This is a genomic window from Aquirufa sp., assembly GCF_044377215.1.
In the GTDB taxonomy this organism is placed as follows: Bacteria; Bacteroidota; Bacteroidia; order Cytophagales; family Spirosomataceae; genus Aquirufa.
The window spans coordinates 1-57,671 of sequence record NZ_JBILJM010000007.1 but is presented as its reverse complement, the minus strand read 5'-3'; the positions used below and the strand labels follow the sequence as shown (position 1 = coordinate 57,671).

Below are 57,671 nucleotides of genomic sequence, written 5' to 3'. Positions count from 1 at the left end.
TTGCCATGTGCGTGGGGCCAGAATCTAAGCCAATAAAAAAAGAAGCCCCTCGGATAATTTTCATGGAATCGATGAGTGAGGTTTTGCCAACCAAGCTTTTAAAGCCAGGTCTCTCAAAAGGCAATGGATTTTTTTGGCCAATTTCAACACATTGAATAGACCAGGTGTCCATCGCAAAATTGAGTAAGGACATCCAATAATCATCACGCCAGTCACGCATTCCATTATTTGATTTGGTATGAATTACCCAATATGCACCTTCAAACGGCAAAGAATACGGAATCTGATCCAGGTAAAGTTGGGGTTGTATGTTTAATTTTCCTAAATCAGCCAACTGCGATGCGACTTCTAACAACGTGTGTTCGTTGTAATAGTTGTCTAACCGAAGGTTAAGCGCATCTGCCTTGGGGTTTTTGATGCTAATTTTGGTTACCGAATCTTGCCTAAAGTCCGACAAATGCAAAGCGAAAAAATGATCAAATGGATTAAAACGAAGTAGTATATGTGTTAGTAATGTAAACTTTTGCTCCCACATTCGGTCGACTAATGGGTGAAATTGAAAAATAGGAAAATAAGATGGGTGGCAAATCCAAGTTATATGTACGGGATGATATTTAGCGGCCAACTCAGGTAAAATAGGCTCAGAGGCGACCATATCTCCCAAGTCGCCATCCATAGCAATACCAATAAAAACCTTTTGCGGATTTTTCCAGCGCTCTAATTGAATCCAAAGAAACAAGCGCCCAACATACAAAATGACTTGGATCCAATAAAGAAAAGATTTCAGCATTTGGAGTAATCTAGTAAATGACTGCAGCTAATTTTAACTACAATTTTGAATGTTTTCGAAGTTAAAAATATTTCATTCAAAACAAAAACATCAAAATATTGCAAAGGAAAAAAAGAAAATTTAAATTCGGAACAAACCTATTTAAATCAATTTTGCGCAACGCATCACCCTTTGACCTATGAAAAAGAACCCTTACTTGTGGATGATGTTCGTCCTACTGCAGATTAGCTTGTTTTCAATTAATTCGCTTACATGCGACGCTGCACCAGCCAAAAAGCCAATCAAAACCTTAATTGTTGATGGACAAAACAACCATGACCAATGGGCGAAAATAACGTTTATGATGAAGCGTTATTTAGAGGAAACGGGGAAATTTACTGTAGATGTTCAACGAACAAAGACTACTTGGAATGGGAAGGAGTATCTGTCTAAGTATGCGATTCCTGGCGTTGCTGCCTCAGTCGATCTACCTAAATCACAAATGGATTCAACTTTTCATCCCAATTTTAAAGCCTACGATGTCGTGATTTGTAATTTTGGTTGGAATGCCGCACCCTGGCCCAAGGAAACACAAGCCGATTTTGACGAATTTATAAAAAATGGTGGCGGATTAGTTGTCCTACATGCTGCAGATAATTCATTTCCAGAATGGCCAGCCTACAATCAAATGATCGGAATTGGCGGTTGGGGCAACCGAACCGAAAAAGACGGTCCTTATGTATATTTTGACCTAAACAACAAAGAAGTACGCGACTCAAGTCCTGGTCGGGCAGGTTCCCATGGGCCCCAAAAAGAATTTCAAATCACCATTCGCAATGCAAATCATCCCATTACTAAGGGTATGCCAACAACTTGGATGCATACGCAAGATGAAATGTATGATCGTTTAAGAGGCCCCGCAGAAAATATGGAGGTCTTAGGAACTGCCTTTTCTGCGGTGGAAAATAAGGGATCAGGCCGACATGAACCCATGTTGTTGACAATCAAATACGGCAAAGGTCGAATTTTTCATACACCTATGGGCCATGCGGATTATTCAGTCAACTGCGTTGGATTTATCACTAGCCTATTACGTGGTACCCAGTGGGCGGCAACCGGAAAGGTAGATATCCCTATTCCAGCTGATTTTCCAAAATCAGATTTGTCACAATCCCGTCAATTTAAAGATTAACACCCATTTTTAACCCTTGAATACCATGCGTTCTCGTCGAAAATTCCTACAGTCACTTTCTATACCCATGATGGCTGCACCCTTTGCAGCTACGGCTTCACAAGAACTTGAAAATTCCAAATTGGCCAATACGCCAGTCGAGGAATCAAAAACAGCGGATGGACCAATACTTCGCGTAGCCTTAATGGGATTAGGTGGATATTGCGATCGAGTAGCTAAAGCGATACAAGCATGTCCCCGCGTGAAAATCACGGGATTAATCAGTGGAACACCTACTAAATTAGCTGCCTGGGGATCGAAATATCAAGTTCCAGAGTCTAGCCGATATTCCTACGAAACGGTGGATCAGATTAAAGCCAACCAAGAAATTGATGCGGTTTACATAACTACACCCAACGCCTTACACAAGGATAACGTTATTCAAATTGCCCGAGCCGGAAAACACGTTATTGTGGAAAAACCGATGGCGCTGAATGCGAAGGAAGGAAAAGAAATGGTGGATTATTGCAAGACAGCTGGGGTACAATTAGTAGTTGGCTACCGCATGCATCTAGAACCTAAGACCTTGGAAGTAGTTCGCAAGCGTCGAGAAGGCGAATTTGGTCAGATTTTATTTTTCCAAGGCCTGTCGGGTTTTGTCATTGGCGACCCCAAACAATGGAGATTAAATAAAGCCTTAGCTGGAGGAGGATCCATGATGGATATTGGTATCTATTCTGTGAACGGAGCACGCTATATGATTGGAGAAGAACCTATCTGGGTCACAGCCCAAGAAACAAAGACAGATTTTAATAAATTTAAAGAGGGTGTTGACGAGACCATTCAATTTCAAATGGGTTTTCCCAGTGGCGCAATTGCCTCCTGTTTATCTACCTATGCCTTGAATAATTTGGATCGCTTTTTCTTGGATGGGACAAAGGGATTTGCGGAGCTGAAACCAGCCACTGGCTATGGCCCAATTATGGCTCGAACGCATCAAGGTGAAATTGAATTTCCACATGTAAACCATCAAACAGTCCAAATGGATGAAATGGCGAAATTTATTTTGGACGGCAAGCAACCCATCATTCCCATGAATGGCGAGGAGGGACTACAAGACTTACGGATTGTGGACGCTATTTACAAAGCCGTCAAAACTGGCAAAAAGGTTACTATTTAACTTTTCGTTAAATTCAACCAACAGCTAACTTATTTTATTTGATCCACGCGAATACCAAATACATGCAAACTGATTTTATCTAGTGCATTTTTGTCCCCCGTAAAATGAATCGTTCGGTGGTGGTGTGTCAAGGTTTTTCCTGGTTGCAATGCCGCAGCTGGTGATGAGCTCTCAATTTCATAAAATTGGCCTAGCTGAGTACCATTGTTAATGCCATCGTTATATGCATTTACAGCATCACCCTTTAATGGATCAGCTTGAAGCTCCCATTTCCCATTTAAATAGGGTGAATGATCATTCGGCAAATCAAATTGAGCCACCGTCAAAACCTGTTTTTCAGTATCATAACTCCCAATAAACGGCAAAGCACGCGCAGGAGAAATACCTATTTTACTTCGGTACTTCGCATCTGCCTTGAAGAAAATAACGCCATTTTCATTCCTCAATCTTGAGGATGGAACTTGACCAAAATAATCATCCGTATAAATGGGCCCTTCCCCATCCGTTTTGAATGGAGCCACCACAACTGTTTTCTCGGTCGCGTTTAGCATACTTAATATCCAAATAGAAAGCATCCCATGCGTCTCATTCCATGGCTTTTCCCCTGTATTTGTAATCGAATTAGTCGTTTCAAAACCGACCATTTTCAGGTCGCCTGATGGATTAATTCCAATCAAAGTTTGAATATTCGCGGGAGTTAATAAGCGTATATCCCGATTTACGCGTAAGTATAAATCATTTCCAATGTAATTCTGAAAATGCATATTTTGCACAAATTTAGCTTCTGTTTTTGTCGCAGATTGGACTTCAAAAGGAGAAGAATCTAATTCCTTGGGAACTTGCCAATTTTCAAACGAAAAATCTTTGCCCTGCTTAAAATAGACAGAAAATTGTCCTCCCTCCGGGCCTAACCAAAAACGCTCCTCCCCTCCGAAGGCCGTCATGTGCTTGGAAATCTTGCGTGAGGCAAGTAAATCATAATTAAGCCAACCGAACGAAATTCCTTTGTCTCCTCCCGCGGTGCTCGTCATCACCCGACCTTGCAAGGCTGGTGAAATAATCACTTTGGCATCTCCTTTTTCATCCTCCAAAACAAGTATTTCGGGTTCACTTGTTTTAAGAAATTCCAAATCAAAACCAAAAGATCCTTTTGTAGAAGGTACAGGAGTACAAGAATTAAGCATAATTAAACAGCAGATTAAATATTTCATTAACGTATTGATAAAAATATACAAGTTTTACGAAGTTAGTAAAAAGTGATAAACTCGTTATTTTAAAAATCTAACCGGGTACTCAATATGGGCACCATTGGCAAAGCATAGCGGTACGTAAGCGCTTTTAATGCCGAATCGTACCGTTCTTCAATCACATTACTAGTATTCAAACTATTTTGTACGTCCGCTCGAATAGACCAAGTATGCCCTTTTCGATTAATTTTATAGGCAAGTGAAAAATCAAGTCGGTTAAAATTAGGGTATTGAGCCTCATTGATTTTTGCCGATTGCAGTATTGTCGTATTTCTTTTAATGGACTCGGGCAAATTAATAGGCGTATACCGATTACCACCACGCAACATGTATCGAAAATTGATCGATAACGTTTTTTGTTTATTCAATTGGAAATCTTTACCTACCAACAGATTTGCAGCAAACAAATTATTAAACTGCGTATTTCGCCAAATTAAATTTCTGTTCTGGTATTTTGAGTCAAACAACGAAGCGGTGAGTAAGTAATAAAAATCATTCGCAAAAAATCGCTCTAACGTAAATTCTAAACCTTTATTTATCCCTCTCCCCTCATTAACCAGTACTTGAGAAGGAATTCCTGAGCTGTAATTGACCATGGAAAATACGCCATTTCGCGCAGAGTCAATAGGTACTTGTTGAATATCCTGCCAATATGCCTCAATTTTTAGTCGGGTCGACTCCCCTAGCAGTTGGTCAAACGAAAGCACTTGATGCATGGAACGCGAAGGAATTATGGATTTATTAGGTTGAACAAATATTCCCGGACTTGGGTACCTTTTATATAAATAAATGGAAAGCGGCTCTAAACGGGAGTGCCAACCAATACCAAGACCAAATCGACCACCCGTCTGATTTTGGAATGAAATAGCCATTCGTGGTTCTAGTGCCTTTGCCCCATTTAAACTAAAATGATACGCGTGAAGTCCGATGGTACTTTGAAGAAAAGGTGTCCATTTTTGAGTTACCTGTGTAAATACTTGCGAATAATAAGTCGCATCGGATTCCTGTAAATAATTCACAAGAGCCCTACCATTCCAACGATTTTCTTGTAGATCAAAACCTAACCTACTGAGAACAAAACCTAGTTTTAAGGTTGTAGCACTTGACACTTTATGTAAATAGGTGGAATTAAGCCGCCAATTGGGGTAACGATAGGACTGATTTCGAATATTCTTCCATTGCGAATTTAAAATTTCATCTCGATCAAACTGGGTAGATTCTTGGGTAAAGGCCAGGTTACTAGATAAATTTCCATACTTCATGGGTAGTTTATGCCCTACGCCAAAAACACCCATGAATCCAGAAGAATATTCCCTACTTTTAATTTTTTCATCTTCGGTATCATTTGAGCCCAATAAGCCCCAAAAACTTAATGTACCAGCCTTTTTAAGTGGAACCTCAATCGTATAGTTAAAGTCTCGGTAAGCTGGTTTGAAATTCCCCGTATTAATACGTACCAAACCAGATTTTAAAAGTAATTCTAACGTTGAATACCGCGCACCTACTCGGTAGGAACCACCCTGTTTTCCTAATGGTCCTTCCAATGCTAAATCAATTCCAACCACAGAAAGTTGGGCCATCCACTCTAACTTTTCATTATTTCCTCGGCGAAAACGTAAATCAAATACACCGGAAGACGCGTTTCCATATTCCGCGGGAAATGCAGAGGTCATAAAGTCCGAATTCGCCAAACTTGTCGAATTAATCATGGAAATAATTCCACTCGTTGACCCTTGACCATCACCAAAATGATTGGGATTAGGAATTTCTATACCCTCCATACGCCACAATAAGCCTTTGGGAGAATTTCCGCGGATGATGATTTCATTATTTTGATCTGAACCGGCATTACTCACACCCGCAAAATTTAGAGCCATTCGCGCTGGATCTTGAAATCCACCCGCATATCGATTCGCTTCAGCTGTAGAAAATTGGCGCGTACTAATTAAAGCAGACTCATTCAAAGCCTGATCTTTTCGCTTCTCAGCAACAATTTTCACCTCACGTAGGTAAACAACTTTTTCCTCCATTTCGATCGGAAGAACAATCTCTTTACCACTGGTAACCTCCAACATAGGTATCTCATAAGGAGCATAGCCCAATCGGGAAAAAGAAACTTTGTAGCGACCTATCGGGGTTCTTGCAAAATTGAATCTCCCCAACGAATCTGAAAAAACAACTTGTTGGTGAGGGGAAATTCGCACACTCACGCCAGCTAACGATTGAAGCGTTTGTTTGTCGACAATGCGACCTCGAATATTTTGTTCTAGACTTTGACAGATAAGTTCATGGCTTAAAAACAAAAAACAAACCATAAATACCCTCCGAATGATGGGATTAATTGTAGACATCAAATCAAATTTTTACCAAAGTAAAGTGGGTCAAAAAATATAGCAGAACGGAGACTCATTCACTTTAGGGAAGAATTAAATGAATCTCATATTGAAGTCCTCGTTCAGCACGAATGAGCACATTCCCGGAATCATCAATATCGGTTGGCCTAAAATGCGCCACAAACTCCTTATCAATTTTATCAAATGAAATATGAATGACTTGACAGCCTTGAATATCAACAACCGTTGAAAACGGAAAACTTTTCAAAGGCTTCTCGGATTGAATAGCGATTATGTTAGCTGGAAAAGGTCCATCCTCGAACGTACACCCGAAATTAGGGCTCTTACGCTGTTCTACATTTTTTTGCGCATGCAATTGCGTGCACCCCAACAAACAAAAGACAAAAAGTAGGCTGATTTTCAATGTCAAATTTATTTTGTCAAATATCTGCGTTTTTGTATGATTTTTCACCGTCCTCTTTTAGTTTTATCTCTAAAATTAATTTTCAATTGTTGGGAATTTCCCATAAGTTTATCAGATTCTTTAAACCTATTTTATAAAACCTATGGAGTACCGGAAATTAGGAAAAACGAATGAACTCGTTTCTGTATTGGGATATGGAGCGTCTCCGCTAGGAAACGTTTTCGATGTTGTGGATGAAAAAGAAGGGATGCAGGCGGTACATTATGCGATTGATCATGGTGTTAATTTTTTTGATGTATCTCCATTTTACGGAATTACTTTAGCGGAAACGCGCTTGGGAAAGGCATTAAAAGGAAAGCGTAATGATTTATTTGTCGCGACCAAATGCGGTCGTTACGACCTGCAGGTTTTTGATTTTTCGACCAAGCGAATCATGGCCAGTATTGATGAATCCCTGCAGCGCTTACAGATGGATTATGTCGATTTATTCCAATTACATGACATCGAATTTGTATCCAAGGAGCAAATTTTAAATGAAGCCATGCCGGCAATTGAAAAAATAAAAGCTTCTGGTAAAGCGCGGTTTATTGGCATTACAGGCTTACCTGTTCGTTATTTAGCGGAAATTGCGCGGCAAATTGAACTTGATACCGTCCTTTCATGGGCACATTACAATTTGCTTCAGGATGAAATAAATGACGAACTAGTTCCTTTGTCCAAAGAAAAGGGCTTTGGTTTAATGAATGCGGCTCCACTCATGCAACGGATTTTGTCAGATGCAGCACTTCCGGCCTGGCACAATGCCCCAAAAGAGATGTTGGCAATCCAACCCACTCTCCTTCAAATTTGTAAAAAATATGGCGTTCGTTTGAGTGATGTGGCCATGCGTTATGCGATGGATCATCCAGACATAGCGACGACTATTGTGGGCATGTGTCGGTTGAATTCGATCCAACGAAATATTGCTTCTTTAGATTTTAAAATTCCGGATGGGATTTTAGCGGAATTGGCAAATGCCATTGCCCCGGTTAAAAATTTAATGTGGTTTGAGGGTCAGCCAGAAAACAACCTCCCTCATTCAAAAACACGATGAAAGCATTATTTTTAACGGCCATAGGCCAAACAGCGATTCGGGAAATTGAGAAACCTCATTTGGGCCCCAACGACGTATTGATAAAAATCGGGATGGTAGGATTTTGCGGGGGAGATTTAAATGGATTTAAGGGACTTTTTGAGTTACAAGAATACCCAAATATATTAGGCCATGAAGTGGGTGGAACCATTGAAGAACGGGGGGATATGGTACCGGACTCATTCAAAATAGGGAATAAGGTGACAGTTTATCCGTATTTAAATTGCGGGAAATGCATTTCATGCAGAAAAGGTCACCGAAATGCATGCCAAGACAATAAAACCATGGGTGTTAGACGTCCTGGTGCGATGACTCGATACGTCGCCATTCCATGGCAGGATTTATTTGCGTCGGAGAAACTTTCTTTAAAAGAATTAGCTTTAGTCGAACCATTGACCGTTGGCTTTCATGCCGCCGCCCGTGGAAGAGTGAGCAATCAAGATCGGGTAGCCGTAATTGGGTGTGGGATTGTGGGTATGGGGGCTATTGCTTCCGCGGTAAATCGCGGTGCTGAGGTAATTGCCATTGATATCGATGATTCAAAAATGGCCATCGCCAAAAAAATCGGAGTGGCGCACACAATCAACACAAGTCAGGAGGATTTACATGAGGCGCTAATGCGCATCACCGATGGAGACGGGCCTGATGTCATCATCGAGGCGGTGGGAAATGCATTAACCTATCGTGCGGCGGTTGATGAGGTTGCTTATACCGGTCGCGTCGTTTGCATCGGTTACGCAAAATCGGCTGTTGAATTTAACACTGGACTATTTGTTCGCAAGGAAATCGAGATTTTAGGTTCTCGAAATTGTACGACGGAGTTTCCGGAGGTCATTGCCTACTTAGAAGCGGGTAAATTCCCTGTTGATGACGTAATTTCAAAAATAGTTTCTTTATCAGATGCAGGTGCTGCCTTAGCTGATTGGGCGGCAAATCCGAAGGGAATAACAAAAATTATGGTTGATTTTGACCAAGCATAATATGATAAAATCGTGTGCAACGATTGCCTTGGTACCTGAAATAAAAGTGGGCCCTTGGATTTATTGGGATGATTTAGAAGCAAGTTTAGCGCATGCGGCTTCACTAGGATTTGATGCAGTTGAATTATTTACCGCTTCGGGAGATGCCTTTGATGTGTCAAAAACTAAACTCCTATTAGCCAAATATCAGTTGGCACTAGCCGCCGTCGGAACGGGTGCAGGCAAGGTAATTCATGGATTAACCTTAACGGATCCGGATGCAGTTATTCGAAAAAAGGCACAAGAATTTATAGAAAAAATGATCACGTTTGGTGCGGCATTTCATGCGCCTGCCATCATTGGTTCGATGCAAGGAAATGTGGTGGCTGGAGTAGAAAGAGAACAAACAATGGATTGGTTGGCATCCGGCTTAACCCATTTAGGAAAGTATGCGGATAATTTAAACGTTCCGCTTATCTATGAACCATTAAATCGATATGAAACAAATTTGATTAACACCCTTGGAGATGGGGTGGATTTTCTAAGCACGCGGGAAATATCGAATGTGGGATTATTAGCGGATTTATTTCACATGAACATAGAGGAGGTTGATTTGGCAGCGAGCATTCGCGCGGCGGGTGCGTATGTTATTCATGTACATTTTGCGGATAGCAATCGTCGGCCAGTAGGAAATGGACATGCTGATTTTCATACTGTGGCGCAGGCTCTTAAAGAGATAAATTACAAAGGTTTTGTTTCTGCGGAAGCTTTTCCATACCCTAATTCAAAGGATGCTGCCACGCAAACTATTCAATCATTTACGTATTATTTTAAACAATAAGCATATGCAACGATTTTGTTTGGCATTGGATTTAGTGGATGATCCAGCATTGATTAAGGAATATGAACATTTCCATGCTCCAGGGAGTGCATGGCCGGAGGTGACCCAGCATGATATAGATGCGGGCGTATTAAACATCGAGATATTTCGAACTGGAAATCGAATGTTTATGATTTTGGAAACTGTGGATGAATTTACCTTCGAAAAGAAAGCTGAATTTGATGCAACTAATCCTAAAATCGCGGCATGGGAAGCCTTGATGTGGAAATTCCAAAAGCCCCTACCTTGGGCAGGGAAGGGCGAAAAATGGATTTTAATGGATCGGATTTTTAAATCGTAGGGGATTTTTCATAAAATACCTAGTAAAATAACTTTGTCTTCAAGGAGTGAATTAAATTGCTTAATTTAAAAGTTGGGCAAAAATCAATTTTCTATATCCGAGCAACGAATCTTTTTAGTGACGTTAAAAGATAAGTTCTTTTAATGGAGACCAAGACTTAGATTAATCACAATTTTACAGACAAAATTTAGATTAAAGCCAAATTTTTTTTGACCAGCTAAATTAAATTTTGTTGGCAAGTAAATTCAAAATGACAATTTATTGTGCTTTGCTAAGAAAAATTATAACTATCCTTGCTCAACCTAGGACAGTCCTTTGAATTTAAAAATGGAATATCGTTTATAAAATTAATTTATAAACCAATTTTCTATGAAAAAGATTCAACTAACATTGTTGTTTATGTTGTTAATTTTCCAAGGATTTGCGCAAAGTTTGCAAGTTAAAGGAAAAGTAAGTTCATCCGATGGCACTGGAATACCAGGCGTTTCGGTGACAGAAAAAGGGACCCAAAATGGCAGTGTAACAAATGCTGATGGTACCTATGCGATTAAAATTAGTTCAGGGGAAAACGCTGTAATTAATTTTTCATCTGTAGGGATGATAAGTAAAACAGAATCGGTCAGAAACCGTGCGACCATTGACGTAACTTTATTAGATAATTCGGAAGAGTTGTCCGAGGTAGTTGTCGTAGGTTATGGAACGCAAAGAAAAAGCGATTTGACCGGAGCTGTAGGTACAATCAAAACTGAGGCAATTCAAGAACGTAGATCCGCATCTTTAAATCAAGCAATCGCGGGTCGAGTAACCGGTGTTAACGTATCTGTCAATTCAGGACGTCCCGGGGGTCGTTCCAATATCAGAATTAGAGGTAATACATCGGTCAGCGTAGCCAATAATCCATTGTATGTTATAGATGGAGTAATATTAGTTGCTTCAGATTTAGCTAATGGTAGTACGCCAATAGATTACTTAAATGCAAATGATGTATCATCTATTGAAATTCTAAAGGACGCATCTGCCACGGCGATTTATGGTGCCAGGGGAGCGAATGGTGTTATTTTAATCTCCACAAAACGAGGAAGCCAAGAAGGCGGAAGAATTAGTTATGATACTGATTTCAGCGTCGGCGTGCTACCTAGAAAAATTCCTTTATTGAATTCAGCGGAATTTTTACTTGTTGAAGATCAAGCTTATGTGAATGCAAAAAAGTATGATCCAGTAGGATTCGCAGGTGGTAAATATACAAATCCAGCTACAAAACGGAATAATCCACTCTTATTTGACTCGAGTGGAAAGCCTTTATATGATACAGATTGGCAAGATGAGTCGTTAAAGCCGGCGCTTACGCAAAATCACCAACTTGGCTTTTCGGGTGGAAATAGCAAAGAAAGTTATGGCCTTTACCTTGGCTACAGAGATGAGGATGGATTGATGAATGGTTCGTATTTGACTAGATATTCATCCCGATTTGTATTGGATAGCCAAATTAAACCTTGGTTAAAGGTGGGTGGAAGTCTAAGCTATAATGTTCAAAATGAAAGTCAGGTGGATCCATTGGGTAATGGAGGCATCGTCGCCATGCGTCAAGTTTTAGAGGCACTTCCAATTATTCCTGTAAAATATCCTGATGGAAGTTGGGGAAGCAATGAAAATTATCCAGGAATGGAGGGGGGTGGAAACCCTATTCAAGTTTCCGAGGAACGTTTGTTTCTTTTAAAGACACAATCTTTTATGGGTAATTTTTATACCAATATTAATTTGGCAAAGGGTCTTGAGTTAAGAACAACTGTTGGTGTTAATATCATCAACCAGGAAACTAATTACTATGGCGGTCGCACATTGAATTATATATCGAGAAATCAAGGTGGAGATGCTGCATTAACCTCCGATCGTCATAACTCGTGGCAAATAGAGAACTATCTTACTTACAGTAAGAAAATTTCGCAGGATCACTCGTTTGTTGCTATGTTGGGTCAAGCACTTCAACATGTAGACCGAATGAATTTTACGGCTAGAGCTCAAAGATTTCAAGATGACTATTTTCAATTCAATAACCTGGGAACAGGGGCTGTTACACCAGCTTCATCCTCAAGTTTGAGTGCATACGGATTAGAGTCTTATTTCGGGCGTTTTAATTACAACTTAAAGGATAAATATTTATTAACATTCACGGGGCGTGTAGATGGGTCATCTAAATTTGGATCTGAAAATCGCTACGCAGTTTTCCCATCTGCAGCCTTAGCTTGGAAAGTAATCGAAGAGGACTTTATGCAAGATATTCCTTTTGTGTCTAACTTGAAATTACGGACAAGTTATGGAATAACTGGAAACTCTGAAATTACAGCTTATCAGTCATTGGCTGGTTTAGGAAATTACGCCGTAATCTTCAATAATTCACGGCAGGTTGGTATTGGAGTCAACCGTCTAGCAAACCAGGATTTGCGTTGGGAAAAGACGGCGCAAGTTGATTTAGGTCTAGAACTAGGATTGATTAATAATAAAATCAATATCGAAGTAGACCTTTACCGTAAATTAACATCAGATATGTTATTGAGTGCTCCTGTACCTTCAAGTAGTGGATTTACCACTGTGAGTAAAAACGTAGGAAGCATGGAAAATCGCGGTTTGGAAATAGGAATTAATTCAGTCAATATAACGACACCAAATTTTTCTTGGAATTCTAATTTCAACATTTCATTCAATCAAAATAAGGTAGTCGAATTAGCAGGTGGTTCAGACATATTTCTAGGTGCGACAATTGTTCGAGTAGGTGCGCCTGTAGGTTCATTCTTCGGCTATGTGAATCAAGGAACTTACACAGTAGCAGAGGAAGGTCTAGCTTCAAAATACCTTAAAAAACCAGGTGATATAAAAAATCAGGATACGAATAATGATGGTAAGATTAATGATAATGACCGGGTAATTATTGGTAAAGGAATTCCAGATAGCTTCGGTTCATTCATTAATACATTCACTGTCAAAAACTTTGAGTTAATGGTTGACCTACAATTTATGTCTGGAAATGATGTTTTATGGCGGAGTAAACATTCAGCTGAGGATAGAGTTGGAATTGCGAATAGTTTCAAAACTGTTTTAAACGGTTGGACGCCTGCAAACCAAACCTCGACATTGGCGGAATTACGTCCTGTTTCAGCAGGTTATAATACATTCAATGATACAGATAAAATAATAGATGGATCATTTATACGTGGCAGAAATGCTGTTTTTTCCTATAAATTTTCACCGGATGTAGTAAGAAAAATGAAATTAAGTAAGCTAAGAGCATTTGTCTCGGTACAAAATTTCTTTTTGGCCACAAAATATCCAGGATATGATCCTGAGGTAGCGAATTCAGGAGCTGCATTTGATCAAGGATTCGATCTTTATGCGTATCCTAAAGCAAGGACATTTATGATTGGTTTAAATATTGGTCTTTAATTATCACATTTAAATATTACTAAGATGAAATTCAATATAAAAAAGTACTATTTATTAATAATCAGTTCATTATTAATATTCAGTGGATGCTCTGAGTTTTTAGAGGAACCCGACAAATCAAATTTTACAAATGAAAATTATTTTACCAAACCTGAGCATGCTGAGAGCGCCGTAAATTCAATTTATCAAGATTTACAACCAGTACTAGTCAGTGGATTTGGTGGTGGCCCTTGGATGATGACTGAGTTTGCGACAGGACTTGCTAATACTGAACTTGGGCAAGCCCAAAATTCAATTTTTGTAAGAAACTTAAATAATAATTCAGATAATGGCTACGGCCAAACCTATTGGACTAGCTATTATAGGGGAATTGCTAATGCTAATTTGGCCATTGCTAAAATTCCGGGTATACCGATGAATGAAGTAGCAAAGAAGAAAAGTTTAGGAGAGGCAAGATTCTTAAGAGCATTATATTATTTTGAACTCGTAAGGATTTTTGGGTCAGTTCCGTTAATAACTGAACCTGTTGGCTTAGCATCTAAGGATCTTTATCCCAGTCCAGCATCTGTTGAAAATATCTATAAGGTAATTGAAGGCGATTTACTAGAAGCAGAAAAATCTGGATTGGCGGCTAGGGATGCATCAGGCCGAGTTTCTATTGGGGCCGTTAAATCACTACTTTCAAGTGTTTATTTAACAATGGCCGGATTTCCATTAAACAAACCTGAAAATTTTGCTAAGGCAGCTGAAAAAGCGCTCGATGTGATGAATTCTAATCAGTTTTCGCTTTTCACCTCTTATGATGATTTACATCTTCCGTCAAGAAAAAATAGCATTGAAAATATTTTTCAGGTTCAGTATTTGGAAAATATTATACCTTCAAGTCTGCAAACGGCTATTATTCCATACAACCAAGGCATATCCAATTATAATGCTGAAACAGGTGCAATATTTGCAAATAAAGAATTTGTAGAGTCCTATGAGAAAGGCGATAAACGGGCGGCTGAAAAGCAATTCTATTATACAAGTTATACCTTAAAGAGTAACCGTAGCCTATCAAAAAATTTAGGTGGTTATTATATATTTAAGCATTTTGATGTTGTCGCTCAAACTTCGACAACAAGTAGCGGTTTAAATTGGACGATATTACGTTATCCAGAAGTATTATTAAACTACGCTGAAGCAGCAAACGAAGTGAGTGGGCCTACGCCGGCTATTTTAAATGCGGTTAATTTGATCAGAAAAAGAGCTGAATTACCTGAATTAACTGGTTTAACAAAAGCAGAATTACGCGAAGCTATTTGGAGAGAAAGATGGTATGAGCTAAGTTTTGAAAATAAAACTTGGTACGATATGGTCAGACTACGTAAGGCATTTAATGTTTTTACGAAAAAATTCGAACCATACGTAGGACATAAATTCTCTTACGGTCCAACTCTTGCCGAAAAGGAACTTCTTTTCCCAATACCAACTGCTGAAATAAGAAACAATAATAAGTTAAAGCAAAATCCGGGATACTAATTTGAATAATCTGATTTAAAGACGAGGCCCTCTATTTTTAATAGAGGGCCTCGTCTTTATTTTAAGTCTATAGAAAGTGTAGTATAATTAACTTAACTACCACCAACAATTAACTACCGCGTTTAAATGTCAGATTTGTTTAATCCTCCCACGTATCAGTTCTGAATAAATTAACCGGTAAGCCCTCTTTGCTGAACAAATTAGGCATATCATCATTTTTAAACGCATAGCGCACCGCGACAGGTTTAGGAACTTCTGGGCTAGAAACCGTTAACACAGAGCCACTAATTTTACCTTCTGCTGGATAAAATTTACGATCCTCTCCAGCAATCATCAGGTGACTAGGATCGCCATCTTTTGATACAAGTTTACTCGTTATCTCGCGGAAATAAATCTTAATTTTTCCATTTTCAATCTTTAAACGATCGTATTTAGGATAGAAAATTGGTCCTGCCTCCTGGCCATAATGTTTAACCAACGCTAAATTAGCAAAGCGATTAGCCACTTCAATTTTGATTGTAGGATGTATATTACTCACGTCAGGAACCAAATCCGACAATACAACCATTGCTGTATTCTCTAAGGCTAAATTTTTCGTTTGAGCCTCTCTCAATTTCGCACCATTGATGTTATCGCCATATTTGTTGTAAGGTGCGATTTGAGCAAAATAAAAGGGGAAATTTTTGTTGAATGCCGACCGCCATGATAGGATCAAATCGTTCATTAATTCAGTATAGGTGCGATATTGGCCAACATTACTTTCTCCTTGGTACCATAAAACACCCGCAATATTGTAGTTGACAATCGGTGCAATCATGGCATTATAATTCATTCCAATAATACTTTGATTATTTTTTATCGCTTGAACCAAATGCGGTTTTTTCATCACAGAATCCCGAGCAATCCAAACTTCCGCTTTTGTTCCACCCCAATTCGAACTAATAAGCCCCATCGGAACCTTCAATTGAGCATGTAGTTTTTTACCGAAAAAATATCCAATTGCAGAAAAGGCTTTCATGTCAGTAGGATTACACACCACCCATTTAGCTCGTACATCCTCTTGTGGATATTTAGCCGTGCCTTTGGGAATGTAAAAAAACCGGATTTGATCATTCGTGGCATTAGGCATCTCATCTATAGACTCTTGTAAATTCTGAGATCCACTCCACTCCATATTACTTTGGCCAGAAAATACCCAAACTTCACCAAAAACAACATCAGAAACGACTAATGAATGTCCACTTGTTTTGAAGGTAATGCGGTGATTTCCACCCGCTTTCGGCGTATTAATTTGCAAGGAAAAATGGCCTAAAACCGACTTCGTTTTGTACTGCGTTGTGTCCCAATCAACAGTCACTTTAACTTCCTCAGCGGGATTAGTAGTCCATCCCCACAAAGTAACTTTTGCTTTTTGCTGAAGGACCATGTGATCGCCAATAATCGCGGGTAATTGGACATCCGCTTGCAATCTGAAAGCAAAAAACACAAACAATAGACATAATTTTTTCATGATAAAAGGTTTAGATTTAAACGTACACTTACTTCATCAACTGGATATTGAGCGAGTTGAACAATATATTAACCGAACTCGAACATCTAAAAGATTCCCAAAAATTACGAAAAATAATTAATACCTAATCATCATCATCTTTTTTTGGTGTCGGGTAAACAAATGCCGCGCGCGTAGGACCAGGATATGGAATTTTATCCCCTTTTAGCCCGTGCCATAGAACAATGTTAAATGCTACATCATTGTTCGTGTCTTCCTTTTCAAAATTAAATAATTCAGATTTACGCTGCCATTCATTCTTTACCACGTTTTTAGCCTGTAAATCAACGTCAGGCACGATCGCTTTAAAATCACTCGGCTTCGCAACCGCATCGAAACAACGCCACATCGGCATAGCAGCAGCATCATATTGCGACATCGGATTTAAGCCTAAAATCAATTCCATCGTACGCAACATGGAACTGGTGGAATAGGCTGTATGATCAATGAAATTTCGTTTCACAAATCCTCCTGCCACATAAGCCGTACTCCGGTGAGCATCCACATGGTCGGCACCATTTTGTGCATCATCCTCCAAAATAAAAACGGCTGTTTCATTCCAAATTGGACTTTGCGAAAGCGTTTCGATCAATTGCCCCACCGCCAAATCATTGTCCGCCACATGGGCATATGGCGTAGGCCGACCGATTCTAAGCCCTTCCGTATGATCATTACCTAAACGTAACGTATTAAATTGTGGAACTCGATTTTCCTTTACCATGGTCTCAAATTCCGTTTTCCAAATGCGTAAACGGGTGGTATCCATAATCGATAAATTATAGCTCGGGAAACTTGGATTAAAATGCTTCTCCAATGCAGGAATAGCTGCCTTCCCATTGCTCACAAACTCACCATAGCTTCTATATGTAACTCCATAACGATTACACATATCCCAGATATAACCATTTTTGTTGAGGACTACATTTTTTTCTGCCTCACCGTAAATTCCACCTCCTTTGGCGCCATAACTGGTGGGCCAACTCTTCTCCATGTAATCCGTGGCGTAAGCCCCCATGGACCAATGATGCCCATCGGCACTAACCTCCGCGTCAACAAAAAAGTTATCTAATAGAACAAATTTTTCGGATATGGCATGTTGGTTGGGTGTATACTTTTTACCAAACAACAATAACGTTGTATCGCCGTTACCGCCATTTACATCAGATAATACTTGATCGTAGGTGCGATTTTCTTTGATCACATAAAAGACATATTTGATGGGAGACTTCTGCCCCATTTTCATTGGGATCGGATAGCCAGGTGCCTCTTTATCAGCAAGTTCTGATTTCGACGGACTAAAAGATGTGTTGCGATAAACAGCTTTTGTATAGGCCTGAAGGTCTTTTTCTGTAGGCGAAGGGATAATGCTCATGGAACCCTTGAACATAGAACCAATATATTGTACCTGCTTTGGAGCATTCATATCAGCACCGTGTAATATCACTTCTTGGCCATTTTTTATCGGCCGAGGTCCATACGGATTAGCTAGGGAAGTATTCCCTTTTCCATTGGCAACCCAAATTTTATTATTGATAAACTTCACCTGCGTTGGGAACCAACCCACCGGAATGAATCCCTTTGAGCGACTTTTTCCTAGTACGCTGACATCAAAAACAGCTAAACAATTATTATCCGCATTAGCGATGTACAAGGTTTTTGTACGCGAATCAATAGCCAAACCATTCGTTGTCGACCCCGATGGCGAGTTTGCATACAACGCTGCATCCAAGGTCTCAATTACTTTTTTAGTTGGCACATGAATAACTGAAACGGTATTATCATTGGCATTGCATACATACAATAGTTTCCCATCCTGACTAAGCAGCATCTCATTGGGGTTGTCACCTACGGCGATTGACTGTTTCCAAGCTTGTTTGTTTAGGTCAAAAATGAGTACTTGGTTACAACCCCAACACGAAATATACAATTCTTGTCCGTTGGCACTAATCACCGACATATATGCCTCACCGTCCAAACCAAATTGCTTTTCGATTTTTTGTGTGTTGGCATCAATAATGTATAAACTTCGATTGTCACGCGTAACTACGTAAATTTTCGCGCGTTTTGAGTCGTAGGAAATACCTGAGGGGGCAATTCGATTAGGCCATGCGGCACCTAAACTAATTTCATCTTTTTTAGTCAGCTTTTGCTGAATGATTTCATAGCGAACAATCTTATTATCATGACCTGCAGCGGCATATAAAAAGTGATCATCTGGGCTAAAGGCAAGTCCATACCATGCTTTTGGAATGATAACGGAATCAATAACTTGCTCCGATTTAACATCGATAAGTAGTATACTATGTGCGCTGACGCCATTATTCGTCACGGCAACAAGCTTTTTTGAGGTACTGGTAGCCACATTTAATGGTAAATCACCTAAGGCAAACGATTTACCTGCAGGGCTTAATTTCCAGCCATTGGGCAAGGAAACAATGGGTGACATTTTCTGCGCAGAAATAGCAAAAATATTACCTAAAAATAAGAGAATTAGTACGTTGGTTTTCATCCGATTATCATTTAAAATTCAGCATGTTACTTTCAAAAATAGCAAAAATAAACCTAGTGAAAATAACCGCATGATTAAATTATGAAAACGTATGACAAAATACATCTTAATGTAACTAAAGACTCAATCCTTCAATCTGTCGAAAATTTGTTTTATTCACAGGATTATTAACGTAATTTTCAATTTGAATCCGCTATTATAAGTAGAAACCCCATTTTTCGCTGACATTTAAAAATATGATGGCCATCAGGCGAAATAAATACCGAAAAAACCTACAACCATGAAAAACAATTTTAAATTTTTGGTTATTTCAGGAGCCAGCCTAATCATTTTGGGTCTTTTGCTTTCAGATTCATCTTGGTCAGGAATTTTATGGATTGTGGGCGTAGCCCTCATTGCCTTATCAACACACACCAAAGAGTCGCTTAAAGGATTTTCATTTACCTTATGGATTGTCGCTGCGGTAGTTTTAACCTTGCAATTCCCCACGCCATTCATTGGGTATGGAGATGTAAAGTTTAAAATATTGATTATCCCATTGCTCCAATTAATTATGTTTGGGATGGGATCTACCATGCAGATTTCAGATTTCCAAGAAGTGCTAAAGTCTCCAAAAGCCGTAGCTTTAGGCGTATTTTTTCAATTTTCCATCATGCCACTTGTCGGATGGAGCCTCACAAAAGTCTTCGATTTCCCATCAGAAATATCAGCCGGCATCATATTAGTTGGTTGCATGCCTTGCGGATTAGCCTCGAACGTCATGTCTTATTTAGCCAAGGCCAATGTAGCTCTTTCTCTAACTCTAACGTCTATCGCCACAATCATCGCCCCTATTTTAACGCCCTTATTGATGAAAAACTTGGCAGGCCAATTGATTGAAATTGATCTAATTGCCATGATCTGGGAAATCAGTAAATTGATTTTAATCCCTATTGTTTTAGGGGTTATTTACAATCGAATAATTGGAAATAAATGGGCTTGGTTTCAAGAGCAATTGCCCATAATCTCCATGATTAGCATTGGATTAATCATCATTATTATTACCGCTAATGGCAGGGATGCATTACTTTCCGTTGGGCCTCTACTCGTTATCGCTTGTTTTATGCACAATATTATCGGCTTTGTTTTAGGCTATTGGGGCGGAAAACTTACCCGATTACCTGAAAAAGATTGCAGAACCATCGCCATCGAAGTTGGCTTACAAAATGCAGGATTAGCCTCTGGTTTAGCTATGGCCATGGGAAAAGTCGCCACAGTGGGTCTACCAGCCGCCATTTTTGGACCTGTTATGAATATTAATGGTTCTAGCCTAGCTAATTATTGGAAAAATAAATAACCTTTGGACAATTAGAAACTACTCGTTGACAAACTCACTTATTTCCTCAAATGGTAGGCTTTAGGTTTCGTAAAAGCTCTTAAACCCACATGTGAGAGTGTTAAGCCAAAACCTGAATGCCCCCTACCGCTCCATGGAAGTGCCGCACTCACGCGATCGCAACAATTCCAATATCCAGAACCTGAATCTACTAAAGCTAAAATGGCCTCTGCCCTATTTTGATCCGCCGAATAAACCCCAGCCGTTAACCCATAGGTTGTATCATTCATCAGACGAATGGCATCTGCATCATGCTCAACGCGCATAATCCCAATAATGGGACCAAAACTTTCCTCACGCATTAACGTCATCTCATTTGTTACATCCACTAAGACCGTTGGCTCAAAATAATTCCCCTTCCCTTCCATACGTTTTCCTCCCACAAGAACCCGAGCTCCCTTCGCTAGCGCATTCTCCACTTGGGAAGTCAATACATCCAATTGCGCCTTTCGGCTCAAAACCGAAATATATACGCCATCCTCAGTGGGCAAACCTACTTTCCATGAGTTAACCTCTTCTACAAAGGCCTGCACAAACTCCTCATATACAGCCGATTGCACATAAATACGTTCAACAGAACAACAACTTTGTCCATTGTTGTAAAATGCTCCATCAGCAATTCCAGCAGCTACAGCCACCACATCCACCACATCATCCGCCACATAAACGGGATCCTTTCCGCCTAGTTCAAGTACGCATGGAACCATCTTGGTAGCCACATGCGTATAAATTTTTTGACCCGTTTGATACGATCCCGTAAAATAAAAACCATCAAAAGGCATATCCAAAAGTGCTTTCCCAACATCCCCCTCCCCGATAGCCACTTGAAAAACATCCTCCGGCACGCCTGCCTCAATTAGGTAGTTGGCAATTTGCAGACCTGTCAACGACGCGTATTCAGATGGTTTGTACATAACTGCGTTACCGGCCAACAAAGCTGGCACAAAAATATTTACGCCCACATTGTAGGGATAATTCCACGCTGAAATATTACAAATAACTCCTAGAGGCTCATATACAATCTTTTCTGTCAATTGATCTGAAAGCGACATGATCTCATCTGTTAAATATTGGATGGCATGTTGGGCAAGCCAACTAGCCTTTGCACCGGCTCCATTAATTTCATTTCTACTTTGTTGCAAAGGCTTACCCATCTCAGACGTTAAAATAGCGGCTAATTCTTCGCTATTTTCCTTAATCAAAAACACAAATTTCTCAATAATATCGATACGATTCTGAAGTGGAACTGCTGACCACGCAGAGGATGCATGTTGTAAACGGCCAAATTTTATTGCCAAACTATCTATTGAATCTTCTTGAATAGTAGCTATTATTTCTTCAGTAGCAGGATTAATGATATGCATATTTTATTTTTTTTGCATCGCTTCGATGAAAGCAAGACGAATGTTTTGTGAAAAAGCTAGGTTAAAAGCAGGAATCTGCATCCGCTCCGGATGCCACTGCACGCCTAAAAAAAAAGGTAATTCCTGATCCGCATATTCAATGGCTTCCACCACCCCATCAGTTGAACGCGCAGCAACTTTCAGTCCGCTTCCCAACTTATCTATGCCTTGGTGATGAGCTGAGTTGACCATTCCAGAAGTAAGTCCACAAATGTTTGCTAATAAGGTAGCAGACTCAACCTGAATTTGATGTTCAAAATCACCCGTAGCGGTCTTTCGGTGATTCAAAAAATCACTTTCTTGAAGATCCTGAAATAAGGTTCCGCCTAAGGCCACATTAACTAATTGGAGGCCCCGACAAATTGCCAATAACGGTTTATTTTGTTTTTGAGCATAGTTGAAAACAGCTATTTCAAAATGATCCCGCGATTCGTTAAAATCCGTAGAATTAGGGTAATTAGTTCGTTTATTTTGGTAAAATTGAGGATGTAAATCGATGCCACCAGTCAGCAAAAAACCATCACAACGCTCTAAATCATGTGTATTTTGATCTTGGTATGCTAAGATGACAACCTCGATACCTTCACCCGAAATCCAGGTTGGATAATTTTGAAAATTGGTATCCGAAGAGGTGATTCCGATCGTGCACATACCTTATAATGCTTCCTGGTAAAGTGCCCTAAAATCAGATTGAGATACGGGTTTTGGATTATTGGGATGTGCAAAATCTGCAAAAGCCAAAGCTGATAACGTATCTAAATGAGACTCTTTGACTTGAATTTCACGTAAGCGATGGGGAATCCCAACCTTTGAATTTAAGTCAAACAGATATTGAACTACCGATTCCCCTAACTCCGATTTCAAACCTAAGGCCTGAGCCATCCGGGCAAATCGATCCTCAAAACCCGCAATGTTAAAACGCATTCCATAAGGGATATTAATTGCATTCGCCAACCCATGATGTGTATCTAAAAGAGATGAAAGCGGGTGCGCTAAGGAGTGAACAACGCCCAATCCTTTTTGAAACGCAATTGCACCCATCATGGAGGCAAGCAACATTTTTGATCGCGCATTTAAATCGGGTTGACGTACCGCATCCACCAGCGATTCCGCCACTAAACGCATCCCCTCCAAGGCAATTCCATCACACATTGGATGAAAATTTTTGGCTAAATATGCCTCCATGTTGTGAGTTAACGCGTCCATACCAGTGGCTGCAGTAACAAAAGCAGGTAATTCCATGGTTAAAAGCGGATCAGCAAAAACAATTTTGGCCAAAAGCTTGGGGGAAAATAAAATCTTTTTTTGATGTGTTTCATCATCTGCAATAATGGCAGATCTACCCACCTCACTACCCGTCCCCGACGTAGTTGGAATGGTCACAAAATGAGGAACATCGTTGGTCACATACACATCACCCCCAATTAAATCATCATAGACAAACAAATCTTCCCGATGGTTTACCTGAAGTACGATAGCACGAGCAACATCCAAAGCTGCACCTCCACCGATTCCTACTAAACAATCTCGGTTTGTTGCATCCCAAACAGCCGTTCCTGCATATACGTCCGACTTAACCGGATTTTTATGAATGGAAGAAAAAACTTCTACAGATATACCTGCGTGAGCTAAATCAGCACAAATATTTTTAAAAAATCCAAGTTCCGCAATCACTGGATCGGTCACGAGCAGGGGCTTCGAAAAACCATGGTTTTTTAAATATGGAGCTAATTCTTTTATCGCTCCAGCCCCAAACCGAATAATAGTGGGGAAATTAAATTGTTTTACTTGATTAAAATCCATCTTAAATTATTTCAAAATACCTTCTTTTTTCCCAATCGTTCACTACGCGGCCATATTGCTGACATTCCCACTCCCGGGAAGCTACAAAATGCTTTACAAACGTTTCGCCAAATAATTCAAAGGCAATGGGGGAATGTTTCATTGCCTCTGTTGCCTGCTGCAAACTGCTAGGCAAACGCCCATGTGAAACATCAGCATAACCATTTCCTAAAGTAGGTTCTTGCAAAGCTAATTGATGTTGAATGCCATACAAACCACTCGCTAAACAGGCGGCCATGGCCAAATATGGATTCACATCTGAGCCTACCACCCGCGTTTCAAGCCGTGTTGATTTTTTACTTCCAGGAATAGCACGCAAAGCAACCGTCCGGTTGTCCACTGCCCAAGTAAGCGTTGTGGGAGCCCAAGCTCCTTCCACTAAACGCTTATACGAATTGATTGTAGGTGCAAACATGGGTAAAATATATGGTAAACAATGGAGTTGGCCCGCAATATAATGCCGCATGGTTGCACTCATTCCTTGCTCATCAATTTCGTCAAAAAACAAATTTTTAGACGCGCCTGCATCCCAAAGACTTTGATGCACATGCCCACTACAACCCGGCAAACGTTCATCCCATTTGGCCATAAATGTGGCCATAATACCCTGCTTGTAGGCTAATTCTTTTACTGATGATTTAAACAAAACAGCACGGTCGGCAGCTTCTAATATACCTGAATAAGTTATCGCAGCTTCATAAACGCCCGGACCTGTTTCTGTGTGTAAACCTTCTAATGGAATTCCGAAAGATCCTAAATCTGAAAATAGTGATTTGAAAAAATCATTGCGTAAAGTGCTTCGTAAAACTGAATAACCAAACATTCCGGGACTTAAGGGTTTTAAGTTTTGGAAATTCTTATCATGTACGGAAGCAGGTGTTTCCTCAAAATTAAACCACTCAAATTCTTGACTAAAGAAAGGGGTAAATCCGGATTTTTGAGCCCGATCTATAACTTTTTCGAGTAAATTTCGTGGACAAACAGCAGCACTATGTTGTGGGGAATCAATCAATTCACATAGAAAAAAAGGAATATTGTTTTCCCAAGGGATCATTCTAAAGGAAGAAAGATCAATGCGCGCAGGGGCGTCGGGATAGCCAGAATGCCAACCCGTATACTGAGAATTTTCATACGCCACATCGGCCATGTCCCACCCAAAAACCACATTGCAGAAACCCATTTCAGATTGGGCAACAGAGAAAAACTTCTCAGTACTAATGTACTTCCCGCGTAAAACCCCATCAATATCTACCAAAGCGACTTTTACTCGTTGGTCTGGATGTTCCCGCACGTAATCAAAAATTTGATTCTCCGTCATGATGACCTTATTTTTTTGGAAAAAACAACTTAAAAAACAGCAAGCAAATTAGGATGATCCCAGCATAAATAAAAAACAAATTTGAATTATTGTATGCAATTAAAAGGAAAGAAGCACCTGAGAGTACAAGGGCAATTAAGGGTGTCCACGGATACCCAGGAACTGAAAATGGCCTTGCTAAATTAGGGGCATTCCTCCGTAATTGAAGTAATGAAAGCATGGCAATAAAATACAGTGTCAAGGCACCCATTACAGAAACCGTAATTATTTCAGCCGTCTTATTTGTTAATAATGCAGCGATTCCGATCCCCATATTGACGAGTAGTGCATTGGCAGGCGTTAAAAATTTAGGATGTAATTTTCCTAAAAATCGGGGAGCAAAACCTTTTAATCCAAATTCGTACGTAGAACGACCCGCAGCTAGAATTAACCCATGAAAAGAAGCAATTAAGCCAAAAAGCCCCACCGTTAGAAGTAAGTGAAATAACAAGGAATTCGTTCCCACAATTTGACCCATCGCTAGGGGAAGTGGGGAGTCAGAGGTTTCACCAGAAAGCCCATTCTTAAAAACAATGGCTTCCCAACCACCCACACCAATCGCGGCAAAAAATACGAGCACACATAAAATAACGAGCGTGAATAGCGCGGAACCAAAACCGCGTTGAATATCTTTCTGCGGATTTTTCGCCTCTTCGGCTACATTTGCCAAACCCTCAATGCCTAAGAAAAACCAAATCGCAAAGGGCAAAGAGGCAACAACTCCATACCAACCATTCGGCCAGGCGTTTTGCTGCATATTCGCCCATTTAAAATGAGGCAATGTAACACCGGCAAAAATCAAAATTTCAACCACCGCAATAATCGTGATCCATAATTCAAATGTTGCGGCGGCTTTAATGCCGTAAATGTTGAGCGCTGTGAATATGAAATAGGCCGATAATGAAATCCAAAGAATTGGTATATCTGGGAAAAACAGATTAAAGTAAGCGCCAATACCAAAAGCAATTGCGGGTGGAGCAAAAATAAATTCGATCATTTGGGCTAAACCAGCAATAAATCCAATTTGATTCCCAAAGGCTTTCGTTGCATAATCGAAAACACCGCCAGCCTTCGGAATAGCACAAGCTAATTCCGCGTAAGAAAAACTAAAACACGTATAGAGCAAAATAACAAGGACCGTAGCGAGGGCCAACCCAAGTGTTCCTCCTTCTTTTAGCCCTAAATTCCATCCGAAATACATCCCGGAAATGACATAACCAACACCCAGGCCCCATAACATCAAGGGGCTTAGGACTTTTTTCATGTGAGCTTGATGCTCACTATCGCTTGAATTAAGTTGCATTCAATTAACATTTGACACTAGATAAAGTAATACCTGATTAAATTATCTACTAAAATTTCACTCAAACGAATGTAGGAAAATATTACCTGAATTGAATGTGTTCTCAAAGAAACTAAACCACTTTTACAATCAATAAAATTACTTAGCCGTCAGCTCAAGTAACCTTCCCCCGTCTTCCACACTCACATAAATTTTACCTGCAGGCCCCATTTTCACATTCCGTATGCGGCCAAAATCTGGGAGTAAAATGGTTTCACTTCCAGGAATACCATTTGTCATTTTTATATTAATTAAATGCTTTCGTGTCAAACTTCCCATCAATAAATTACCATTCCAATCTTTAAACGAAGTATGATTGATAAAAGTAAGTCCGGAAGGAGCAAGAGCCGGTGTCCATGTCTTTAAGGGCGCAATAATCCCAGGCGCCGTATGTCCATTACTAATTGTCGTTCCATTGTAATTTATGCCAACGCTATACAAAGGCCAACCGAAATTATTTCCCGCTTCGACTCGGTTAAGCTCACAGCCACCACTTGGCCCATGTTCATTAACAAAAAGCCGTCCTGATTTCGGTTCAAAAGCCATTCCCTGCGGATTTCGATGTCCATAACTATATAGGGTACTGCGTTGTGTTTGGCCAGGAAGGATCGGATTATCGCTTGGCACACTTCCATCAATATTCATTCGATGTATTTTGCCCCAGAATGTAGTGGTTCGTTGGCTATTTTGATGTGGACTTGAGGCTCCACCCAAACTACCTCCTCCGCCTTCCCCTACACTCCAATATAATTTTCCATCGGGACCAAAAGCAATTCGGCTTCCAAAGTGACCATTCCACGTGGAAGCTGATTCCGTGGTATGCAGCAAGCGCCAATCAGTAGCTACATTTCCACGTAAGGTAAAGCGGGCAAGCGAAAGAAAACCGCCGGTAATGCTGTAGGTAACGAACACCGACTTGCTACTAGCAAAATCAGGGGCAATAGCCAAATCTAATAATCCACCCTGCCCTACTGCCGAAATATTAGTAGGTAATCCCGTAATCCGCGTGGTACTTCGAGTGAGGTTATCATACAACTGAATTGTCCCTGATTTTTGGGTAAAAAGTAAGTTACCATCAGGCAAAATGTCAAAACCCCAAATGATGCCTTGGTTATTGAGTAAGGTCGTAATTTTAATTTCCGGTATGCCCGTTGGTGAAGTACTCGCCAAAGGAGATTCTATCTCTTTTGAACAGGATAACATGAGCAATAAAAATAGCACAGAAATCCGTGCGAGGCATGCCCTAGAATAATAGAAAAATCTGCTTAGGTTCATTTAACTCACAATGTGACGCTCAAAGTAAAATCGATACAAAAAATCTCACTCGGGAAGATAAAAAATATTTTTTGGTTTTTCGAGGAGATTTCTTCATTTTGACCTTATGAAAAAACTAAACCAAATAGCTATAACCAACTGATGAAAATTTGCCAGATTATCATTCTCCTATTTTTAAGCCAAACCACCCTTATCGCCCAAAAGTCTATTGTTTGGAAGGAAAGCTATCCGGGTATTTGGAAAGCGGATATTGGTCAAAAACAAAAACATAGTCTGCTTCAAGCGGCTGGTGGCAAGGTGAATTTGTCCGCGTTAAATCAACTTCCTAAAACCGCATTTCCACTAGATAAAGGGGCCATTGAAATCAAAATCATTCAAGGGAAAACCTATCTAAAATTGCCGCTCCAACAAGGAGAGCAGTTGTTCGGTTTGGGGCTTAATTTTCAAACGGTAAACCAACGAGGTCGTATTTTAAACCTTCACATAGATCATTTTGGTGGGAAGGATAATGGTCGAACGCATGCGCCTGTTCCTTTTTATGTTTCCTCAAAAGGCTATGGCGTGTTGATTGATGCTGCTCAATACATCACCGTTTATGCAGGAACCGGTGTGCGCGTCGATTCCAAAAATCCGCCCGAGCTTCAGGACCGAAATACGAATAAAAAATGGAGTGCACAACCCTATTCAGATGCGGTGGAGGTATTGGTACCAACGAATGGTACCAGTCTTTACGTATTTGCTGGGCCATCACCTATGCAAGCAGTACAGCGCTATAATTTACTTAATGGCGGTGGCTATTTACCTCCCAAATGGGGATTGGGATTTACACAACGCGTACCCACACTTTATTCCCAAGAAGACATCTTAAAAGAAGTCGCTAGTTTTGAGGAACATAATTTTCCATTGGATTTTATTGGCGTAGAGCCTGGTTGGCAAAGTATGTCCTACCCATGCACCTTTGAATGGGATACGACGCGATTCCCGACACCCAAATTATTCTTGGCAAAATTAGCAGAAAAGGGCGTTTCAGCTAATCTATGGCTTAATCCCTATGTTTCACCGAAGTCGTCCCTCTATCCCTTGGTTAAAAACCTGACGGGCTCGCATACAGTTTGGAATGGTTTGGTGCCCGATTTTACCTTGGCCCAAACCCGTCAGTTATACAAGAATCATTTCAAAAAAAATCATTTAGACATTGGCGTAGGTGGTTATAAAATAGACGAGGTCGATGGCTATGACAATTGGGTCTGGCCGGATGTAGCAACATTCCCATCGGGCACAAGTGCAGAGGAGATGCGGCAAATATATGGATCGTTGGTTCAAAAAATGACCGCTGATTGGTACAAAGAAATCAACAAGCGAACCTATGGTTTAGTTAGGGCCTCTAATGCAGGGAGTAGCCATTTGCCTTACGTAATTTACAATGACTATTACAATCACAAGGATTTCATCACTGCATTGGTCAATAGTAGTTTTATTGGCGTCCTGTGGACTCCAGAAGTACGCGCATCTAAAACAGCGGAAGAATGGATACGAAGAATGCAATCCGCCTGTTTTTCACCAATGGCCATGATTAATGCATGGGCCGACGGGACCAAACCGTGGACTTTCCCCGAAGTAGCCGATGCGGTAAAAGAGGTGGCCAATTTACGGATGCAATTATTACCCTACCTATATACGACATTTGCGGCTTATTACCGGGAGGGAAAACCACCCTTTCGCGCCATGCAATTAGTTGACGAATTTAGTGACCAAAATATCCAAGAGCGCGGCCAACTGGATGCAACAACAAATCCATACCAAATGGCCATACGGAAAGACATCAAAGACCAGTACATGATGGGCGATGACATCTTGGTTGCTCCTATGTTTGCAGGGGAGAAAAGTAGGCAGGTTATTTTACCTAAGGGAAAATGGTATGATTTTTACTCGGGAGACTTTGTGGGAGAAAACCAATTGATTCAGATTGAGCCACCTTTGGAGAAAATCCCATTGTTCGTGCGCGATGGAGGGATTATACCGTTGGTTCCTATTCACCGACAAGCACCTAAGTCAGGCGAAAAATGGCCACTTACATTACAACATTATGGCCAAAATCCTGGAGCATTTACCCTGTATGATGATGATGGTAAAACGTTTGATTATGAAAAAGGAAAATTCACCTTATCGAAGTATTCGGTTCAACGAAATCCACAAGGGAAATTGGCGGGAAATCAAGCTATTCAAGTACCTATGAGCTATTTGCCGGAGGTAAGGTGGGTATTTATGACGAAATAAAGTATCAATAAATTGACCAATCAATTTTAATGAATCTATTTGAATCAAAACCAAGTCAGCTGTAAAAAAATCAGTTTTTATATAATTGAAATAATTTCTAAGTTTGGGTCATCATAAAATACATCCTTTCACAAAATCGATTCATTTGTCGACCTACCTTATTAGCTAAACCAATTTTCTACTATGACTTATTGCCTAAAAATTTTCGCCCTAATTTCTGTTTTATGTTCCCCAATAGTTGCGCAGACACAGCAGACCTATGCCGAAAAGCTCGGATTTCCTAAAGGCAAAAAAGTCCTTATATTCCATGTTGACGATTGCGGAATGTCCTATTCTTCCAATCAAGGTGCTTATAAATCGATGGAACAGGGAGTGGCTACTTCATGTAGCATCATGATGCCCTGCCCTTGGGCCGCAAGTTTCATTCACTATCTACAGAAAAACAATCCAAAGGCTGATGCGGGCTTACACCTTACATTAACTTCAGAATGGAATGATTACCGCTGGCCTGCGCTTGCGGGGTTCCAACAAGTTCCCGGATTAAGTGATGGAGATGGATGTCTGCACCGGAGCGTCGAACAGGTTATTAAACATGCAAGTCCGGATGAAGTGGAAAGAGAAATTAGAGCTCAAGTAGAACGAGCAAAACGATTGGGATGGGCCCCTACGCACATCGACTCACACATGGGAACGCTATTTGCCTACCCCCCATTTTTAGAGCGCTATGTTAAGGTTGGTATTGAGTTAGGCATTCCTGTGATGTTTCCAGGGGGAAATAATAAAATGATGATTGAATCCATGAACTTACCACTTATTAAAAAGATGAAAGCAGATGGGACATGGAAAGAGGGCACCAAATTAGAAGCTAAAAGATATGGCTTGACCGATTTGTTTGGTGAAGCGAGTAAAATGGGTGAAAAACTTTGGAATGCAGGACTTCCCGTTTTAGACGATTTACATACGTTTAGTGGTGATTGGAAACCTGCCGGAAACCCGAGCGCTGAAGAATGGGGGAAATATAAGGCCCAACAATGGATTGAAACAATCAAAAATATGAATCCAGGAGTAGCCATGATGATCGTACATAGCAGTGACATCACTGAGGAATTCAAGTATGTATCTGGTTCAGGTGGCTCGCGTTTAGCCGACATGAATTCCATGATGAATCCTGAACTAAAAGCCTACATCGAAAAAGAAGGAATTATTCTAACTACTTTCCGCGAATTATTGGAGCGCCGTAAAAAGGTTCACTAATACTCCTTTAGAGGTAGTCACGGTCAAAAAACCCTAGTTATTTTCTTTTTTCAAATTCACTAGATAGCCAAAAAGCGCTGCTGTGAAAAACATAATCAAACTATAAATAACGGCTGGTGTACTCATCGCACTATTCCCAATCACCGTCAATGCAATAAATATGGCCAACGTGCCATTGTGAATGCCAATCTCCATACCAATCGCAATAGCCTGCGCCTTGCCCAATTGGAACAAACGTGGTACAAAATAGCCAATACCCATGCTAAGAACGTTTAATAATAAGGTAGGTATGCCCACTAATTTAAAATCTTGAACGATATGTGCCTTTTCTTTAAGAATCGTCATGACAATGACCAAAACCAGAAATAGAGCAGAAATAATTTTAACAGGACTACTCAGACGTTCAGCCACGGAGCTTGCTTTAGAACGAATTAACATACCAATCGAAACAGGTCCTAAAACAACTAAGCAAACCTCGAATACTTTTTTAAATTGTAAGGGTACCACCTGATCCGTTTGCATAAAACTAGCCATAGCAAAATTAACAATGACAGTAATCGAAAAAACAGAAATCAAGCTATTTAAGGCTGTCAAAGTCACATTGAGAGCTACGTCACCTTTGGCAATATGAGAATACAAATTAGCAGTGGGGCCACCAGGGGAAGCAGATAAAAGCATGAGACCTACCGCTAATTCAGGCGATAGATTAAAACCTACCGCAATAAAATAACAAATAGTGGGCAACAGAATCATTTGACAGACTAAGCCGATCAATACGGCTTTCGGAAAAATAAGTACACGTTTAAAATCTTCTACGCGCAGTGAAAGCCCCAAGCCCATCATGATAATAGCCAATGCGAGAGGTAGGAGTACGACAGCTAAAAAATTTGCTTGCATAATTCGTATAGGTTTAGGTGTAATGTCGGTGGCAAATAAAAACGAAATAACTTAAACAAACAAATTCATCCCACCTTGAGTCAAGCCAACATTCATTTCCAAATCTTCAGATGTGATTGTATCGTTATTTCTGAGGTTGATTCACTGCATCTGATAAATGGCGGAGCATTTCAAACGTATATTCACCCATATTCGGACCAAACCATCCCATAGTTTTAGGCTCATAGGAATCAAAATAAAAATATTTTCCTGGAATGATATAACCCACGTAACTACCATTAAAACTTGTAATGTTAGCATGATAACCTTTATTGGCCAACGCATCCTTAATTTGAAGTGCAAACTCACCACTGAAGTCGGATGGTGTCGTAAACCACATAAGATTATCCATTTTAATGACTTGCAAGTAAACATTTTGGGGCAAAGGCATTAATTTTTCACTTAGCCAGCTCGTGAAATGTAAATGATTTGTCAAACGAATGTGGTAAGCGGGTAAGTCCATTTTTAAGCTAATCGAGGACAAATTAATTCGATCTTTGAGTTGCACCTGTGTTAAATGCTTTTCGAGACTGTCAGCGAGCGCCTCTCCTATGTGCTTCGACTTTTCAAATTCGTTGCCCTCTCCTACTGGGCTTTGACTTCCCACGGAGCCACCGCAGAAAATAGCTAGGTCTACAGAACCCTGTTCCATTTTTCGTTGCCAATAACCGGGATAATCTGCACTAAATTCAAAATTATCGGCACCAATGGTCGTTGCATGTGCGCCAAATGATCCAATTACCGCTTTGAACCCTGTTTTTTGTTGAATGGATATATAATTAAACTGGCCATTGATGGTTCCTGTCTCACCGATCAATCGATTTTTTACATAAGGCGCCGCATTGAAATACCCATTCCCAAATCGGGCAGGTTTTAAGTCGGCAATTGCTTTAGTGACCGCCGTTGATATTTGATTAACCAACCATTTTTGAATGCCCAGATTGGCTTTCCCTGCAAATTGTTCCCCGATGAAACCTGGCCCCCAAGCTCCTACACTAGAATGCGTGTGCGAGGCTGAATAAAATACTTGATTTCGTTGGATACCCTTTTTTTGAAGTGTTAAACTAACTTCATCAATGATGTTGGGAGGCATAATGAGCATATCAGCACCCACTATAACGACCAATTGATTACCCACTTTGATCGCTGCGGCTTTTACAAAAATACTATCATGTGTACCTTTGGCACTTTTCCCTTTGCGGGCACCAAAACCAGCCAATGGAACTTCGATAAACTTACCCGCTGTTGGATTATCTTGATCATGGCCCACACCTGGCGTAATGCTCACTTTGGAGAAACCGGCCTCGAGAAGATCGTCACTATTTTTTAGTGTTTTCGTAAGACTATCCAACCTCGTTTTCGTTTGTTGGTAATACGCCGTTTTAAAATAAGGTGTTTGATCAACGCGACAGGAAATCAAAAAAGATAGTAAAAAGACAGTGCTAGAAAGCACGATTCCAACAATCAAACCAATTTTTTTCATGGTAAATCAGAGATAAGACGAAGGCAAAAATAACTAAATGTGTGGATTACTTTTGCTATTCTTTTCAAAAGATACTCAGGGTAGATTGGTGAGGAATGTTGAACACCAAGCACCCTTAAAGCGCGCGGATATTAGTATTTATTGGAAAATGAAGGCTTTGTGATATTTCCATTTTCATCAATTGGGTATAATGCGCCCTCCTTCTCTAGCTGTTCACGCATTTGATTAACTAATTTTTTCAATTTTTGAGGCATTTTAGTAGCCAAGTTATTCGTTTCATATGGATCCAATAAAAGGTTAAATAGTTCAAATCTTGTATTTGCAGGGTTTAATGCTGGAAAATAATGATAGACAATCTTCCAATCGCCATTTCGATAGCTTGTAAAATACTTACTTCGGTGATCATGCGGAAAGTGCATTAAAAACGTCTCAGATTTTAAGGAATTCGAATTTCCCATCAGATTGACCGCTAATGAAGTACCGTCAACAGAATGTCCGATTGGATTTTTTATATCTAATAAATCTAAAATAGTCGGATAGATATCCATAATTGTTCCTAATTGAGTTTGGATGGCACCTTGCTTTATAGGCATTTTTTTCTGCCAAGTGTTTGTGCGTTCAGGTTTAGCCCACGAGGCAATAAATGGAATTCGCATTCCTCCCTCATAATGTGTGCCTTTTTTTCCCCTGAGAGGAGCAGAACTTGAAACTTCATGTGTAGGTCCAAGCGGTGCGTCTGAGCCATTATCTCCTAAAAAAAAGATAATGGTATTTTCCGCAAGGCTTAATTTTTCTAATTCATCCAAAATTTGACCCAATGAATTATCCATCCCTTCAACCATACTCGCGAACTTTTGAGCTTCCACGCCCCGTAAGGTATCCTTCATATAATGCGCCTTAAATGATGGATCAAACATAAAAGGCGTGTGCACTGCATAATGGGCTATTTGTAAGAAAAAAGGCTTTTTGTTTGCTGCCGCCTTATTTATTTCCTTTTTGGCTTCATTCGTTAAGGCATCCGTTAAAAAAGTAGACGTTTGATGGTAATTTTCTAAATGGGGTACTTGTTGCCTTATACTTCCATTCTTCATTTTTTGGGCATAATTATCCATACCTAAATAGCTACCCGGATGACCAATTGCAGTGCCCCCAATATTAACATGATACCCTAAATTCAGGGGATTTTCTGCAAAAGACCCAAATGGCCCAAAGTGTGCTTTACCCACATATATTGTTTCATAACCTTGTTTTTGAAGTAATAAAGGCAAAGTCGTTGTATCCGTTTTAGGGATTCCTTTCCAATTCCAGTCTTTGGGACCCAAGTTGCCGCGATTATTTTCATCCGGATTAATCCACTGTGTCGTTTTATGGCGCGCAGCATTTTGTCCAGTGATTAGACTTGCACGCGAAGGCGAACAAACACTTTGTGCATAAAAAGTAGAAAACCGAATACCTAAATCGGCCAATCTTTTCATATTAGGTGTTTGGTACCAATTATTAAGTGGATGGACTTGAGGTTTTCCCTTGGAATCCAAAAGAAAAGGAACAGAAGTATCCATTAGCCCCATATCATCCACTAAAAAGATAATGATATTGGGCTTTTGAGGGCTTTGGGAAAATGAGGTAGTTATTGTCAAAAAATAAATACTAGCTAAAAGACAAATTCTTGATAAGCTCGAAAACATATAAAATAAGTTTAAGGATGGCGAAAATAAATATAACGTAGTGGTATCTAAACTTGGAAATCAACAGTTTTACAGTCGCCAATAATTCAGGCGTTATGAAGCACTATTTTACTCCCGCCTCAAACTACCATTATTTAATAAAACATTCCTAGGGTCTAATTCAACTTGTAAAGGTGCAGAACCTACTGAAAAACTATAACGCTGTGATTTAGCCGAAAGCTTCATTTTCAAGATGGTTGGGGTACTTTTCCCCAACGTATAATATCCAATTTCAACTGGAGTATTAAACAAAAAATCACCCGATTGAACTTGGTTCAATTGAACTGTCATTTTTTTTGTTTTGAAATTATAGTTCCAAGAAGCTTCAATCGTTGGATTAACAGGTTGATATAACCATTGATTAAAAAATAACTTCAAGTCTTTTCCAGATACTTTTTCCATTTCAATTCTAAATTCATTCGTAGTTGTATTAGCATTAAAATACGTAGCATAATAGTTTCGAATTCCTTTTTTGAAGTTAGTTTCTCCAAGTAAATCTCGGAGCATATGAATCACCCAAGCCCCTTTTTGATAGGTTAATCCACTAGTAACTTGTTCAACCTCGGCGGACCTAGGACTCACAATACTGAAATTGGGCATTTTGACTGCCAAATCATAAATAGTCTGCTTAGCTTTCAGTAAGCCTTTCGTATATTCTTTTTTCCCATATTCATGCTCTATAAATAATAAGGTAAAGAACGTGGCGAAACCTTCACTTAGCCAGGCGTCATCCCAATTAGCCTCCGTAATTGCATTGCCAAACCACTGATGTGCAATTTCATGAATCACGACGTTTCTAATACGTTCATCTCTTTTTCCATTCACTAAATTTTCTCCATAAAAAATCGCTGAGGATGTCTCCATTCCCCCATTGACACTCGGCGTTTGAATATTTGCTAATTTCTCGTAGGCATAGGGCCCAACATAGTCACTGAAAAATGTTAACGCCTTTTTTGTTGGCTCATCAAAATCATAAAAACCTGCCTCTCTGTTTTTGGGATATACCCACGTTTGTATGGATTTGCCCCTAAACGTGTCAACATATTTAACAGCAAAATCGGCTACACCTAACACGTATAACCAGGACGAAACGGGTACAGATTGTTTCCAATGCGTTCGTTTTTCATTATTTCCCAAATCAGATTCTTCGAGTAGCAAACCATTTGAGACTACCTTATAATGTGAAGGTGCCTTTACTATAAATTCAGAAGTAGCTTTATCGGAAGGATGATCAATGAGTGGCAACCAATGTCTTCCTCTGTTGGGCCAATTTTCATTAAAAAAACTACGATCACCATATTTTGTGGCCCCTATTCTTAAACCATCAAATGGAATTCCATGGTATTTAATCGTATAAATAACTGTTTGATTTAGGATAGAAGCTTGAGGTAAATGAATAATGAGTGCGTCATTTTGGTGTGTAAAAGCGACGGCTTTGGTATTAATAAAAATGGCGTCAACAACCATTCCTTTCCCATTCCTTTCTACTGATTTATTGACAAGATCTAAGCGAAAATTCAATACACCTGCTTGCTTAAAATTGATAGTAATTTGTGTTTTGCCAATAATTTCATCGGTGCTATCGCTCAAGCCCAGTTCAAAGGTATAATGTTTGACATCGATACTTTTATTAATTGGGTACGTATCAGCATGGGAGATTAAGGGAAAAAATAAAAAAGTTATCGCCAAAAATCTACTTAATTTATTCATCACAGTATCGTTGTTTTTTTCAAGTAGAACCCTTTCGCGTCTACTTGTGGGGGTAATGTACTTTGAATGATGATCCCTTCACTTGAAATATTTGTTCGGGTGGTTTTACCATTGGCAGTAATTTCAAAAGGCAGGGTCATGAATAAATTATTCACTTTAATTTGAAATTTTTGAAAACCCACTTCTTTGATCGAAATATCTAACACATTCGTTGTTCTTAAATAAAAATCGAAAAATGGCTTCAAATCTTTCCCCGAGGCGTTACTAAATAATTTTTCTATGTCCTCAGTTGTAATAAAGTTGTCATACGTGTATTGGGGACTGGTTGCCAGTTTATATAATGTAGGAAAAAATAGCTGGTCCCCTACTACGTATCTCAAACTATGCATAAAAAAGGACCCCTTACCGTAAATGTCACCACCTGAGTAAACTTCCTCTTCGGTGATTCCTTCACCGGCAGGTACAATGGCTTTCTTATTTTTTGAATTACGTCTATGGCCAGCAATAATCTCATCGTAGGCTGCTTCTCCTCCGAGTTCATACATGGCTAGGGCTTCAGCATAAGTACTAATACCTTCTTGTAACCACATGTGTCCCCAATCTTTATTAGTCACCTTATTCGCAAACCATTCATGCGCATATTCATGAAATAAATTAGCGGAATATTCCTGTCCACCGATTGTTTTATAGCTAAATTTATTGTCGAAGGTAATCATTGTCTGATGCTCCATTCCTGAATTAGGCACTTCTGCAATGCCAATTTTCTCTTTGGCCCATGGGTATTCACCAAAATATTTTTCCAGAATTTTTGTATCTCGTTTTCTCGTTTCAATTACTTTTTTGGCGTGCATGGTGTCCACTTCTAAGACATAGAATTCGATGGGGACTTTATTCCCAGCAATAGTGGTTAATTCGTCTTTGACTACTTTGTATTTACCAATGTTAAATAAAATACAATAGTTACTTATGGTGTAATTCGTTTTCCAGTGGTAGGTAGCCTTATTTTTCTTTTTAACTACGTTCGTCAATAATCCAGGACCGGCGACAACTAAATGGGAGGGCACGGTTATAATCACATCTGCCCCCTCATTTGGTTCATCACTTGGATGATCTTTACATGGAAAATACATTTTTCCACCTTCGCCTTGAATATTTATAGATACCCAATCAAAACCCGCACTATCTTTTTTCCACGTAAAACCACCATCCCAAGGAGGTCTTATGGCAACGGGAGGTATCCCATTATACTCAACATATACTTTTTGGTTACCGGATTCGAAACCTTTAGCGGAGGTTATAAATATTTTATCGTCGTGTTGATAATAGGATGCTGTTGCATTGTTAACCTTGATTTTTGTCACAGCATATAAATGGATTAAATCAAGTAAAATAGTATCTGTCTTAGCAGCTAAATTTAGACTAATTTCAGTGGACCCATGAATGGATTGTTTAACCAAATCCACATCTAATTTGATGGTATAATGCCTTATATCCATTAGGGCTTGCAAGGGGTGTAATTTACCTCCACTCGTTAGGTACAAAATGTCTCTACTTGTTATCTTATCATCATTTTGACTTTGTACGTTAACACCAATTACGAGTAAAAAAGCAATCGTTAAAATAGTATGTAGTTTCATAGCACGTCTATTAGTTTGATTTTGAAACATTTGAATCGTTATTAACTTGTTGGGGCACATTCGTGAAAACCATGTGTTAAATTTTCGCTAATGTATTGATTTTCTTAGGATTAATTTACTGATTCATTACTTGAAACATGCATTGCTAAAATTAATTTAGAAATTTCAAGTGTGCATTTTCTTGCTAATTTATCTAAATCGATTGCGCCTTAAGTAGAATAATTTATCTACTTTACTGCTAGTAAAAGATTGAAACAATTTGAGTTTCCGCAAATCGGGTCAACTACACTTGTAATTTATGATTAGAGGATTTTTCTTCCATAAAAAGCAGTCTTTTCCTTGGAGGCACATAAAAAATGCCTACACTTATACATGAAAAGAGACTACAGAATATATTTACTGATTATTTTACCCTAAAGCTATAAGGAATCGAGTAAGAGCTCAAAATTCCATCGCTCGTTTTTACGGACCAATAATAGACAGAACCAGACTTCACATTGACCAAAAAATTAGTATTTGTTGTAGGGTTAGGGGCTACCTGCCTATTTAGAACTTTGATTTGATCCGTGTCCACATAAACTTCATACTTCAAAACCTTGCTATCTGGATCTGCACCAGACCAGATGAGATTTACTTTTCCAGCAGCATCAGCTGTAACGGTTACCCCACTTAATGGAGCAATAATTGTAGCTGGGAAAGGTGCATAAGTGGATGCCCCATCTCCGGCCAGGTAAAATTTCCAAACCTCACTGCTAGCTGTATCTTTAGTTTTGTTGGATTTTGAAATAACTTGCCAACGGTAAGGTGTGCCTCTAAGAAGTTTTAACGTGGCTTTAGTTTCGCTATTTCCTGATTTTGTCGTGTTGGCTAATGTATTCAAGTTTGTTACAACTAAGTCATAAACCTCCGTATCCTTTGCTTTGGACCATGTAAATTCAACATCCGCCGTGGTTAATACAGTGTTATTTCCCTCATAACAAACAGTGTTATTGGCTGGCAAGGTAAGTGCAGCGGCAGTAGGCGGTGGAATTACTTTTGGAACCGGAGTAATTGTTTCTTCTGCTTCAGAACAGGCAAAGAACAAAAGGCTAATCCATAAAATTCCTAGATATTTCATAGCTTAACTATTTTTAATGTTTGATCCACTGTTTCACCTTTTAAGCGAACTAAATAAAGACCCGCAAAGAAATCACTTAAATCTAAAGCAATTAATCTTGACGATGAGACAGAGTAAGTTTGATTTAAGACATTTACTCCAGCTGGATTGATAATGGAAATATCAACCTTTTGGTCTACCCCATTCACATATACTTGTACGGGGCCGGTGGTTGGATTTGGAAATACCTTAACAGACTCTGAAACAAAAAACTCCTCTATATAAAGGCCTTGGCAATTTAAATCGGTACTCACTTGGAGTTTTACTAGACCAGCAGGTAAAGAGGTGGACCAATTCGCCTCCGTCACTTTAAACGTAGCCGAATTTATCTTCACCAAATAAGATGTTGCACCTCCTAGTTTGATATTCATTGATTTATTTTCCACGTCGATGATTGATTGAACTACCAAAGGTGCTGGTTCCCCAATCTTTATATCGAAGGCTTGTTGGTAATTTTTAACATTATCCACCGTGAAAACTAAATTATACTCACCTAAAGCTAACCCACTTAAGACGCTATTGGCGACTCCTTTAGGTATAGCGATCTGTTTTTCATATTTATTTGGTCCTTTGACCATTAATGAATAAGCGAAATTAGTATTTAGGACCGCAACTTTTAAAGACCCATTTGTAGCGCCTACACAAGTTGCAGACACCACTTCTAATTTGAAATTAGTCGCAGGTAAAATGAAAAATTCACATCCATTGGCATCTACTAATGTACCTAACGGAGTATCATTACACTTATCAAATACATCCGGAACACCGTCTTCATCCGAGTCAATAGCGGCTGATTGAATTATTGAAATTTGATCAAATTCTCTGAATAATATATCCTTAGCAAATGCTTTTGAACCGCCCATCCATTGGTTCATTACTGAAGCATACACTTGGCGGAAATCGTATTGCATATCCATTTCATAGGAATAATTGGTATTATCTGGAATGATTGGATTCTTGCCTATAACCTTAGGGTCAACTTTATTTCCAAACAAAATAATCGGTGAAACGGTGCCATGATCTGTTCCGTTCGTTCCATTGGAATGTACAGTCCGACCAAATTCTGAAACACACATACCTAATACACGATCCGATTTACCCATTTGGTCTAGGCTCTTCATAAATGCTGCTACCGCATCATCTATTTCTTTCAAAAGATTGGCGTGCATTCCTTTCGTTTTGTCAGAAGGGTCTACTTGCGAACCATGGGTATCAAAACCACCAATTTGAACTTTATATATTCTGGTTTGCAAACCCCCTGATATAAGTCGGCTTATTATCTTTAATTGATCCGCTAAATTACTTCTAGGAAATGCATAGTCAGTTCCTTTTTTATATTGCTCTTTTAACACTTTTCCATAGGCATTTGACTGCTTAGCCATGAGCTGCAAAAATTTCAACTTCTCCCCAATTGGTGTAGAAGGGTAATTATTATCAAACTCATTAATGATTTCAAAAAAAGATTCTGGGTTTGAGGCAACTACGCTGGTAAAGGATCTCTTTCCTGTAAACATCAGTGAAGAATTTCCACCAATTTCCATAGATAATGGATGAGGAAACAGTTGTGTTGGGTATGCTTCTGGAAAATTAGGATGTTTGGTCTCGATGAAACGACCGGCCCAACCGCTATTTTCGTATTTATACGAATCGGAAGCTGAATCCCAAATATCCATGGATCTAAAATGCGAATAACTTGGATCAGGATATGCGACGCCTTGAACAATTTTCAAGCGATTCTCTTTAAACAAGGATTGAAATCCTTTAAGAGATGGATGAAGTCCTAATTCTGTTCCTTCTAGTGGTAATATTTTATTATCTGGTAACATGACTGTCGAGCGAATACGATTTAGCTTCGACAACATATTCAATGGGACTACCGTATTTAGCCCATCATTTCCACCATTCAAAACAATAATTACCAGGATATTTCCTTCGGCAATCGTTTGTGATAATTCGGATTCAGATCCTATTCCCAACGATTCAAATGGAAATGAAGAAAACAATGCAGGCAGGGCTGCCGCATGTGTCATTTGATGTATGAATTTTCTTCTATCCATTTTAAAACAAGTGAATTTCTCCCATTTGGAATAATGCCCCAAACAAATTTTCTAACCGATTATTTAAAGTTAACCTATTCGCCTCAGTTGGATTTTGCTTATAAGCCTGATACAATTGCGTATAATAAGATGGCGCATTACCACCCAAAACACTTAATTTAATACGTTCCTTCGCCTTAGCACTAATTGGAACAGCCATCACTCTTTCTACTGTTTCATCAATTACCAGATCAATATTATCTGGAGATTTTAACGTATTGATGAATTTAATTTTATCTATTTGATTGTGAACATTTCCTTTGACATCGCCTGACCCAACCCAAGCACCCCATTTGCCAATACTATTACCTATGTTGGACCTCTTTGCAATCGTATCAGAATTAATCCAAAATAAATCGTATACCGGTACTTGGTAATAAGCAGGCCACCCAGATACGCTAGGAGGCTCTGTATAATTCAAGCCCATATTGCTCATTTCCCACTGCAATTTACTGTATTTATAAAAATTGGCTGTCAATGGATCTGAGTATCGTTTTGGAATATCCCCTCCATCTGTATTCACCAAATACATATCAAATTCCTTGTAAAAACCGAACATGAATTCTAAGGGAGATTTGACCAATGAATTGTAAAACGAAGTATCGTAAAAATGAGCACTTCCCAAAAGCGCTCGAAGCGGAACCATAAGTTCAAAATTATTTTTACGCAACAAATCAGCCATCGGTGCGATGACATTTTTTTCTACCGTATCGTTAATGATTGGATAACAGAAAAACTGATAAAGCCTTCTACATAGATACAATTCACATTCTTTGACGCTGAAAATCATTTCAATTACATCATCTAATTCTTTCATGCCATCAGGGCCTTTTCGACCCCTAATTACACGATTTCCATAAAAAGCAGAGAATTGTTTATCCTGATCATCATGGTTAAAATCAGAAAATACGTTGGTAATAGGACCTGTTTTGTTTGATTTACTATCCCAATCAAATTGCCAACCCACCAAGCATCGAGCCATTTCACTAACATCTTTCTCCGTAAATTTTGAATTAGGACCTTTACCTACCGTAAATAATTCTTGTAACTCGCGCGCATAATTTTCATCAGGAGCACTTTTAAGGCTATTTTGAAGGTTAAGATAGTCCAACATCGTTGGATCCAATGTTATTTTATAAATAGTGGCTTTATATGTTTCAAAGCAACTGTTAAAAAGAGTCATGTAATGTTGATAGAACATTTTAACACTACCCTTTCCAGCTGCTAGTAAATTATGTAAGAAAAATACCATGCGCCAGTGTACGGAAGTACTTTGCGTGATCATATTTTTATACAACCAAGCGTCAAATGACTGATGCCTAGGCCATGGTGAACCGTTATTCGGTTCAGGTGCAAATACATATTCTTTCCCGGGAGGTATATACAAGTGCCCTTGTTTTTCAGTTTCTTCCTTCGTGATTTCATGATCATAATCATTAACCGGAATACTGGGTTGTTTTTCAGGCGTAAAAATTAAATCTAAAGACTTTTGTAATGTTAGGTTATTTAGGTCTAATAGATGCCTGTGAGCATAACCAGTTAAAACACGATTTAATAGATGCTTCTTTTGTGCAGTTCCCCAAGTGCCAGCATAGGGCTCAAGGCCCGCAGTGACAAGGGTTCTTGATGCCCTAGCTCGTTCGATTTTAGAAAAATCAACGTTTTCCTGCCGAAATTGGGCCACTAAATCTATATTTTCTGTATTTTGCATATGAAATAAAGCAGGCCAAATATAATATTATTAAATTTAAAATGCATAAAAACTGATGTAAAGGTCAGATTTTGATACATGAAAAGAAGAGAATTTACATTAAAAACCTGTCCCGCTTTAGTACTTTCTATTGTAGGAGCAGCAATGTCTGAATCGTGTTCAAGCTCTAAAAATGAAGCAACCGTCGTTATCCCCCAGGAAGAAAAAGATTATTTAGACCGATTAAAGTTAATTGGGACCGCAGGGTTTATGATAGATCAAAATAAGGGCTATTTCCATTTGAAGCATGCGAGTTATTCTAAGTTATTGACAGCTATAAATTTTGTAAATGATTTAGAAAATGGGGTGTTATTATTAAGGAAAAGTGATACCATTTTGGTTGCGTTTGATAATTGTTGTCCACATTTAGGAACAAAAAATCAGTGGAGTTTTCAGAACAATAAATTTAGATGCGCTAACCACGGAAATAATTTTGGGATTGAATCCGGTCAAACATCAAGATGTAGCTCAAACAGTCAGTTTGGCAATTTGCGTTCCTTTAAAACATCGCTTTATAAAGATTTATTGTTGGTTGATTTTGGTTAACATTGGTGCCGACTAATTCACGCGAGCGAATCGTTTATTATATTAAATTTATATCTAAAGCAGTAAGTCTTTCTGATATTTTACAAATCAACCACAATCGTTGGTTGATTACGATAAAAAGTTAATTTTGAAAGTATACTGAGTTAGTACCAGATAAAATAACTGATAATAGTTTATCTATCGTTTCTCCATTTTAATCAGTAGATGGGTTAAATATTTATTGTTTCATTGGGGATGACCGACTCGGTGTTAAGTGAGTTTGAACCCAAAAAAGTATAAAATTAATGTTCAGAAAAAACTTTTTTTGCTTAGTTTTTACCTTATCTGCGCTACCTGTTTTGAGTCAGAATTTGGCCCTAAAACCTAACATACTTTTCATCGTTGCTGATGATTGGTCAAAGCATGCTGGAATTTATGGAGATCGGGTAATCCGGACACCCAATATTGACCAATTAGGAAAAGATGGCCTGATTTTTGACCAAGCATTTTGTTCAGCTGCATCGTGCAGTCCTTCAAGAGCGAGTATTTTAACAGGCAAGTATCCGCATCAAATGGCTGAAGGAGGAAATTTATGGGGTAGTTTACCCGTACGTATTCCAAATTTTGTAAGCCTTATTCAAGAATCAGGTGGTTTTGTTGGCAGCGAAAGAAAAGGCTGGGGTCCAGGAAATTTTAAAATTGGTGGGTATCTAGAAAATCCAGCAGGTAAAAATTTTAAGGATTTTGATGCATTTTTAGGTGAAAAGCCAAAAGACAAACCATTCTTTTATTGGTTCGGATCCATTGACCCGCATCGTGAATATGTCAAAGGAACTGGTGAACAAGCAGGACTAGATCCACAACGCGTACAAGTTCCTGGATTCCTCCCCGACACGGATGTGGTTAGAAAAGATATATTGGATTACTATTTTGAAGTGGAAAGATTTGATAGCAATGTGGGCAAATTGATTGCTATGTTAGCGTCAAAAGGCGAGTTAGAAAACACGCTAATTATTATCACAAGCGACAATGGCATGCCGTTCCCAAGGGCAAAAGCAACGTGTTATGACTCCGGCACAAATGTGCCTCTTATCATATATTGGAAAGGAAAAATTAAGCCAGCACGTTCCAGCGAATTAGTAAGTTTAATTGATTTGGCTCCCACCGTATTGGACATTTTGGGGATCAAAAAACCCGCAGATCTTCCTTCCAAAAGTCTAATTAATTTACTAAATGGTCGTTCGTTACCAAGTCGAAGTGCTGTTTTTGTTGAAAGAGAAAGGCATGCGAATGTAAGAAAAGGAGATTTAGGATATCCTATCAGAGGAATCCGAACGAAGGAGTTTTTGTACCTGCGCAATTTTGAACCCAATCGATATCCAGCTGGAGACCCACAAAAATGGGTGGCCGTGGGTCCTTATGGTGACATCGATGATTCGCCAACTAAACAATTAATTTTATCAGATACGCTAAAATATAGTTTTTTTGTGGATCGAACTTTGAAAAAAAGAGGTTCGGAGGAATTATATGATTTAAAAAATGATCCGAACCAATTGCATAATTTGGCCAATGAAAAGCAATTTGAAAAACAAAAAAATAAGTTAAAAATAGACTTAGAGGCTTGGATGAAGCGAACAGGTGATCCCCGATTTACCAATCCTACTACAAACCTTTGGGATAGATATCCGTATTATTAGTTGTTGACGGCCAACAAAAGTATATCTGCCATATGAGCAAAAACCAACTAGCATTTATTGATTAGCGAATACGTTTTAAAATTTCCAAACAGGCTCTTCCATTGTGGTAAGGGCCTTTCCAAGGGCCAATTTTTCCGTTACGCATCATAGGCTCTTTTCCCTCGTCTATTCCCCAATACCATTCGCCTGTTGGCGATTTTAGTTCCGATTTAATAAAAGACCAAGAGCCTAGACTTAATGCATAGAATTTTTTATTTCCGGTTAATTGGAATGCATTGAAGTATCCAACCATTGCTTCTGCTTGTGGCCACCAATGTTTCTCGGTGTTGATATGGCCTTGATTTTTCTCATTCCACATGCCCCCATCCTTGGGATCAATTCCCTTTTCTGCTTCGATAGCCATATTGATAGCTAAGGTTTTCATTTTTTTAATCCAAGTTGGATTTTTAATTGTCTCCGCAGTTTCAAGTAAAAGCCATGCCGATTCTATATCATGACCAAAAGAAACAGCTTCTGATCTTGGAGACCAATCATCTGTAAAAAACAAGGTTTGCGTTGTACCGTTGGCAATTATTTTTTCATGAAAAATGGCAAGCATAGTTTCAATTTCAGCTTTTAATTTTTTATCGGGATACACCTGATATAAATTGGCAAAGGCCTCAATTAAATGCAGATGCGTATTCATGGATTTTTTTTGATCTGCTTTTCCTTGGGTAATCGTATTATCATCAATCGGTTTCCAAGTCGCATCGTAGGCCTCATAATATCCTCCATTTTTCTGATCCTTGCATTTATCTTGCAGGACCTGATAAATGATTTTTGCTTTTTCTAGAGCTTGCGGATTTTTCGAAATTTTATAATATTCAGTAAAGGCATAGATCATAAATCCCTCCGCATAGACTTGTTTATGGGTGTCGGAAGGAATGCCAGTTGATTTGACGGACCAATATGCCCCTTTGTTTTTTGCGTCCCAAAAATAGGTATTCAAGTAATTAAATGTGCGATTGGCCAATTTTTTATACCCTTGTTTGGGGTCCATTTGATATGCGGCGGAAAAGGTCCAAAGGATTCTACAGTTTAAAATTAATCCTTTGTCGGCCTGCACATTAGGCACATTATTCACGTCAACGGCCCCATAGAATCCACCATTTTCAACATCCACACTATATTTTTCCCAAAAAGTTAAAATTTCATTTAGTTCAATTTTTATTTCTTTTTTGAATGTGCTTGGACTTTGTGCAGAAATAGCGTGTGCACACATCAGGAAAATGACAATTTTAAAGATTTTCATGGAGCTTGATTTAGGGAGACCTATGTAGATTATTCAATTTAAATTTAAGGATTGTGATTAAATTTTAAACGATTATTTAAAATAATTACTACTTTCGATTCAGTACAAAACTCCTAAGGTAAAAGTCCATTTTAATGTGACGACGGACACTATGAAAACTCCCCTACACGTATATTTTAGAGGAATAATTGGATTATTCTTCATCATTCTGGCTCAATTGCAATTAGAAGCCCGCTTCTCAAGCTACCATACGGCGGACTCTAGTTCGTTCAAACAATTCAAAGGATCTATTTTGGACAGTAAAACAAAGAATGAACTCATCTATGCGAGTATTACCGTCTCCGGAACAAGCATCTCTACCATTAGCAATAGTGAGGGAAAATTCTCCATTAAAATCCCAACCGAAAAGCAGAATTCAAGCCTTCTCATTTCACATTTGGGATATAAAAACAAAGTTGTTCCTATCAAGGAATTAGAGCTAGAAAAAAATGTACTGTTTTTGGAACCGAGTAATACCTTACTTGAGGAAGTAGTTGTACAAGTACTAGATGCAAAAAATATATTTTCAGGGGTATTATATAATCGACTACAAAATTATGGAGATGATCCCATTCAGATGACTGGGTTTTATCGGGAAACAATTAAAAAACGGCGTTCCTACGTCTCCCTCTCTGAATCCATCGTTAATATTCAAAAGCAGCCCTTTTCCGTAAGTTCGCAAGACCAAATCAATCTTTTTAAGGGTAGGAAAAATACGGATTATACTAGATTAGACACCGTCAATTTTAAATTACAAGGAGGTCCTTATTCCGCCTTATACATTGATTTAATTAAAAATCCCACGTTATTATTTTCGGAGAAAGCATTCGAATTATATGATTTTAGTTTAGAGGATATTACCCAAATAAACAATAAACAGGTGTTGGTTTTAGCTTTCAAACAAAAGCCAACAAACGAAAACCCGCTATACTTTGGGAAAATGTATATCGATGCGAAAAGTCTGGCTGTTATAAGCGCTACTTTCCAACTAAATGTGGAGGATAAAATCAAATCAGGACTTCAATTTACGCGCAAAAAACCGGTTGGCCTCGACATTTATCCAACCGAAGTCCGCTACCAAATTAACTACCGACAAGAAAATGACAAATGGATTTTTGCTTATTCGCGCGGAGATTTGACGTTTAAATTAAACTGGGATAGAAAAATATTCAACACGATCTATAGCACCACGTTTGAAATGGCCGTCACCGATTCGAAAAAACTCGACATCAAAGAGGATCAAAATACGCAGAAGTTGAACTCCAATGTGATTATGTCAGACAAAGTTTTAAGTTTAGCTGACCCAGATTTTTGGGGAGCTTATAATATCATCGAACCTGAAAAATCCATTGAATCAGCTATCCGAAAAATTCAACGAAAATCGCTGAATGAAAATTCAATCGACTAAAATACCTGCTCTTTTTTAAGCACGCCTGTTTTTCAAGCAAATAAGGATGTTGCTCATACCCATTAATTTACCGGTAATACACGTGCCATTACAAGGCATTGAATGGCTTTGGCTAACAGATCATTCAAAATCATACCCGCAAAACCTAATTTTAATCAGGAATATTATGCTTCGTACATGAGCATAATCAGTTATTAGTCAATAGGTTATTTCTACTTTGCGACATAAGTAGGTGACCTTTTATTCGATTCTTATTGGAAATCGTTCTATTTCGTGATCGTACTTCATTGGCTAAAGTACCATTTAGCTTATCAAACAAAGTAATTGATCAATATCACATTATTTAAGACCACTAATTTGATACCCCTAGGACTAGAAATAGCACAAACCACTAAAATGCACACTGGTGGAAAACTTAAAAAAGAAGCTCCCTCGAACAAACAAATAGGAACCAATCCGCAAGTCTATGATTTGAGAAATGAAACCTGGGATGTTTTTACAAAAGGAGCGCCGGTGGCATTTTTTGACTTATGCCAACAAACCTTCAGGGAAAAAACACGATATAATGCATCTTATCTAAAAATAAAAAAAATGAAACTACTCGTAACCACCGACTTTTCGTCAAACTCAAAAGGAGCAATTCGATTTGCCCTGAACCTAGCTAAACAATCTAAAAATATAGAGGTTGTTTTTTACCACGCCATTCATTTTCTGAAACCAAGAAATTGGAGTGATGATTTCTTTAACAGGTACAAGGACGAAGAAACAGAGCGTCTTTCTGTCGAACTCAAAAAGTTTATCCATACAGCTACTGGCAAAAATAAAGCCAAATTCGCTCAAGTTAAGTTTGTTGTTGACCATTGTATTTCAACAGAGAAAGACATTATAAAATATGCCGAGAAAAATAAAATAGATTTTATATGCATAGCTACCCAAGGGGCTGGTATGCTTAGAAAAGTAATGGGAACCCACACCTCATATATTGTGAATAACTCCAACGTTCCTGTTCTGGTTATACCAAGCCATTATCGGGCAAAACCTATAAAAAATGTTACCTATTTATCTGATTTTGAAAATCTCAAAGGTGAATTAGTACAGATTTCAAAGCTTTCAAGTGAAATTTCTTTGCATGTAGACGTATTACATTATGCGTCCATTATGCTTAACAAGAAGAAGTTTGAAAAAAACAAAGAATTATTCAAAACAAAAGAATTTGAGCATATCAATTTAAAGGTCGAAAAAAACAATCTTGAACGCTCACTGGTAGAACGAATTTCAAAATATATTCAAAAGGCTAAACCTGAATTATTAGTCATGTTTACCAAGCGTAAAAAGAGCTTTTTCGAAAGTTTATTTTTACCCAGCAAATCAGCCGAGTTAACCTATTCCACTAAGGTCCCTGTTCTGATATTTTCCAAGTGAAATCCATAAAAAGAAACTTTATACGGACTATTTTAAGTAGGCTAAAGGCCAACTTCCTTAGCATATATAATTCGCGAGGAAGTACGCACGAAATTGCGTTAGGAGCGGCTATTGGTGCATTTTGGGGTGTATTCCCCACATTTGGATTAAGCACGGTTTTATCCTTGTTACTCTACAAGATCTTCCGTTTTAATTTACCAGCAGCCCTTTCAGCCGCTTTTATATCCAATCCCTTAACAAGTCCTTTCTTGTTAATGATTAGCTACCATGTAGGCACACTATTTATACCTACAGATTTCAAGTTTGAATATGAAACTTGGTACCAAAACATCTCCAAAATTGGTTATGTCATGTTTATTGGCGCAACTATAGTAAGTGCCATGACTGCCCTTTTAATTTATTTCATAGTAAAATATGCGGTTGAAAATAGAAGAAAAAAGAATTTAGCATGAATTTTCATCTAATAGCTATATCCGAAATTCAACGACTTTTTACCACGAGTGAGCATGGCTTGCCTAGTGCAGAAATAGAAGAACGTCAAAAACAATACGGTAAAAATGAGCTAATAGAAAAAAAGAGAATTTCTGTGCTCATTTTATTACTGCGTCAGTTTACAGATGTCATGGTTATTATTCTGCTCGCAGCGGCCGTGATTTCGCTAGCCGTGGGCGATTTAAAAGATGCCATTGTCATACTAATCATTGTATTACTCAATGCCATCATCGGCTTTATACAGGAATACCGTGCAGAAAAAGCACTTGAGGCCCTGAAAAAAATGTCTTCATTAACTGCCACGGTTCGTAGAGGAGGCACTATTGTTCAGCTTGCTGCATCCGAGTTAGTACCCGGTGACATACTTCTTCTAGAAGCAGGAATGTCCGTGCCGGCAGACATCCGTTTAACAGAAACGTATTCTTTACACGTGGATGAAGCTTCATTGACCGGCGAATCAAATGCAGTCGAAAAAAATACAGCTGGAACTATCACAGAAAACGCAACGATAGGCGACCGATTTAATATGGTCTACAAAACAACTAATGTAACCTATGGAAGAGGCGAAGGCATTGTTGTTGCAACTGGGATGAACACCGAAATTGGTCGCATAGCCCAACTGCTCGAGGAGGATGAAACTAAAACACCCCTTCAAAAGCGATTAGCCGACTTTGGAAAAAACCTGTCTTATGTTGTTCTATTTATTTGCACCATTATTTACGGTGCAGGTTTGTTGCGCGGCGAAGATCCCATTCGCATGTTGCTCACCGCAATCTCTGTCGCAGTAGCCGCTATTCCAGAAGCACTACCTGCCGTCATCACGATTGCGCTGGCTTTGGGTGCAAAACAGTTGGTTCGTAAAAATTCACTCATTCGAAAATTATCTGCCGTTGAAACGTTGGGTTCTGTGACCTACATCTGTTCCGATAAAACAGGGACCATTACCCAAAATAAAATGACAGTCATGGATTGTTGGCTTTCACCAAAAGCAGAATCCATCCACGCGTTTTCAGCTGAACAGGTATGGCTACTTTCGATGGAACTGAACCATAATGTGGTGGTAGATGAAAGCAACCAACTAAAAGGTGACCCGACCGAAGTGGCGTTAGTGGAATATGCCAGAAAAAATAAAAGCTACGACCAAAAATGGATGACAGATTTTAAACGTCAACATGAATTACCGTTTGATTCCGTAAGAAAACGAATGACAACAATTTATCCGTTCGGTAGCCAATGGCTAATTGTTACAAAAGGTGCCGTGGAAAACATTTTAAGCTGTTGTAACGATGCCCATTCAATAGAAATAAATGAAGCGACCGACCAGTTTGCTCGACAAGGAAAAAGGGTTTTGGCTTATGCCCTAAAACTGGTAGATACGTTACCTAAGCGCATATCCATTGAAAGTATGGAGACCAACTTAACGTTTATTGGCTTGGCAGCCATGATTGACCCACCGCGGGAGGAAGTCATACAAGCGATTGCAGATTGCCACACAGCAGGAATCACACCCGTTATGATCACCGGCGACCATCCGATTACAGCAAAAGCTATTGCCACGGAAACAGGGATTTTACGACACAAAACCGACCGGGTCATTACAGGAATTGAACTTGCTAATTATACAGATGAAGAATTTGAAAAAGAGATTGAATACATCAAAGTATATGCCCGTGTCTCTCCTGAACAAAAACTACATATTGTCAAAGCATTGCAAAAGAAAAATCATTTTGTTGCGATGACAGGCGATGGCGTGAATGATGCCCCTGCATTAAAGCGAGCTAATATTGGCATCGCAATGGGTATTTCAGGTACTGATGTTTCCAAAGAGGCGGCACACATGATTTTGTTAGATGATAATTTTGCCACGATCATCAAAGCGGTCAGTGAAGGCCGACGAATTTATGACAACATACGTAAATTCATAAAATACACGATGACCAGCAACAGCGGTGAGGTATGGACAATTTTCCTTGCACCGCTTATCGGCTTACCCATTCCACTACTGCCAATTCATATTCTGTGGATAAATCTCGTTACAGACGGTTTGCCCGGACTTGCTTTTGCCTCCGAAGAAGCCGAAGCGAATATTTTAAAGCGTATGCCACGCAAAACAGATGAAAGTATTTTCAGTGGTGGTGTAGGAATTCATATTCTATGGGTGGGGCTGCTGATGGGTGCGATATGTATCGGAACTCAAGGTTGGGCCATACACGCAGGCAATGATACATGGATGACCATGGTGTTCACCGTATTAAGTATGTCACAAATGGGGCATGCAATGGCCATTCGCAGCGACTGGAAATCACTTTTCAATCAAGGAATTTTAGGAAATAAGCAGTTAGCAGTAGCAGTTCTATTGACGCTAAGTTTGCAAATGGCCGTAATTTATGTTCCTTTTTTACAAGACATTTTTCGTACACAATCGTTGACGCTTAATGAACTATTGACCTGTATCGGACTTTCCAGTATTGTTTTTTGGGCAGTAGAAATGGAAAAATGGGTTAAACGCAGAAGTCTAAACATATCAAATTCTAAATAAACAATGCCATGGATTCAACATTCAAAAACAAAGTAGTTATTATTACCGGAAGCACTTTCGGTATTGGTAAATCTACAGCAATTGCATTTGCACAAAAAGGAGCAAAAGTAGTTCTTTCAGACTGGAAGCAGGACGAAGACACACTCAACGCCATCTTAGCAAATGGAGGTGATGCCATTTTTGTCACATGTGATGTTTCAGTTGAAGATGATGTAAAAAATTTGGTTGCTGAAACGATTGCTCGGTATGGCCGACTAGATTTTGCGTTCAACAATGCCGGCATTGAAGGAATACCGGGTTCTGTGACAGAATGCAGCAACGAAAATTGGGACAAAACCTTCAATATTAACCTGAAAGGTGTCTGGTATGCTATGAAGTACCAGATTCCTGAAATGTTAAAAGTAGGTGGCGGCGTGATTGTCAATAATGCTTCTATTGCGGGCATCGTAGGTTTTGGCGGAACTGCTGCCTATGTAGCTTCCAAACATGCTGTTGTAGGGTTGACAAAAAATGTTGCCTTGGACTATGCAAAGCAGAATATTCGGGTTAATGCCGTTTGCCCAGGAATAATTCACACCCCTATGGTGGATCGCTTTACCGGACAAGACCCCAAGGTTTTAGAGCAATTAGTTGCGACAAATCCGATGGATCGAGTAGGCCAACCTGAAGAAATAGCGGATACCGTTGTGTTTCTCTGCTCTCAAGCAGCCTCATTTATTACCGGCCAAACCATTGCAATCGATGGCGGATGGACAACCCAGTAACTAGGGTTTAATTTTTAGTGCACGAAAAGCCCGATGCAGGTATGTATGGTAAATCTACTTAGACGCTTGGGGCAACTTTTGTCAAAAGCACTTTGTCAATTCGTACGCCATCCATATCGATAATTTCAACTATGAAGTTATCGAAACTTACCTTGTCTCCCGTATTTGGCATTGATTGTAGTTTTGATAAAATAAATCCTGAAATGGTTGTGTAATGCGAAATATTATCCTCAATTATTTCATGCTGGAAGTATTGATTTAATTCAAAAATCAGCGTTCTACCGTCTATCAAATAACTATTTTCGTCCCGTTTACGGATGCTCAATTCCTCTTTTTCATTCTCGTCTGGCAAATCGCCAACTAACGCTTCGATGAGATCATGAAGTGTAACAATGCCCTTTGTGGACCCATACTCATCTACGACAATAGCCATGTATTGTTTCTTCTTTTTAAATACATTTAGAATTTTAAATGCAGACGTATTTTGAATCAAAAAAATAGGTGGCTTACTAATTTGTGCTAATTCAAACCCTTCTTTTTTGTAGTGCTCTAAAAAATCCTTAATTGTCATTACACCTAAAACTTTATCTATTGAACCATCGCCAACAATAAATTTTGAATGAACGCTTTCTTTCAGTTTATCAAAAATAACTTCAATGGGTGAATGTCTATTTATCCATTCCAATTCACTTTTGTGCGTCATGAGGGACCTAGCAGTTTGGTCGGTAAATGAAAAAAGATTGTGGTGAACCTCGCTTTCTTCCTTTTCTAAAACTCCTTGATTCCGGGCACTTTTAAGTATAAATCTTAATTCATCCTCACTTACCCTCTCGTTTTCATTTTCCTTTATGCCAAATACCTTCAAAATTACGTTGGTTGAAACGGACAGTAATTTCACAAAAGGGTAAGTTACTCGGGTAAATTCCTTGATAATGGGAACACATACCAGTGCGATACTTTCAGCGTTATTCATTCCAATTGTTTTAGGAACTAACTCGCCAATGACAATGGAGAAGTAGGTTATGCTGCCAATTACCGTTACTAGAGAAATGCTATGATGGTAATTTTGGAGAAACGTAAATGAAGACAAAAATTGCTCCATATCATCGGTAAGTGCAGCGCCCCCATAAGCACCCGAAATAATCCCTATTAACGTAATGCCTACTTGAACCGAAGAAAGAAAATTTTCAGGATTTTCCAAAAGTTGTAAAACTGTTTTTGCCCGACTATTGCCTTGAGCAGCAAGGTGTTCAATGCGGCTTTTCTTTACAGAAACTAATGCAATTTCCGATAGCGCGAAAAAAGAATTAAGTAACGTAAGAATGATAATTACGAGTATCTCCATGGCCACAAATCTACTAAGTTCACTGCCAAACACCTATTAAGGCTTTGTAAATTATTTACTGCCTATCGCTGCTCGATTTTTCAGCCAATTATTTTATTTAAAATACAATTATTGCTACATTCGAAGGAGATGTACTTAAACTCTTTTGCGCGTTATTTTTTGTTGACCTATACATAATCATGAAAAAAATCTTCCTTTATTGCCTGGCATTTTTGGCCATATTAACCCAGATATCATTCGCTCAAAGCAATAAAACAAAATCCAGTCCGTCAAAAATTACAAGCTTATTCATCACACAAGACGCCAAAACAAGTAGTATATCCATTTTCCGCAAGAATGGAAAATCACCCATCCTAACGCAGGTAGCCAAAGATAATTTCCGTCCATTCCTCCATCCCATCGTGGCGCCAGACGGCAATGGAGTTTTAACGGAATACAGTCCAGGCCATCACAAGCATCAAACCGGCATCTATTGGGGCTATACCCGTGTCAATGGCCGTGATTATTTCCATCATCCAGAAGGTGACTATTGGCGTAAATCCAAAGCCAGTGTCATTAAAAACAGCGGCAATGAAGTGAAGTGGGAAACTGTTTACGATTTACTAGACGAGAAAGGAAATGCGGTTTTGACCGAAACGCAAACCTGGACTATGCGCGAAGAAAACGGAAAATATTTCCTCAAATTGATTTGGACCGGCGAGGCAAAAACAGATGTCACCATCGGCATGTATGATTATGGTGGGTTATTTGTCCGCATGCCATGGAAGGAAGGCATAGACGGCGAAGTAAACAATGGAGCTAGACAGAAAAATGAAAAGGCAGAAGGCCAACGGTCCAATTGGGTCGATGTGGGCATTCAAATAGAAGGCCGAAAGGACCGCGCCCACATAGCCGTTTTCGACCATCCTGAAAATAATGGATTTCCGCAGCATTGGCGGGTAGATAACCAATTGGGCATCGGGGTGGCCCGCGCAAGAAAAGGCAATTGGGAAATAAAAAAGGGCAAGATCGAGACAATCAAGCATGAAATCCTTGTCTATACCGGAAATCTCACGGACACAGAAATCAATAAGCTTTGGGCTAACTACAGTGGACAAGATATGTCATTTAACGTGGGTGGAGGTTCCACGGCTTTGTGGGGTGTGGCCCAACAAGAAGGACGGGATGCCAAGTTTTTAACCCCAGCCGAAGCCACGGCCGCCATGACGTTAAAACCTGGTTTTAAGGTAAACGCGTGGGCCGCTGAGCCTATGATTACACAGCCCATGGCTTTTTGTTGGGATGATAAAGGCCGACTTTGGATCGCGGAAAATCGAGATTATGAATCCCGTGGATATGGTTTTTCAAAAGCGGGAAATAGCCGCATATTAATCATTGAAGACACAAATCATGACGGTATCGCAGATTCAAAAAAAGTGTTTCTCGAAGGGATCGCATTTCCCTCCGCCATTGCCGTTGGTTTTGATGGACTTTACCTAGGTGCCCCACCTAATTTGCTTTTTGTCCCAGACAAAAACCATGACGACGTAGCAGACATGGCAGATATCGAAGTAAAATTAACGGGCTGGGGAATTCGCGATCGGCATGAGACATTAAACAGTTTGCACTGGGGACCGGATGGTTGGCTGTATGGCTTACAAGGATTTGCGACACCTTCTAAAGTAAGAAAGCCGAATGGCAAAGGGAAAATTTACAAGCAAAATGACCCTTTCCCTGAGGATATTTTAGAAGGAGAAGGAGTCGACATTAACGGCGGCGTGTGGAGGTACCATCCAACCAAAGATATTTTTGAGGTGGTCGCACATGGATTTAGTAATCCGTGGGGAATTGATTATGACGCGAAAGGCCAACTGTTCATTTCGGCCTGTGTGATTCCTCACATGTGGCATGTGGTTCCTGGAGGCGTATATCATCGCCAAGGAGGCCAGCATTTTAATCCTTATTTGTATAGCGACATTCGAACCATTGCGGATCACACGCACCGTTCAGCCCACGGAGGTGCTCGGGTATATCAATCCGACGCTTTTCCTGCAGACCAAAAAGGAAAGATTTTCATGGCCAATATCCATGAGCATGCTATTTTATCCGATGTTTTGGCAAAATCAGGTTCAGGATTTGT

41 protein-coding genes (1 of these 41 running past the window's edge) are annotated in these 57,671 nt (G+C 39.3%); 19 read left to right on the top strand and 22 right to left on the bottom strand.

All coding sequences use genetic code 11. The annotated features are described in order from the left end of the window. Nucleotides 1-790, bottom strand: partial view of a glycosyltransferase family 9 protein gene (locus tag ACIQ6T_RS04070; protein ID WP_395784504.1) — the 5' portion only. The gene continues 209 nt to the left of window position 1, outside the view; only the first 790 of its 999 coding nucleotides appear in the window; its start codon is at nucleotides 788-790; its stop codon lies off the left edge, out of view. Nucleotides 791-968: 178 nt separating this feature from the next. Between ACIQ6T_RS04070 and ACIQ6T_RS04065 the strand changes: the two genes are divergently transcribed. Further along, a complete protein-coding gene (locus ACIQ6T_RS04065; protein ID WP_395784502.1) occupies nucleotides 969-1,961 on the top strand; it encodes a ThuA domain-containing protein in 993 nt (330 codons plus the stop codon). Nucleotides 1,962-1,986: 25 nt separating this feature from the next. Continuing rightward, nucleotides 1,987-3,120, top strand: a complete 1,134-nt coding sequence (locus ACIQ6T_RS04060; protein WP_395784500.1) for a Gfo/Idh/MocA family protein — start codon at nucleotides 1,987-1,989, stop codon at nucleotides 3,118-3,120. A gap of 29 nt (nucleotides 3,121-3,149) precedes the next feature. Here ACIQ6T_RS04060 and ACIQ6T_RS04055 read toward each other — a convergent pair whose 3' ends face one another. The 3 genes from ACIQ6T_RS04055 to ACIQ6T_RS04045 form a co-directional block, all read right to left on the bottom strand. Further along, entirely contained in the window at nucleotides 3,150-4,304 is a 1,155-nt protein-coding gene (locus ACIQ6T_RS04055) for a DUF6786 family protein (protein ID WP_395784498.1), read from the bottom strand. Nucleotides 4,305-4,393: 89 nt separating this feature from the next. Continuing rightward, nucleotides 4,394-6,718, bottom strand: a complete 2,325-nt coding sequence (locus ACIQ6T_RS04050) for a carboxypeptidase regulatory-like domain-containing protein (protein WP_395784496.1) — start codon at nucleotides 6,716-6,718, stop codon at nucleotides 4,394-4,396. Nucleotides 6,719-6,782: 64 nt separating this feature from the next. After that, entirely contained in the window at nucleotides 6,783-7,172 is a 390-nt protein-coding gene (locus tag ACIQ6T_RS04045; protein WP_395784494.1) for a hypothetical protein, read from the bottom strand. Nucleotides 7,173-7,266: 94 nt separating this feature from the next. Between ACIQ6T_RS04045 and ACIQ6T_RS04040 the strand changes: the two genes are divergently transcribed. From ACIQ6T_RS04040 to ACIQ6T_RS04015, 6 genes are all read left to right on the top strand, one after another. Next, nucleotides 7,267-8,217, top strand: coding sequence for an aldo/keto reductase (locus tag ACIQ6T_RS04040; protein WP_395784492.1), 951 nt, complete (start codon nucleotides 7,267-7,269; stop codon nucleotides 8,215-8,217). After that, the gene (locus ACIQ6T_RS04035) at nucleotides 8,214-9,236 is read left to right on the top strand and encodes a zinc-binding alcohol dehydrogenase family protein (protein WP_395784490.1); all 1,023 of its coding nucleotides are present in this window, start codon (nucleotides 8,214-8,216) and stop codon (nucleotides 9,234-9,236) included. Before ACIQ6T_RS04040 ends, ACIQ6T_RS04035 begins: the two co-directional genes overlap by 4 nt. 1 nt (nucleotide 9,237) lies before the next feature. After that, nucleotides 9,238-10,056, top strand: coding sequence for a TIM barrel protein (locus ACIQ6T_RS04030; protein ID WP_395784488.1), 819 nt, complete (start codon nucleotides 9,238-9,240; stop codon nucleotides 10,054-10,056). 4 nt (nucleotides 10,057-10,060) lie between these two features. Next, the gene (locus ACIQ6T_RS04025; protein ID WP_395784486.1) at nucleotides 10,061-10,396 is read left to right on the top strand and encodes an L-rhamnose mutarotase; all 336 of its coding nucleotides are present in this window, start codon (nucleotides 10,061-10,063) and stop codon (nucleotides 10,394-10,396) included. Nucleotides 10,397-10,765: 369 nt separating this feature from the next. Next, on the top strand, nucleotides 10,766-13,834 hold the full coding sequence (locus tag ACIQ6T_RS04020; RefSeq protein WP_395784484.1) for a SusC/RagA family TonB-linked outer membrane protein: 3,069 nt from the start codon (nucleotides 10,766-10,768) through the stop codon (nucleotides 13,832-13,834). A gap of 24 nt (nucleotides 13,835-13,858) precedes the next feature. Beyond that, a complete protein-coding gene (locus tag ACIQ6T_RS04015; RefSeq protein WP_395784482.1) occupies nucleotides 13,859-15,355 on the top strand; it encodes a RagB/SusD family nutrient uptake outer membrane protein in 1,497 nt (498 codons plus the stop codon). Between the two features lie 139 nt (nucleotides 15,356-15,494). Here ACIQ6T_RS04015 and ACIQ6T_RS04010 read toward each other — a convergent pair whose 3' ends face one another. Both ACIQ6T_RS04010 and ACIQ6T_RS04005 read right to left on the bottom strand, forming a co-directional pair. Beyond that, nucleotides 15,495-16,865 carry a sialate O-acetylesterase gene (locus tag ACIQ6T_RS04010; protein ID WP_395784480.1) on the bottom strand — a complete coding sequence of 457 codons (1,371 nt, stop codon included), beginning with the start codon at nucleotides 16,863-16,865 and terminating at the stop codon, nucleotides 15,495-15,497. 124 nt (nucleotides 16,866-16,989) lie between these two features. Beyond that, nucleotides 16,990-19,413: a beta-propeller fold lactonase family protein gene (locus tag ACIQ6T_RS04005; RefSeq protein WP_395784478.1), complete on the bottom strand. Its 2,424-nt coding sequence runs from the start codon at nucleotides 19,411-19,413 to the stop codon at nucleotides 16,990-16,992. Nucleotides 19,414-19,693: 280 nt separating this feature from the next. On the opposite strand from ACIQ6T_RS04005, the gene ACIQ6T_RS04000 reads away from it, so the two are divergent. Further along, nucleotides 19,694-20,749 carry a bile acid:sodium symporter family protein gene (locus tag ACIQ6T_RS04000; protein WP_395784476.1) on the top strand — a complete coding sequence of 352 codons (1,056 nt, stop codon included), beginning with the start codon at nucleotides 19,694-19,696 and terminating at the stop codon, nucleotides 20,747-20,749. 38 nt (nucleotides 20,750-20,787) lie between these two features. Here the strand turns inward: ACIQ6T_RS04000 and ACIQ6T_RS03995 are convergent, their stop codons facing one another. The 6 genes from ACIQ6T_RS03995 to ACIQ6T_RS03970 form a co-directional block, all read right to left on the bottom strand. Next, on the bottom strand, nucleotides 20,788-22,152 hold the full coding sequence (locus ACIQ6T_RS03995) for an aldehyde dehydrogenase family protein (RefSeq protein WP_395784474.1): 1,365 nt from the start codon (nucleotides 22,150-22,152) through the stop codon (nucleotides 20,788-20,790). Between the two features lie 3 nt (nucleotides 22,153-22,155). After that, a complete protein-coding gene (locus ACIQ6T_RS03990; protein WP_395784472.1) occupies nucleotides 22,156-22,842 on the bottom strand; it encodes a gamma-glutamyl-gamma-aminobutyrate hydrolase family protein in 687 nt (228 codons plus the stop codon). A gap of 3 nt (nucleotides 22,843-22,845) precedes the next feature. Further along, nucleotides 22,846-23,994: an iron-containing alcohol dehydrogenase gene (locus ACIQ6T_RS03985; RefSeq protein ID WP_395784470.1), complete on the bottom strand. Its 1,149-nt coding sequence runs from the start codon at nucleotides 23,992-23,994 to the stop codon at nucleotides 22,846-22,848. A 1-nt stretch (nucleotide 23,995) separates the two neighbouring features. Then, a complete protein-coding gene (locus tag ACIQ6T_RS03980; RefSeq protein WP_395784468.1) occupies nucleotides 23,996-25,351 on the bottom strand; it encodes a glutamine synthetase family protein in 1,356 nt (451 codons plus the stop codon). A gap of 7 nt (nucleotides 25,352-25,358) precedes the next feature. Next, nucleotides 25,359-26,654, bottom strand: a complete 1,296-nt coding sequence (eat, locus tag ACIQ6T_RS03975) for an ethanolamine permease (protein WP_395784466.1) — start codon at nucleotides 26,652-26,654, stop codon at nucleotides 25,359-25,361. 177 nt (nucleotides 26,655-26,831) lie between these two features. Continuing rightward, complete coding sequence (locus ACIQ6T_RS03970) at nucleotides 26,832-27,935, bottom strand: PQQ-dependent sugar dehydrogenase (RefSeq protein WP_395784464.1); 1,104 nt, start codon at nucleotides 27,933-27,935, stop codon at nucleotides 26,832-26,834. Between the two features lie 213 nt (nucleotides 27,936-28,148). Here ACIQ6T_RS03970 and ACIQ6T_RS03965 point away from each other — a divergent pair, with 213 nt between their 5' ends. Further along, nucleotides 28,149-30,284 (top strand): TIM-barrel domain-containing protein, encoded by a 2,136-nt coding sequence (locus tag ACIQ6T_RS03965; RefSeq protein ID WP_395784462.1) that lies wholly within the window; start codon nucleotides 28,149-28,151, stop codon nucleotides 30,282-30,284. 183 nt (nucleotides 30,285-30,467) lie between these two features. Further along, nucleotides 30,468-31,538 (top strand): polysaccharide deacetylase family protein, encoded by a 1,071-nt coding sequence (locus ACIQ6T_RS03960; protein WP_395784460.1) that lies wholly within the window; start codon nucleotides 30,468-30,470, stop codon nucleotides 31,536-31,538. Nucleotides 31,539-31,571: 33 nt separating this feature from the next. Here ACIQ6T_RS03960 and ACIQ6T_RS03955 read toward each other — a convergent pair whose 3' ends face one another. The 8 genes from ACIQ6T_RS03955 to ACIQ6T_RS03920 form a co-directional block, all read right to left on the bottom strand. Then, nucleotides 31,572-32,435: a bile acid:sodium symporter family protein gene (locus ACIQ6T_RS03955; RefSeq protein ID WP_395784458.1), complete on the bottom strand. Its 864-nt coding sequence runs from the start codon at nucleotides 32,433-32,435 to the stop codon at nucleotides 31,572-31,574. Between the two features lie 124 nt (nucleotides 32,436-32,559). Further along, nucleotides 32,560-33,957, bottom strand: coding sequence for a hypothetical protein (locus tag ACIQ6T_RS03950; protein WP_395784456.1), 1,398 nt, complete (start codon nucleotides 33,955-33,957; stop codon nucleotides 32,560-32,562). Nucleotides 33,958-34,088: 131 nt separating this feature from the next. Further along, nucleotides 34,089-35,642, bottom strand: coding sequence for a sulfatase-like hydrolase/transferase (locus ACIQ6T_RS03945; protein ID WP_395784454.1), 1,554 nt, complete (start codon nucleotides 35,640-35,642; stop codon nucleotides 34,089-34,091). Between the two features lie 108 nt (nucleotides 35,643-35,750). Continuing rightward, nucleotides 35,751-37,391 (bottom strand): M1 family metallopeptidase, encoded by a 1,641-nt coding sequence (locus tag ACIQ6T_RS03940; protein WP_395784452.1) that lies wholly within the window; start codon nucleotides 37,389-37,391, stop codon nucleotides 35,751-35,753. Further along, nucleotides 37,391-39,028: a M1 family metallopeptidase gene (locus ACIQ6T_RS03935; RefSeq protein WP_395784450.1), complete on the bottom strand. Its 1,638-nt coding sequence runs from the start codon at nucleotides 39,026-39,028 to the stop codon at nucleotides 37,391-37,393. The genes ACIQ6T_RS03940 and ACIQ6T_RS03935 overlap by 1 nt, the downstream gene beginning before the upstream one ends. A gap of 403 nt (nucleotides 39,029-39,431) precedes the next feature. Beyond that, nucleotides 39,432-40,145, bottom strand: a complete 714-nt coding sequence (locus tag ACIQ6T_RS03930) for a hypothetical protein (RefSeq protein ID WP_395784448.1) — start codon at nucleotides 40,143-40,145, stop codon at nucleotides 39,432-39,434. Continuing rightward, nucleotides 40,142-42,241: a DUF1501 domain-containing protein gene (locus ACIQ6T_RS03925; RefSeq protein ID WP_395784446.1), complete on the bottom strand. Its 2,100-nt coding sequence runs from the start codon at nucleotides 42,239-42,241 to the stop codon at nucleotides 40,142-40,144. Before ACIQ6T_RS03925 ends, ACIQ6T_RS03930 begins: the two co-directional genes overlap by 4 nt. Before the next feature lies 1 nt (nucleotide 42,242). Continuing rightward, nucleotides 42,243-43,991 (bottom strand): DUF1800 family protein, encoded by a 1,749-nt coding sequence (locus ACIQ6T_RS03920; protein WP_395784444.1) that lies wholly within the window; start codon nucleotides 43,989-43,991, stop codon nucleotides 42,243-42,245. A 78-nt stretch (nucleotides 43,992-44,069) separates the two neighbouring features. Here ACIQ6T_RS03920 and ACIQ6T_RS03915 point away from each other — a divergent pair, with 78 nt between their 5' ends. Both ACIQ6T_RS03915 and ACIQ6T_RS03910 read left to right on the top strand, forming a co-directional pair. Then, nucleotides 44,070-44,576 (top strand): Rieske 2Fe-2S domain-containing protein, encoded by a 507-nt coding sequence (locus ACIQ6T_RS03915; protein WP_395784442.1) that lies wholly within the window; start codon nucleotides 44,070-44,072, stop codon nucleotides 44,574-44,576. A gap of 284 nt (nucleotides 44,577-44,860) precedes the next feature. Continuing rightward, on the top strand, nucleotides 44,861-46,252 hold the full coding sequence (locus tag ACIQ6T_RS03910) for a sulfatase (protein WP_395784440.1): 1,392 nt from the start codon (nucleotides 44,861-44,863) through the stop codon (nucleotides 46,250-46,252). 61 nt (nucleotides 46,253-46,313) lie between these two features. On the opposite strand, the gene ACIQ6T_RS03905 is transcribed toward ACIQ6T_RS03910, so the two are convergent. Next, the gene (locus ACIQ6T_RS03905; protein ID WP_395784438.1) at nucleotides 46,314-47,543 is read right to left on the bottom strand and encodes an AGE family epimerase/isomerase; all 1,230 of its coding nucleotides are present in this window, start codon (nucleotides 47,541-47,543) and stop codon (nucleotides 46,314-46,316) included. A gap of 151 nt (nucleotides 47,544-47,694) precedes the next feature. Between ACIQ6T_RS03905 and ACIQ6T_RS03900 the strand changes: the two genes are divergently transcribed. The 5 genes from ACIQ6T_RS03900 to ACIQ6T_RS03880 all read left to right on the top strand — a co-directional run bounded on the left by ACIQ6T_RS03900 (nucleotide 47,695) and on the right by ACIQ6T_RS03880 (nucleotide 54,207). Further along, entirely contained in the window at nucleotides 47,695-48,990 is a 1,296-nt protein-coding gene (locus tag ACIQ6T_RS03900; protein WP_395784436.1) for a carboxypeptidase-like regulatory domain-containing protein, read from the top strand. A gap of 396 nt (nucleotides 48,991-49,386) precedes the next feature. Continuing rightward, nucleotides 49,387-50,412 carry a universal stress protein gene (locus ACIQ6T_RS03895; protein WP_395784434.1) on the top strand — a complete coding sequence of 342 codons (1,026 nt, stop codon included), beginning with the start codon at nucleotides 49,387-49,389 and terminating at the stop codon, nucleotides 50,410-50,412. Further along, the gene (locus tag ACIQ6T_RS03890; RefSeq protein ID WP_395784432.1) at nucleotides 50,409-50,864 is read left to right on the top strand and encodes a DUF2062 domain-containing protein; all 456 of its coding nucleotides are present in this window, start codon (nucleotides 50,409-50,411) and stop codon (nucleotides 50,862-50,864) included. Before ACIQ6T_RS03895 ends, ACIQ6T_RS03890 begins: the two co-directional genes overlap by 4 nt. Beyond that, the gene (locus tag ACIQ6T_RS03885) at nucleotides 50,861-53,443 is read left to right on the top strand and encodes a cation-translocating P-type ATPase (RefSeq protein WP_395784430.1); all 2,583 of its coding nucleotides are present in this window, start codon (nucleotides 50,861-50,863) and stop codon (nucleotides 53,441-53,443) included. The genes ACIQ6T_RS03890 and ACIQ6T_RS03885 overlap by 4 nt, the downstream gene beginning before the upstream one ends. 8 nt (nucleotides 53,444-53,451) lie before the next feature. Continuing rightward, nucleotides 53,452-54,207 carry an SDR family oxidoreductase gene (locus tag ACIQ6T_RS03880; RefSeq protein ID WP_395784428.1) on the top strand — a complete coding sequence of 252 codons (756 nt, stop codon included), beginning with the start codon at nucleotides 53,452-53,454 and terminating at the stop codon, nucleotides 54,205-54,207. Between the two features lie 58 nt (nucleotides 54,208-54,265). On the opposite strand, the gene ACIQ6T_RS03875 is transcribed toward ACIQ6T_RS03880, so the two are convergent. After that, a complete protein-coding gene (locus ACIQ6T_RS03875; protein WP_395784426.1) occupies nucleotides 54,266-55,552 on the bottom strand; it encodes a hemolysin family protein in 1,287 nt (428 codons plus the stop codon). Nucleotides 55,553-55,731: 179 nt separating this feature from the next. Here ACIQ6T_RS03875 and ACIQ6T_RS03870 point away from each other — a divergent pair. Further along, on the top strand, nucleotides 55,732-57,671 hold a 1,940-nt coding region (locus tag ACIQ6T_RS03870), incomplete at its 3' end, for a PVC-type heme-binding CxxCH protein (protein WP_395784424.1).

Bases quoted from the DNA above. Each gene is read 5' to 3' on its own strand.
- ACIQ6T_RS04035 (WP_395784490.1), top strand. From the start codon at position 8,214: ATGAAAGCATTATTTTTAACGGCCATAGGCCAAACAGCGATTCGGGAA.
- ACIQ6T_RS04005 (WP_395784478.1), bottom strand. From the start codon at position 19,413: ATGAAAACCAACGTACTAATTCTCTTATTTTTAGGTAATATTTTTGCT.
- ACIQ6T_RS03960 (WP_395784460.1), top strand. From the start codon at position 30,468: ATGACTTATTGCCTAAAAATTTTCGCCCTAATTTCTGTTTTATGTTCC.
- ACIQ6T_RS03915 (WP_395784442.1), top strand. From the start codon at position 44,070: ATGAAAAGAAGAGAATTTACATTAAAAACCTGTCCCGCTTTAGTACTT.
- ACIQ6T_RS03995 (WP_395784474.1), bottom strand. From the start codon at position 22,152: ATGCATATCATTAATCCTGCTACTGAAGAAATAATAGCTACTATTCAA.
- ACIQ6T_RS03885 (WP_395784430.1), top strand. From the start codon at position 50,861: ATGAATTTTCATCTAATAGCTATATCCGAAATTCAACGACTTTTTACC.
- ACIQ6T_RS03910 (WP_395784440.1), top strand. From the start codon at position 44,861: ATGTTCAGAAAAAACTTTTTTTGCTTAGTTTTTACCTTATCTGCGCTA.
- ACIQ6T_RS03895 (WP_395784434.1), top strand. From the start codon at position 49,387: ATGCACACTGGTGGAAAACTTAAAAAAGAAGCTCCCTCGAACAAACAA.
- ACIQ6T_RS04040 (WP_395784492.1), top strand. From the start codon at position 7,267: ATGGAGTACCGGAAATTAGGAAAAACGAATGAACTCGTTTCTGTATTG.
- ACIQ6T_RS03935 (WP_395784450.1), bottom strand. From the start codon at position 39,028: ATGAAACTACATACTATTTTAACGATTGCTTTTTTACTCGTAATTGGT.
- ACIQ6T_RS04055 (WP_395784498.1), bottom strand. From the start codon at position 4,304: ATGCTTAATTCTTGTACTCCTGTACCTTCTACAAAAGGATCTTTTGGT.
- ACIQ6T_RS03980 (WP_395784468.1), bottom strand. From the start codon at position 25,351: ATGACGGAGAATCAAATTTTTGATTACGTGCGGGAACATCCAGACCAA.
- ACIQ6T_RS03970 (WP_395784464.1), bottom strand. From the start codon at position 27,935: ATGTTATCCTGTTCAAAAGAGATAGAATCTCCTTTGGCGAGTACTTCA.
- ACIQ6T_RS03925 (WP_395784446.1), bottom strand. From the start codon at position 42,241: ATGGATAGAAGAAAATTCATACATCAAATGACACATGCGGCAGCCCTG.
- ACIQ6T_RS04060 (WP_395784500.1), top strand. From the start codon at position 1,987: ATGCGTTCTCGTCGAAAATTCCTACAGTCACTTTCTATACCCATGATG.
- ACIQ6T_RS04050 (WP_395784496.1), bottom strand. From the start codon at position 6,718: ATGTCTACAATTAATCCCATCATTCGGAGGGTATTTATGGTTTGTTTT.
- ACIQ6T_RS03985 (WP_395784470.1), bottom strand. From the start codon at position 23,994: ATGGATTTTAATCAAGTAAAACAATTTAATTTCCCCACTATTATTCGG.
- ACIQ6T_RS03920 (WP_395784444.1), bottom strand. From the start codon at position 43,991: ATGCAAAATACAGAAAATATAGATTTAGTGGCCCAATTTCGGCAGGAA.
- ACIQ6T_RS03930 (WP_395784448.1), bottom strand. From the start codon at position 40,145: ATGAAATATCTAGGAATTTTATGGATTAGCCTTTTGTTCTTTGCCTGT.
- eat (WP_395784466.1), bottom strand. From the start codon at position 26,654: ATGAAAAAAGTCCTAAGCCCCTTGATGTTATGGGGCCTGGGTGTTGGT.
- ACIQ6T_RS03900 (WP_395784436.1), top strand. From the start codon at position 47,695: ATGAAAACTCCCCTACACGTATATTTTAGAGGAATAATTGGATTATTC.
- ACIQ6T_RS03905 (WP_395784438.1), bottom strand. From the start codon at position 47,543: ATGAAAATCTTTAAAATTGTCATTTTCCTGATGTGTGCACACGCTATT.
- ACIQ6T_RS03875 (WP_395784426.1), bottom strand. From the start codon at position 55,552: ATGGAGATACTCGTAATTATCATTCTTACGTTACTTAATTCTTTTTTC.
- ACIQ6T_RS04000 (WP_395784476.1), top strand. From the start codon at position 19,694: ATGAAAAACAATTTTAAATTTTTGGTTATTTCAGGAGCCAGCCTAATC.
- ACIQ6T_RS03880 (WP_395784428.1), top strand. From the start codon at position 53,452: ATGGATTCAACATTCAAAAACAAAGTAGTTATTATTACCGGAAGCACT.
- ACIQ6T_RS04065 (WP_395784502.1), top strand. From the start codon at position 969: ATGAAAAAGAACCCTTACTTGTGGATGATGTTCGTCCTACTGCAGATT.
- ACIQ6T_RS04010 (WP_395784480.1), bottom strand. From the start codon at position 16,865: ATGAAAAAATTATGTCTATTGTTTGTGTTTTTTGCTTTCAGATTGCAA.
- ACIQ6T_RS03945 (WP_395784454.1), bottom strand. From the start codon at position 35,642: ATGTTTTCGAGCTTATCAAGAATTTGTCTTTTAGCTAGTATTTATTTT.
- ACIQ6T_RS03965 (WP_395784462.1), top strand. From the start codon at position 28,149: ATGAAAATTTGCCAGATTATCATTCTCCTATTTTTAAGCCAAACCACC.
- ACIQ6T_RS04020 (WP_395784484.1), top strand. From the start codon at position 10,766: ATGAAAAAGATTCAACTAACATTGTTGTTTATGTTGTTAATTTTCCAA.
- ACIQ6T_RS04030 (WP_395784488.1), top strand. From the start codon at position 9,238: ATGATAAAATCGTGTGCAACGATTGCCTTGGTACCTGAAATAAAAGTG.
- ACIQ6T_RS03955 (WP_395784458.1), bottom strand. From the start codon at position 32,435: ATGCAAGCAAATTTTTTAGCTGTCGTACTCCTACCTCTCGCATTGGCT.
- ACIQ6T_RS03950 (WP_395784456.1), bottom strand. From the start codon at position 33,957: ATGAAAAAAATTGGTTTGATTGTTGGAATCGTGCTTTCTAGCACTGTC.
- ACIQ6T_RS03940 (WP_395784452.1), bottom strand. From the start codon at position 37,391: ATGAATAAATTAAGTAGATTTTTGGCGATAACTTTTTTATTTTTTCCC.
- ACIQ6T_RS04025 (WP_395784486.1), top strand. From the start codon at position 10,061: ATGCAACGATTTTGTTTGGCATTGGATTTAGTGGATGATCCAGCATTG.
- ACIQ6T_RS04015 (WP_395784482.1), top strand. From the start codon at position 13,859: ATGAAATTCAATATAAAAAAGTACTATTTATTAATAATCAGTTCATTA.
- ACIQ6T_RS03990 (WP_395784472.1), bottom strand. From the start codon at position 22,842: ATGTGCACGATCGGAATCACCTCTTCGGATACCAATTTTCAAAATTAT.